Origin of the sequence: Sphingomonas kyeonggiensis, assembly GCF_014196745.1 — a bacterium.
Taxonomy (GTDB): Bacteria; Pseudomonadota; Alphaproteobacteria; order Sphingomonadales; family Sphingomonadaceae; genus Sphingomonas; species Sphingomonas kyeonggiensis.
Genome location: NZ_JACIEH010000003.1, coordinates 559062 through 614301, shown reverse-complemented (window position 1 = coordinate 614301; position 55240 = coordinate 559062). Strand labels below are relative to the sequence as shown.

General features: G+C 66.3%; 58 protein-coding genes and 1 other RNA gene (2 of these 59 only partly in view). 24 read left to right on the top strand and 35 right to left on the bottom strand.

The features are described from left to right. Together hrpB and GGR46_RS18110 are read left to right on the top strand one after the other, a co-directional pair. Nucleotides 1-1410, top strand: the 3' portion of a protein-coding gene (gene hrpB / locus GGR46_RS18115; protein WP_183999411.1) for an ATP-dependent helicase HrpB. Its footprint begins 1020 nt before the window's first position; only the last 1410 of its 2430 coding nucleotides appear in the window; the start codon falls outside the window, past its left edge; its stop codon occupies nucleotides 1408-1410. Nucleotides 1411-1421: 11 nt separating this feature from the next. Beyond that, a complete protein-coding gene (locus GGR46_RS18110; RefSeq protein WP_183999410.1) occupies nucleotides 1422-1706 on the top strand; it encodes an NADH dehydrogenase ubiquinone Fe-S protein 4 in 285 nt (94 codons plus the stop codon). A 36-nt stretch (nucleotides 1707-1742) separates the two neighbouring features. On the opposite strand, the gene GGR46_RS18105 is transcribed toward GGR46_RS18110, so the two are convergent. From GGR46_RS18105 to GGR46_RS18085, 5 genes are read right to left on the bottom strand one after another with little or no spacing between them, the layout of a single operon-like run. Continuing rightward, on the bottom strand, nucleotides 1743-2264 hold the full coding sequence (locus GGR46_RS18105; RefSeq protein WP_183999409.1) for an NUDIX hydrolase: 522 nt from the start codon (nucleotides 2262-2264) through the stop codon (nucleotides 1743-1745). Nucleotides 2265-2269: 5 nt separating this feature from the next. After that, on the bottom strand, nucleotides 2270-2941 hold the full coding sequence (locus GGR46_RS18100) for a TPM domain-containing protein (RefSeq protein ID WP_183999408.1): 672 nt from the start codon (nucleotides 2939-2941) through the stop codon (nucleotides 2270-2272). Between the two features lies 1 nt (nucleotide 2942). Then, on the bottom strand, nucleotides 2943-3812 hold the full coding sequence (locus tag GGR46_RS18095; RefSeq protein WP_183999407.1) for a TPM domain-containing protein: 870 nt from the start codon (nucleotides 3810-3812) through the stop codon (nucleotides 2943-2945). After that, nucleotides 3809-4360 (bottom strand): TPM domain-containing protein, encoded by a 552-nt coding sequence (locus GGR46_RS18090; protein ID WP_183999406.1) that lies wholly within the window; start codon nucleotides 4358-4360, stop codon nucleotides 3809-3811. The genes GGR46_RS18095 and GGR46_RS18090 overlap by 4 nt, the downstream gene beginning before the upstream one ends. Before the next feature lie 23 nt (nucleotides 4361-4383). Beyond that, nucleotides 4384-4968 (bottom strand): LemA family protein, encoded by a 585-nt coding sequence (locus tag GGR46_RS18085; protein WP_183999405.1) that lies wholly within the window; start codon nucleotides 4966-4968, stop codon nucleotides 4384-4386. A 158-nt stretch (nucleotides 4969-5126) separates the two neighbouring features. Between GGR46_RS18085 and mscL the strand changes: the two genes are divergently transcribed. Then, the gene (mscL, locus tag GGR46_RS18080; RefSeq protein WP_183999404.1) at nucleotides 5127-5558 is read left to right on the top strand and encodes a large conductance mechanosensitive channel protein MscL; all 432 of its coding nucleotides are present in this window, start codon (nucleotides 5127-5129) and stop codon (nucleotides 5556-5558) included. A gap of 141 nt (nucleotides 5559-5699) precedes the next feature. Here mscL and GGR46_RS18075 read toward each other — a convergent pair whose 3' ends face one another. Beyond that, nucleotides 5700-6131, bottom strand: a complete 432-nt coding sequence (locus tag GGR46_RS18075; protein WP_183999403.1) for an RrF2 family transcriptional regulator — start codon at nucleotides 6129-6131, stop codon at nucleotides 5700-5702. A gap of 61 nt (nucleotides 6132-6192) precedes the next feature. On the opposite strand from GGR46_RS18075, the gene ssrA reads away from it, so the two are divergent. Both ssrA and GGR46_RS18065 read left to right on the top strand, forming a co-directional pair. Continuing rightward, nucleotides 6193-6535: a transfer-messenger RNA gene (gene ssrA, locus GGR46_RS18070) on the top strand. A gap of 152 nt (nucleotides 6536-6687) precedes the next feature. Further along, complete coding sequence (locus tag GGR46_RS18065) at nucleotides 6688-6861, top strand: hypothetical protein (RefSeq protein WP_183999402.1); 174 nt, start codon at nucleotides 6688-6690, stop codon at nucleotides 6859-6861. On the opposite strand, the gene GGR46_RS18060 is transcribed toward GGR46_RS18065, so the two are convergent. Then, the gene (locus GGR46_RS18060) at nucleotides 6841-7908 is read right to left on the bottom strand and encodes an NAD(P)-dependent alcohol dehydrogenase (protein WP_183999401.1); all 1068 of its coding nucleotides are present in this window, start codon (nucleotides 7906-7908) and stop codon (nucleotides 6841-6843) included. The genes GGR46_RS18065 and GGR46_RS18060 overlap by 21 nt on opposite strands. 37 nt (nucleotides 7909-7945) lie before the next feature. Beyond that, nucleotides 7946-8935 (bottom strand): aldo/keto reductase, encoded by a 990-nt coding sequence (locus tag GGR46_RS18055; RefSeq protein ID WP_183999400.1) that lies wholly within the window; start codon nucleotides 8933-8935, stop codon nucleotides 7946-7948. A 108-nt stretch (nucleotides 8936-9043) separates the two neighbouring features. Between GGR46_RS18055 and GGR46_RS18050 the strand changes: the two genes are divergently transcribed. After that, on the top strand, nucleotides 9044-9937 hold the full coding sequence (locus tag GGR46_RS18050) for a LysR family transcriptional regulator (protein WP_183999399.1): 894 nt from the start codon (nucleotides 9044-9046) through the stop codon (nucleotides 9935-9937). On the opposite strand, the gene GGR46_RS18045 is transcribed toward GGR46_RS18050, so the two are convergent. Together GGR46_RS18045 and GGR46_RS18040 are read right to left on the bottom strand one after the other, a co-directional pair. Further along, nucleotides 9934-10944 carry a sensor histidine kinase gene (locus GGR46_RS18045; RefSeq protein WP_183999398.1) on the bottom strand — a complete coding sequence of 337 codons (1011 nt, stop codon included), beginning with the start codon at nucleotides 10942-10944 and terminating at the stop codon, nucleotides 9934-9936. The genes GGR46_RS18050 and GGR46_RS18045 overlap by 4 nt on opposite strands. Before the next feature lie 117 nt (nucleotides 10945-11061). After that, entirely contained in the window at nucleotides 11062-11655 is a 594-nt protein-coding gene (locus GGR46_RS18040; RefSeq protein ID WP_183999397.1) for a phage baseplate assembly protein V, read from the bottom strand. Nucleotides 11656-11762: 107 nt separating this feature from the next. On the opposite strand from GGR46_RS18040, the gene GGR46_RS18035 reads away from it, so the two are divergent. Then, entirely contained in the window at nucleotides 11763-12155 is a 393-nt protein-coding gene (locus GGR46_RS18035; RefSeq protein WP_183999396.1) for a DUF4280 domain-containing protein, read from the top strand. A gap of 69 nt (nucleotides 12156-12224) precedes the next feature. Here GGR46_RS18035 and pnp read toward each other — a convergent pair whose 3' ends face one another. From pnp to GGR46_RS18010, 5 genes are all read right to left on the bottom strand, one after another. Next, complete coding sequence (pnp, locus tag GGR46_RS18030) at nucleotides 12225-14600, bottom strand: polyribonucleotide nucleotidyltransferase (RefSeq protein WP_183999395.1); 2376 nt, start codon at nucleotides 14598-14600, stop codon at nucleotides 12225-12227. Between the two features lie 174 nt (nucleotides 14601-14774). Then, nucleotides 14775-15044: a 30S ribosomal protein S15 gene (gene rpsO / locus GGR46_RS18025; protein ID WP_183999394.1), complete on the bottom strand. Its 270-nt coding sequence runs from the start codon at nucleotides 15042-15044 to the stop codon at nucleotides 14775-14777. Nucleotides 15045-15064: 20 nt separating this feature from the next. Beyond that, on the bottom strand, nucleotides 15065-15946 hold the full coding sequence (gene truB / locus GGR46_RS18020) for a tRNA pseudouridine(55) synthase TruB (RefSeq protein WP_183999393.1): 882 nt from the start codon (nucleotides 15944-15946) through the stop codon (nucleotides 15065-15067). Nucleotides 15947-15985: 39 nt separating this feature from the next. Further along, nucleotides 15986-16393: a DUF6491 family protein gene (locus tag GGR46_RS18015; RefSeq protein WP_183999392.1), complete on the bottom strand. Its 408-nt coding sequence runs from the start codon at nucleotides 16391-16393 to the stop codon at nucleotides 15986-15988. Nucleotides 16394-16605: 212 nt separating this feature from the next. After that, complete coding sequence (locus GGR46_RS18010) at nucleotides 16606-17985, bottom strand: hypothetical protein (RefSeq protein ID WP_183999391.1); 1380 nt, start codon at nucleotides 17983-17985, stop codon at nucleotides 16606-16608. Between the two features lie 301 nt (nucleotides 17986-18286). Between GGR46_RS18010 and GGR46_RS18005 the strand changes: the two genes are divergently transcribed. After that, nucleotides 18287-18934 carry a Crp/Fnr family transcriptional regulator gene (locus GGR46_RS18005; protein ID WP_183999390.1) on the top strand — a complete coding sequence of 216 codons (648 nt, stop codon included), beginning with the start codon at nucleotides 18287-18289 and terminating at the stop codon, nucleotides 18932-18934. Here GGR46_RS18005 and GGR46_RS18000 read toward each other — a convergent pair. Beyond that, nucleotides 18931-19197: a hypothetical protein gene (locus GGR46_RS18000; RefSeq protein ID WP_183999389.1), complete on the bottom strand. Its 267-nt coding sequence runs from the start codon at nucleotides 19195-19197 to the stop codon at nucleotides 18931-18933. The genes GGR46_RS18005 and GGR46_RS18000 overlap by 4 nt on opposite strands. Before the next feature lie 65 nt (nucleotides 19198-19262). Here GGR46_RS18000 and GGR46_RS17995 point away from each other — a divergent pair, with 65 nt between their 5' ends. Further along, complete coding sequence (locus tag GGR46_RS17995) at nucleotides 19263-19697, top strand: hypothetical protein (RefSeq protein ID WP_183999388.1); 435 nt, start codon at nucleotides 19263-19265, stop codon at nucleotides 19695-19697. Here the strand turns inward: GGR46_RS17995 and GGR46_RS17990 are convergent. Together GGR46_RS17990 and GGR46_RS17985 are read right to left on the bottom strand one after the other, a co-directional pair. Continuing rightward, entirely contained in the window at nucleotides 19628-22519 is a 2892-nt protein-coding gene (locus GGR46_RS17990) for an AAA family ATPase (protein WP_183999387.1), read from the bottom strand. The genes GGR46_RS17995 and GGR46_RS17990 overlap by 70 nt on opposite strands. A gap of 228 nt (nucleotides 22520-22747) precedes the next feature. Beyond that, nucleotides 22748-23062: a hypothetical protein gene (locus tag GGR46_RS17985; RefSeq protein ID WP_183999386.1), complete on the bottom strand. Its 315-nt coding sequence runs from the start codon at nucleotides 23060-23062 to the stop codon at nucleotides 22748-22750. Nucleotides 23063-23518: 456 nt separating this feature from the next. On the opposite strand from GGR46_RS17985, the gene GGR46_RS17980 reads away from it, so the two are divergent. From GGR46_RS17980 to GGR46_RS17965, 4 genes are all read left to right on the top strand, one after another. Continuing rightward, nucleotides 23519-23755 carry a hypothetical protein gene (locus GGR46_RS17980; protein ID WP_184000139.1) on the top strand — a complete coding sequence of 79 codons (237 nt, stop codon included), beginning with the start codon at nucleotides 23519-23521 and terminating at the stop codon, nucleotides 23753-23755. 275 nt (nucleotides 23756-24030) lie between these two features. Next, the gene (locus GGR46_RS17975) at nucleotides 24031-25806 is read left to right on the top strand and encodes a hypothetical protein (protein WP_183999385.1); all 1776 of its coding nucleotides are present in this window, start codon (nucleotides 24031-24033) and stop codon (nucleotides 25804-25806) included. Between the two features lie 11 nt (nucleotides 25807-25817). After that, the gene (locus GGR46_RS17970) at nucleotides 25818-28499 is read left to right on the top strand and encodes an RHS repeat-associated core domain-containing protein (protein ID WP_183999384.1); all 2682 of its coding nucleotides are present in this window, start codon (nucleotides 25818-25820) and stop codon (nucleotides 28497-28499) included. A gap of 10 nt (nucleotides 28500-28509) precedes the next feature. Then, a complete protein-coding gene (locus GGR46_RS17965; RefSeq protein WP_183999383.1) occupies nucleotides 28510-28914 on the top strand; it encodes a hypothetical protein in 405 nt (134 codons plus the stop codon). 608 nt (nucleotides 28915-29522) lie between these two features. Here the strand turns inward: GGR46_RS17965 and GGR46_RS17960 are convergent. The 9 genes from GGR46_RS17960 to GGR46_RS17920 form a co-directional block, all read right to left on the bottom strand. After that, nucleotides 29523-30098, bottom strand: a complete 576-nt coding sequence (locus GGR46_RS17960; RefSeq protein WP_183999382.1) for a thymidine kinase — start codon at nucleotides 30096-30098, stop codon at nucleotides 29523-29525. 67 nt (nucleotides 30099-30165) lie between these two features. Further along, complete coding sequence (gene rbfA, locus GGR46_RS17955) at nucleotides 30166-30573, bottom strand: 30S ribosome-binding factor RbfA (protein ID WP_183999381.1); 408 nt, start codon at nucleotides 30571-30573, stop codon at nucleotides 30166-30168. 117 nt (nucleotides 30574-30690) lie between these two features. Then, nucleotides 30691-33441: a translation initiation factor IF-2 gene (infB, locus tag GGR46_RS17950; RefSeq protein ID WP_183999380.1), complete on the bottom strand. Its 2751-nt coding sequence runs from the start codon at nucleotides 33439-33441 to the stop codon at nucleotides 30691-30693. A gap of 7 nt (nucleotides 33442-33448) precedes the next feature. Then, nucleotides 33449-34132, bottom strand: a complete 684-nt coding sequence (locus GGR46_RS17945; protein ID WP_246426208.1) for a DUF448 domain-containing protein — start codon at nucleotides 34130-34132, stop codon at nucleotides 33449-33451. Between the two features lie 61 nt (nucleotides 34133-34193). Then, nucleotides 34194-34424, bottom strand: a complete 231-nt coding sequence (locus GGR46_RS17940; RefSeq protein ID WP_183999378.1) for a tautomerase family protein — start codon at nucleotides 34422-34424, stop codon at nucleotides 34194-34196. After that, the gene (gene nusA, locus GGR46_RS17935; protein ID WP_183999377.1) at nucleotides 34424-36046 is read right to left on the bottom strand and encodes a transcription termination factor NusA; all 1623 of its coding nucleotides are present in this window, start codon (nucleotides 36044-36046) and stop codon (nucleotides 34424-34426) included. The genes GGR46_RS17940 and nusA overlap by 1 nt, the downstream gene beginning before the upstream one ends. Further along, nucleotides 36046-36594, bottom strand: coding sequence for a ribosome maturation protein RimP (gene rimP, locus GGR46_RS17930; protein WP_183999376.1), 549 nt, complete (start codon nucleotides 36592-36594; stop codon nucleotides 36046-36048). Before rimP ends, nusA begins: the two co-directional genes overlap by 1 nt. A 293-nt stretch (nucleotides 36595-36887) precedes the next feature. After that, a complete protein-coding gene (locus tag GGR46_RS17925; protein WP_183999375.1) occupies nucleotides 36888-38768 on the bottom strand; it encodes an alpha/beta hydrolase family protein in 1881 nt (626 codons plus the stop codon). A 93-nt stretch (nucleotides 38769-38861) separates the two neighbouring features. Further along, nucleotides 38862-40793, bottom strand: a complete 1932-nt coding sequence (locus GGR46_RS17920) for an alpha/beta hydrolase family protein (protein ID WP_183999374.1) — start codon at nucleotides 40791-40793, stop codon at nucleotides 38862-38864. Between the two features lie 133 nt (nucleotides 40794-40926). Between GGR46_RS17920 and GGR46_RS17915 the strand changes: the two genes are divergently transcribed. Further along, entirely contained in the window at nucleotides 40927-42162 is a 1236-nt protein-coding gene (locus GGR46_RS17915; protein ID WP_183999373.1) for a PQQ-dependent sugar dehydrogenase, read from the top strand. A gap of 257 nt (nucleotides 42163-42419) precedes the next feature. Here GGR46_RS17915 and GGR46_RS17910 read toward each other — a convergent pair whose 3' ends face one another. Both GGR46_RS17910 and GGR46_RS17905 read right to left on the bottom strand, forming a co-directional pair. Beyond that, complete coding sequence (locus GGR46_RS17910; protein WP_184000089.1) at nucleotides 42420-42791, bottom strand: hotdog fold thioesterase; 372 nt, start codon at nucleotides 42789-42791, stop codon at nucleotides 42420-42422. Continuing rightward, nucleotides 42791-43231, bottom strand: a complete 441-nt coding sequence (locus tag GGR46_RS17905) for a PaaI family thioesterase (RefSeq protein ID WP_183999372.1) — start codon at nucleotides 43229-43231, stop codon at nucleotides 42791-42793. The genes GGR46_RS17910 and GGR46_RS17905 overlap by 1 nt, the downstream gene beginning before the upstream one ends. Nucleotides 43232-43351: 120 nt before the next feature. Between GGR46_RS17905 and GGR46_RS17900 the strand changes: the two genes are divergently transcribed. The 5 genes from GGR46_RS17900 to GGR46_RS17880 are packed head-to-tail and all read left to right on the top strand — an operon-like array spanning nucleotide 43352 to nucleotide 46795. Next, a complete protein-coding gene (locus GGR46_RS17900; RefSeq protein ID WP_183999371.1) occupies nucleotides 43352-43513 on the top strand; it encodes a hypothetical protein in 162 nt (53 codons plus the stop codon). Next, a complete protein-coding gene (locus GGR46_RS17895; RefSeq protein WP_183999370.1) occupies nucleotides 43510-44463 on the top strand; it encodes a hypothetical protein in 954 nt (317 codons plus the stop codon). Before GGR46_RS17900 ends, GGR46_RS17895 begins: the two co-directional genes overlap by 4 nt. Then, complete coding sequence (locus tag GGR46_RS17890) at nucleotides 44451-45329, top strand: transposase (RefSeq protein ID WP_183999369.1); 879 nt, start codon at nucleotides 44451-44453, stop codon at nucleotides 45327-45329. Before GGR46_RS17895 ends, GGR46_RS17890 begins: the two co-directional genes overlap by 13 nt. 49 nt (nucleotides 45330-45378) lie before the next feature. Then, a complete protein-coding gene (locus tag GGR46_RS17885; protein WP_183999368.1) occupies nucleotides 45379-45981 on the top strand; it encodes a winged helix-turn-helix domain-containing protein in 603 nt (200 codons plus the stop codon). 37 nt (nucleotides 45982-46018) lie between these two features. Next, a complete protein-coding gene (locus GGR46_RS17880; RefSeq protein WP_183999367.1) occupies nucleotides 46019-46795 on the top strand; it encodes a crotonase/enoyl-CoA hydratase family protein in 777 nt (258 codons plus the stop codon). Here the strand turns inward: GGR46_RS17880 and GGR46_RS17875 are convergent. Continuing rightward, on the bottom strand, nucleotides 46785-47150 hold the full coding sequence (locus GGR46_RS17875; protein ID WP_183999366.1) for a DUF427 domain-containing protein: 366 nt from the start codon (nucleotides 47148-47150) through the stop codon (nucleotides 46785-46787). The two genes, GGR46_RS17880 and GGR46_RS17875, sit on opposite strands and share 11 nt — an antisense overlap. Nucleotides 47151-47250: 100 nt before the next feature. Between GGR46_RS17875 and GGR46_RS17870 the strand changes: the two genes are divergently transcribed. Next, the gene (locus tag GGR46_RS17870) at nucleotides 47251-48444 is read left to right on the top strand and encodes an acetyl-CoA C-acyltransferase (protein WP_183999365.1); all 1194 of its coding nucleotides are present in this window, start codon (nucleotides 47251-47253) and stop codon (nucleotides 48442-48444) included. 316 nt (nucleotides 48445-48760) lie between these two features. On the opposite strand, the gene GGR46_RS17865 is transcribed toward GGR46_RS17870, so the two are convergent. The 5 genes from GGR46_RS17865 to rarD all read right to left on the bottom strand — a co-directional run bounded on the left by GGR46_RS17865 (nucleotide 48761) and on the right by rarD (nucleotide 51772). Then, complete coding sequence (locus tag GGR46_RS17865) at nucleotides 48761-49300, bottom strand: SRPBCC family protein (RefSeq protein WP_221262846.1); 540 nt, start codon at nucleotides 49298-49300, stop codon at nucleotides 48761-48763. Next, entirely contained in the window at nucleotides 49293-49739 is a 447-nt protein-coding gene (locus GGR46_RS17860; protein ID WP_183999364.1) for an SRPBCC family protein, read from the bottom strand. The genes GGR46_RS17865 and GGR46_RS17860 overlap by 8 nt, the downstream gene beginning before the upstream one ends. Continuing rightward, entirely contained in the window at nucleotides 49736-50131 is a 396-nt protein-coding gene (locus GGR46_RS17855; protein WP_183999363.1) for a VOC family protein, read from the bottom strand. Before GGR46_RS17855 ends, GGR46_RS17860 begins: the two co-directional genes overlap by 4 nt. Next, complete coding sequence (locus GGR46_RS25530; protein ID WP_246426207.1) at nucleotides 50128-50652, bottom strand: ArsR/SmtB family transcription factor; 525 nt, start codon at nucleotides 50650-50652, stop codon at nucleotides 50128-50130. The genes GGR46_RS17855 and GGR46_RS25530 overlap by 4 nt, the downstream gene beginning before the upstream one ends. A gap of 211 nt (nucleotides 50653-50863) precedes the next feature. After that, entirely contained in the window at nucleotides 50864-51772 is a 909-nt protein-coding gene (gene rarD / locus GGR46_RS17845) for an EamA family transporter RarD (protein ID WP_183999362.1), read from the bottom strand. Nucleotides 51773-51886: 114 nt separating this feature from the next. On the opposite strand from rarD, the gene GGR46_RS17840 reads away from it, so the two are divergent. The 4 genes from GGR46_RS17840 to GGR46_RS17825 form a co-directional block, all read left to right on the top strand. After that, the gene (locus GGR46_RS17840; RefSeq protein ID WP_183999361.1) at nucleotides 51887-52825 is read left to right on the top strand and encodes a hypothetical protein; all 939 of its coding nucleotides are present in this window, start codon (nucleotides 51887-51889) and stop codon (nucleotides 52823-52825) included. A gap of 216 nt (nucleotides 52826-53041) precedes the next feature. Then, nucleotides 53042-54310 (top strand): thiamine pyrophosphate-dependent enzyme, encoded by a 1269-nt coding sequence (locus GGR46_RS17835; RefSeq protein ID WP_183999360.1) that lies wholly within the window; start codon nucleotides 53042-53044, stop codon nucleotides 54308-54310. Then, a complete protein-coding gene (locus GGR46_RS17830; RefSeq protein ID WP_183999359.1) occupies nucleotides 54307-55176 on the top strand; it encodes an alpha/beta hydrolase in 870 nt (289 codons plus the stop codon). Before GGR46_RS17835 ends, GGR46_RS17830 begins: the two co-directional genes overlap by 4 nt. Before the next feature lie 35 nt (nucleotides 55177-55211). Next, nucleotides 55212-55240, top strand: partial view of an alpha-ketoacid dehydrogenase subunit beta gene (locus tag GGR46_RS17825; RefSeq protein WP_184000086.1) — the 5' end (the start) only. The gene runs 976 nt beyond the window's last position; the window shows 29 of its 1005 coding nt (coding positions 1-29); the start codon lies at nucleotides 55212-55214; its stop codon lies off the right edge, out of view.

Below are 55240 nucleotides of genomic sequence, written 5' to 3'. Positions count from 1 at the left end.
GCCGGCCTGCCGCGCTTCGACCCGCCCGAGATATTGGAGGCCGACCTCTCGGCGCTGGTGCTCGACTGTGCGCTGTGGGGCGTGAGCGATCCGCGCGATCTCAACTGGCTCGATCCGCCGCCCCAGGCTGCGGTGTCCGAGGCGCGCAAGCGGCTGGGGTCGCTGGAAGCGCTGGACGAGAGCGGCCGCCCGACCGCGCACGGCAAGGCGGTCGCCGGCCTGCCGCTGCCGCCCCGGCTCGGCCATATGCTGGTGCGCGCCGCCGAGCGCGGCATGGCGGGAACGGCAGCGCAGATCGCAGTGCTGCTCGGCGAGCGTGGGCTGGGCGGCAACGATCCCGACCTCGAGCTGCGCCTGCGCCGCTGGCGGAATGAGCGCGGTCCGCGAGCCGAGAATGCGCGGCGGCTGGCGCAGCGCTGGGCTAAGCTGGTCGGCGACGACGGCGCGGGCGACCCCGCCGCCTGCGTCGCCCTGGCCTTTCCCGACCGGATCGCCAAACGCCGCGACGCTTCGGGCGAGACCTGGGCATCGGCCGGCGGGCGCGGGTTCAAGCTCGATCCGACCTCCTCGCTTGCCCGCGCCGAATGGCTCGCGGTCGCCGAGACCCAGGGCATGGCCGCCGGCGCGCGCATCCTCTCGGCCGCGCCGATCGACCCGGCGGAAGTCGAGAGCCTGTTCGCCGACCGGATCGAGACGCGGCGCAGCGTCCGCTTCGATCCCACCACCGGGCGGATCGAGGCGCTGCGTGAGCGAAGGCTGGGTGCAATCCGGCTTTCGAGCGGGCCCGATTCGGCGGCCAACCCGGCCGAGATCGAGAAGGCGCTGCTGGAGGGAGTGCGCGAGCATGGCCTCACGCTGCTGCCCTGGTCCGACACCGCCCAGGCGCTACGCACCCGTGCCGCCTATACCGGCAATGATTCGCTCTCCGATGCACGGCTGCTCGCCGAGCTCGACGAATGGCTGCCCGGGCTGCTCGCCGGCAAGCGGCGACTGGATGCGGTCGAAGGGCTGACCAATGCTCTCAACAACCTGCTTGGCTGGGACGGGCAGAAGGCGCTCGACCGACTGGCGCCGGCGCGGTTCGAGACGCCCGAAGGATCGACCTATGCCATCGACTATGCGGCCGAAGGCGGGCCGACGGTCGAGGTGCGCGTCCAGGCACTATATGGGCTGGATACCCATCCGACACTCGGTGACGGCACCCCGCTGGTGCTCAGCCTCACCTCCCCCGCCGGCCGGCCGATCCAGACGACGCGGGACCTGCCCGGCTTCTGGAAGGGCAGCTGGGCCGCGGTCGCCAAGGAAATGCGCGGGCGCTATCCGCGCCATCCCTGGCCCGAGGATCCCGCCGCCGCATCGGCGACGCTCAGGACGAAAAAGGCAGATGCAAGGGGCGCCGGACCGCGTTAAAGCGACTCACCATGACCAAGACCGCTCGCATCTACCAGAAGCCCAAGAACGCCATGCAGTCGGGCCGCGCACGCACGACGAGCTGGATCCTCGAGTTCGAGCCGGCGCGCCAGCAACAGGCCGATCCGCTGACCGGCTGGGCCGGCGGCGACGCGACCGCCACGCAGCTGCGGATGAGCTTCCCGACGCTGGAAGCCGCCACCGGCTATGCCGAGCGCGAGGGCCTGGCCTTCCATGTGATCGCGGCCCCCGAGCGCAAGCTCAAGCTGCAGACCTATGCGGACAATTTCCGCTAAGCATTTCTGATCCCCCGTTCCCGGGGGACAAGTGACTCAATCCGCGAGCAGCGCGCCCGACAGGAGCAGCAGCAGCTTCACGTCGATCGCCAGCCCCTCGGCACGCTTTTCCGCGACGAAGGCGGGAAGGCCAGCCAGCGGCACGCGGTGGACGATGATGTCCTCGTCCTCCAGCCCGCCGCCTTCGCCGACCTTGGTCAGCCCGGTGGCGCGGACCAGCGTGAAGCTCTCCGAGACCAGGCCGGGCGAGGAATAATATTCGCCCAGGTCCTCGATCGCGGCACTGTCGTACCCGGTCTCCTCGATCAGTTCGCGGCGTGCAGCCTCGAACGGGCTGTCGCCTTCGTGGCCGGCCTCGTCGCCGATCAGCCCTGCCGGCAGTTCGAGGCAGCGCTTGCCGAGCGGCACGCGGTACTGGTCGACGAGCAGGACATGATCCTCGTCATCGATCGCGACGATCACCGCGGCGCGGATGCCGCGGGCGCGCGAGACATATTCCCACTTGCCGCGCCGCTTGGCGACGATCCACTTGCCGGCCCAGGCAATCTCTTCTTCCATGTCGCTCACAGCTCGATCACCCGGTCGGGAAGTTCGTTCACATCGTCCTCGCTGCGCGGGAAATGCTCGGCCAGGACGATGCCGATCTGACGCACTGCCTCGGCCATGCCCTCGCCCGCTTCGCCGCGCTTCACCCCACCGACCAGCGCCGCCATCGCGGCACCCCAGACATCGGCGGTCACCTTCGAATGGATCGCCGCATCGGCGATGATCTCGGCGCGGTGCTCGGCCAGGCTGAGATAGACTAGCACGCCGGTCGATTCGCGGGTGCGCTTCTCGGCTGCGGCGCGGAACAGCTCGAGCGCGCGGCGATGGACGCGCCGGGTCTTGGTCGCGCCCGGCGTGAGGAACAGCCGCAGCGCATCGAGCGCCAGCACCACCCGGGCAACCAGGAAGGTCGCCGCCATCAGCACCAGCGCGATGGTGAGATACCAGCGCGCCGGCACCACCTGGGCCCAGCTGTCGATGAAGCGCGAGTGGAGCCACTCGGCCGGCCAGGGCTGCCAGGCGAGCAAAGCGAGGACGAGCAACATCGCCAGCACCGCCCAGTGCAGCGCGACGTCGTGATAGGGATCCGAGCGCCCGGCGACGACGGTGACGATCTCGCCATTGGTGGTGAGCTCGGCTGCGGTGACCGCAGCCGTTACGGCCGCGCGGTCCTGGTCGGTCAATCGCATCTCACCAGCTCCCCGAGGCGCCACCGCCCCCGAACGATCCGCCACCGCCGGAGAAGCCACCGCCGCCTCCGCCACCGCCTCCCCAGTCGCTGCCGCCTCCGCCGCCCCAGCTGCTGCCGCCGCCACGGCTCGCCTCTCGGCCGATCTCGTTGGCGATCGACCAGAGGATGATCGGCAGGACGCCGCTATCGTCGCTGCGATAGCGCCGGTCCCAGGGACCGCGCCGCTTGCGCCGGCCGAACCCGGCACCGAGCATCGGCAGGATCACGAACAGGAAGATGACGCCCCAGAAGATCAGCCCGATCGGGAAACCGCCATGCCGCTGCTGGCGCTTCTGGGTCACCTGGGTCTGTTGCTGCTGAGCGCGCTGCTCAGCGGCTTCCAGTGGCAGCTTCATCTGCGTGGCGATCGCCTGCGCACCCGCGACGATGCCGCCGGGCATGTCGCCGGCCTTGAACTGGGGGATGATCGTCTCGTTGATGATCTGGCTGGAGAGCCCGTCGGTCATGATCGGCTCTAGGCCATAGCCGACTTCGATCCGCACCTTGCGCTCCTTGGGCGCGACCAGGAGGATGATGCCGTTATTGGCATCCTTCTGCCCGATCCCCCAGGCACGGCCGAGCTGATAACCGTAATCGGCAATGTCATAGCCCTGCAGGTCGGGAACGGTCGCCACGACCAGCTGGCGTGTCGAGGCCTTTTCGACATCGGCCGACAGCTGGGTGAGTTCGGCGACCTGCGCCGGCGATAGCAGGTGCGCGTCGTCGACCACCCGGCCGGTGAGCTTGGGGAAACTGGGCTGCGACTGCGCCTGGGCCGAGAGCGGCACCAGGATCAGCAGGAAGGCGAGCAGGCTACGCAACAGGGTCATGCATTGATCTCGCGAATGATGGCTTCGCTGCCGGCGAAGATGCCGCCGGGAAAGTCACCGGCCTTGAACCGGGGCAGGATATCCTTGTCGATGATCGCCTTTGCCTCGTCGTTGGTGAGCTGGGCCTCGAGGCCCTTGCCCACTTCGATCCGCACCTTCCGCTCGTTCGGCGCCACGATCAGCAGGATGCCGTCATCGTAACACTGGCGCCCGACGCCCCAGAAATTGCCGAGCTTGCGCCCATAGTCACCGATGTCATGCCCGCCCAGGCTGGTCACCGTGACCACGACGAACTGGTGCCTGGCCTGCTTCTCGGCATCGACCAGCCGGTCCGAGAGCCGGCGCCGCTCGCTGACCGAGAGCAGTTTCGCACCATCGACCACCCGGCCGGTAAGTGCTGGAAAGGCATAGCCGGTCGGGGCGGTGCGGGTCTTGGGCGCGCTCGGTTTGCAGGCGGGCTCCGCACTGGCCGTCGCCGCCGGACGAAGCTGCCCGGCGGCATTGGACTGCGGATCGAGCGCTACGGGCTTGCAGGCCGCCAGCGCCACGCAAAGGAGGAGCGCCCTCAGGATCAGTTGCTGTTCCCGCTGAAATCGACCTTCGGGGCATTCTCGGCGCCGGCCTTGGCCTGGAACGGCGTCATCGGCTTGGCGCCGTAGAAGATCTTGGCGCCGATCGCGTCCGGAAAGGTGCGGATGCGGGTGTTATAGGCCTGCACCGCGGCGTTATAGTCACGGATCGAGATCGCGATGCGGTTCTCGGTGCCCTCGAGCTGGTCCATCAGCGTCTTGAAATTGCCCTGGCTCTGCAGCTGCGGATAGGCTTCCTGCAGGCGCTGGAGCGAGAGCGTCACGCCATTCTGCGCCTGGGTATAGGCCGACATCTTCGCCGGATCGGTGAGATCGTCGCCGGTGACCTTGATCGTGTTGGCCTGCGCACGCGCATTGGTCACGTTGGTGAGGATCTGCGACTCCGAGTTTGCAGCGCCCTTCACCGTCGAGACGAGGTTCGGGATCAGATCGGCGCGGCGCTGATAGTTGGTCTGGACATCGGCCCAGCGCGCCTTCGCATTCTCTTCCGCAGTGGGCACGCTGTTGAGCCCGCAGCCGGCCAGCATGGCAGCGGCGGCAAAAGCGATAACGGCACGAAACTTCATCACGTCATGATCCTCCGGATCTGGTTCGAAGTGTCTTATACAGTCGCAACACCGCGCTCCGAAAGCGAAATCGGACAGTGCCGCTTTGCGCGGGCGCCGCATCGGTGCATCATGGCTGCGATGCCGCGCCCGGGCGGCAGCTGGTGGGAGACCCTGGGATGTTCAAGGAATTCAAGGCGTTCATTTCGCGCGGCAACGTGCTCGACCTGGCCGTGGCGGTGATCATCGGCGCGGCGTTCAGCAAGATCGTCAGCTCGCTGACCGACGATCTGCTGATGCCGCTGATCGGCAAGGTCTTCGGCGGGCTCGACTTTTCGAGCTACTTCATCGCGCTGGGGCCGATCCCCGCCAACCTGATCGGGTCGACCGACTATGCCGCGCTCAAGAAGGCCGGCGTGCCGTTGTTCGGCTATGGCGCCTTCATCACCGCGGCGGTGAACTTCGTGATCGTCGCCTTCATCATCTTCCTGCTGGTGCGCGCGGTGAACCGCATGCTCCCCAAGGCGGACGAAGCCGCACCGGCCGAGCCGGCCGACGTGACGCTGCTGCGCGAGATCCGCGACGAGCTGAAGAAGAAGGGCAACGCCTGAGCCCAAAGTGAAGGGAGTCGCGGCAAATCGTTTCACTTTGCCCGCGCCTCCCTTTGCCGGCTGAAAACGCGGCGAAGGGCTGGCGGACGTCATGCGACGACCACGCCAGACAAAATCCTACATTGCAAGCAGGCGCGGCGATCAGGCCGCGGCGAGATCCTCGGCCGTGGCATCGGCCAGGCTGGTGCCGTCGAGGATGCGCGCCGTCTCGTCGCGCACGCGCGCCATCGCATGGCGGATGGCGCAGCTCGCCTCGTCCTTGCAGTCGTTGCACGGGCGGTAAGCGGTGCGGCTGACACAGGGGACCAGCGCCAGCGGCCCCTCGATCACCCGGATGATCTCGCCGAGCGAGATGAGGTGCTTGGGCCGCGCCAGGCGGTAGCCGCCGGCCTTGCCGCGGGTCGAGCTGAGGAAGCCGGCTTCGCGCAGGTCGGCGAGGATCAGCTCGAGGAACTTGCGGGGCACGTTCGCCTCGGCCGCGATGCGGTTCATCGGCGTGGGCGCGCCTGCCGCTGGCTGTCCGGCCAGAAAGAGCATCGCGCGAAGGGCGTAGCGGGAACGCTGAGTCAACATCGGTTACAAACGTCCATGCCAAGTGTTTGCGGCACTGTGAAGGCCTTAGGTAATTCCACCTGACCTTTTCATTAATCGATTCCGCCCCTATATGGGGTTCGCTGGCTTCGGTCAGCTATGGGGATAAACGAAGGCGTGCAATAGGCGCAGCGGACCCGGGGGCGGTACCCGGCGGCTCCACCACCAGCTACCTGCTTAAGGCAGTTGCTGACGGGGCCGAACTAGGATCGACGTGTGTTGAAAAGCGCTATCTATCTCTCAGCTTGGGCCACTGTGACGGTCTGAAACACAAGTGCCAACGATAACGAAGCACTCGCTATTGCGGCGTAACCCCACGGCCTAACGGCTTAAGGTTATTCTAAAATGCGCGGTTGGACCCCACCGGGCAACAGAAGGGGAATCCAGCGGTACGGGGAGCACCGGGCAACAGAAGCTCCCCACTTCCCCTTCTACTTAAGCGGAACCCCGCAAGGGCGATCCCGGAGCGGCGATCTCCCGAATGTCGCGCGCGCCCGCGATGCGCTTTTCTGCTGCCATGGACCGGCAAGCTCACAGAATGACCGCGCTGATCGCGTTCGGTGTGATCGCCTCGACGATGGTCGCCGAAGGCGCGCGGCCGCCGCGGCTCCCCCGCAGGGAAGCCACGGCGCCGGTGGCCGGCAGCCGGCGGCGACGCGCCGGCCCCGGTGGAGGACGCCGGCTGGCGCCCTCAGCCTTCCTGCTTCAGTGACGCCATGTCGATGACGAAGCGGTACTTCACGTCGCTCTTCACCATCCGGTCGTAAGCCGTCTCGATCTCGTCCATGCGGATCGTCTCGATGTCCGCGGTCAGCCCATGCTGGTGGCAGAAATCGAGCATCTCCTGCGTCTCGGCGATGCCGCCGATCAGCGAGCCGGCGATCGAGCGGCGCTTGAACACGAGGTTCATCACCGACGGGCTCGGATGTTCGTGCTCGGGAACGCCGACCAGGGTGAGCGTGCCGTCGCGCTTCAGCAGTGCCGTGAAGTCATCGAGATTGTGGCTCGCGGCAACCGTGTTGAGGATGAAGTCGAAGCTGTTCGCATGCGCCGCCATCTCCTCGGCATTGCGCGAGACGACCACTTCATGCGCGCCGAGCTTCCTGGCATCCTCGATCTTGGACGCCGAAGTGGTGAAGGCGACGACATGCGCGCCCATCGCCGCGGCGATCTTGATGCCCATGTGGCCGAGGCCACCGATGCCGACCACGCCGACCTTCTTGCCCGGGCCGGCATTCCAGTGGCGGAGCGGCGAATAGGTGGTGATGCCGGCGCAGAGCAAAGGCGCGACCGCGGCCAGGTCCTTCTCGTCATGGCTGACCTTGAGGACGAAGCCCTCCTTCACGACGATGTGATCGGAATAGCCGCCAAAGGTGTGGCCGCCGAGATGCGCGTCCGGGCCGTTATAGGTGCCGACGAAGCCGGTGGTCTCGCAATATTGCTCCTCGCCGGCATCGCAGGACGGGCAATGGCCGCAGCTGTCGACCATGCAGCCGACACCGACCAGGTCGCCCACCGCGAACTTGGTGACGTCGCCGCCCACCGCGGAAACGCGGCCGACGATCTCGTGGCCGGGGACGCTGGGAAACAGCGTGCCGTCCCATTCGCTGCGCACGGTGTGCAGGTCCGAATGGCAGACGCCGCAGAACAGGATGTCGATCGAGACGTCGTCGGGCAGCAGGTCGCGGCGCTCGAATGTGAAGGGAGCGAGCGGCGTGGTGGCCGACTGGGCGGCATAGGCCTTGGCTTGGGTGGTCATGTTGGTCCCTGTTTGCTTGGAATATTGGGAAGGGGGATCAGCGGCCGACGGTGGACATCAGCTGCTCGGGATAGCGTTCGCCCTCGACATCGATTTCGGCGAGCGCAGCGGCGATGCCGGCAAGGTCCCCGGGGGTGAGCGTCAGCTCGGCGGCACCGAGATTCTCCTCGAGCCGGTGGAGCTTGGTGGTGCCGGGGATCGGCACGATCCAGGGCTTCTGGGCGAGGATCCAGGCAAGCGCGACCTGGGCGGGGGTGCCCTGCTTTTCCGCGGCGATCCGCTTGAGCAGATCGACCAGCGCCTGGTTCTTCGCCAGCGCCTCGGGCGTGAAGCGGGGGAGCTTGGCGCGGAAATCGCCTTCGCCGAACGCAGTGTCCTGGCTCATCGCACCCGTGAGGAAGCCGCGGCCGAGCGGGCTGTACGGCACCAGGCCGATACCCAGCTCCTCGCAGACCTCGAAGATGCCGTTGGTCTCGACGCCACGCGTCCACAGCGAATATTCGTTCTGGATCGCGGTGACCGGCTGGACGGCGTGGGCGCGGCGCGCGGTCTCGGCGCTCGGCTCGGACAGGCCGAAATGCTTGACCTTGCCTTCGGCGATCAGCGCGCCGACCGCACCGGCGACCTCCTCGATCGGCACCGCGGGATCGACCCGGTGCTGGTAGAACAGGTCGATCTGCTCGATGCCGAGCCGCTGGAGCGAGGCATCGGCGACCGCGCGGATATGCTCGGGCCGGCTGTTCAGCCCCGGCTGCTGCACGCCGCCCTCGATGTTGAAGCCGAACTTGGTGGCGATCACCACCTGGTCGCGCACCGGGCGCAGCGCCTCGCCGACCAGCGTCTCGTTCGAGAAGGGGCCATAGACTTCGGCGGTATCGAAGAAGGTCACTCCGCGCTCGACCGCGGCACGCAGCAGCGCACTGCTCTCCGCGCTGCCGAGCTTGCTGCCATAGGCGAAATCGAGGCCCATGCAGCCATAGCCAATGGCCGAGACCTCCAGGCCGCTGCCGAGAATGCGCTTCTGCATCTGATGTCTTCCTGAGATTGGGGATGCCCCGTGCGCAGGAGAGATAAGCCGGATCCGCCGCGCGATTAGTGGCTGTAATCTGAACGGGTTTGTGAGTAATATTCAGCAATGAACCGGCAGGACCTGGCGGATCTCTCCGCCTTTGTCGCGGTGGCGCGCGAGAAGAGCTTCACCCGCGCCGCGGCGCAGCTTGGCGTCACCCCCTCGGCGCTCAGCCATTGCATGCGCGCGCTGGAGGAGCGGCTGGGCGTCCGCCTGCTCAACCGCACCACGCGCAGCGTCACCCCCACCGAGGCAGGCGAGCGGATGCTGCGCTCGGTGGCCTTCCATCTCGACGAGATCGAGACGCATGTCGCCGCGCTCAACGACCTGCGCGAGCGCCCCGCCGGCAATATCCGCATCACCGCCGACGAATTCTCGCTCCAGACGGTGCTGTGGCCCCGGCTGCGCGGCGTGCTGGCCGAGCATCCCGACATCAAGGTGGAGATCGAGGCCGATTACCGGCTGACCGATATCGTCGCCGAGAAGTTCGACGCGGGCGTGCGGCTGGGCGAGAGCATCGACAAGGACATGATCGCCGTGCCGATCGGCCCGCCGGTACGGATGCTGGCGGTGGCGACGCCCGATTATTTCGCCCGGCGCGGGCGCCCACGCGTACCGCACGACCTGGCCGAGCATTGCTGCATCAACCTGCGCCTGCCCACCTATGGCGGGCTCTATGCCTGGGAATTCGAGCGGGCCGGCCGGGCGCAGCGGGTGCGGGTGGAGGGGCAGCTGACCTTCAACACCATCTACCAGTGCCGCGACGCCGCGCTGGACGACTTCGGCATCGCCTATCTGATGGTCGACCTGGTCCGCGAGCATCTGGAGAGCGGCAAGCTCGAGGCGGTGCTCGAGGAATGGTCGCCGCCCTTCGAGGGCTATCACCTCTTCTATCCGAGCCGCCGCCAGCCGACCCCGGCCTTTGCGGCGATCGTCGAGGCGCTGCGCTACCGGGCCTAGCCGCCGGGCACAGTCAGCCGGGCGAGCGCGCCGCCGGGCAGCGCCTCCATCTCGAAGCGGCCGCCGAGCTGGCTCGCCAGGGTGCCGGCGATGTGCAGTCCCAGGCTGGCATGGCGAGTGATGTCGAACGCCTCGCGCAGCCCCTGCCCGTCATCCTCGATCTCGATGGCGAAGCCCGATTCCAGCGCGAGACAGCGGATCGTGACCTGGCCCTCGTCCCGCGCGGCAAAGCCATGCTCGATCGCGTTGGCGACCGCCTCGGCGACGATCAGCGCGACCGGCACCGCCGCGTCGGGCGCGAGCTGGAGCGCGTCCGGGTCCTCGATCGTCACCTCGACCCATTTGCCATTGGCTTCGATCACATTCTCGACCAGCGGGCCGAGCAGCGCCCGCATGTCCTGCGCCCGGCCATCGGAACGATAGAGCTGGCGGCTGATCCGCCCGATCGTCCCGATCCGCCGCACCGCCTCGTCGAGCGCCGCCTGGGCCTCGGGATCCTCGACATGGCGCTTCTGCAGCGCGAGCAGCCCGGCGGCGACCTGGAGATTGTTCGACACGCGGTGCTGCAGCTCGTGGAACAGCAGGGTGCGCGTCTCGGCCAGGCGGTGGTTGCGCTCGCGCTGTTCGACCAGGCTCGCGGTCGCCGCCTGCATCCAGTGGAACAGCAGGAGAATCAGTATGTCGGCGGTGAGGTAGAGCAGCAGCGACGGCGCCATGCCGGGCAGCGGCGCCTCGAACGGATCGCGGATGAACAGCAGCCAGCCGAGTATCCCGCCCAGCACCGCCGAGAGCAGCCCGGCGCGCGCGCCGAACAGGAAGGCGATGACGATCACCGCCGGGAAGAAGGTCGCATAGGGCAGGCCGGGCGGCAGGAAGCGCCCGATCGCGAGCCGGAGCAGCAGCGCAATGCCGGTGATCGCCAGAGTCAGGCCGAGCTGCAGCCATGGCCGCTCCCGGAGGACCGGCAAGCCTTCCAGCCACCGCACATCGCCATGGGCCCGTGTCATCGCCCCAACCCTTGCCTGCCGCCGAGAATAGCGCACCGCGGCCCCTGATGCGCTGATCCAGAACAAGACGGCCAGCCCCTTGTCGCCGACAAGCGGCCCCCGACGCAACGGGAAAGCTCAGAGCAAGGTTAACGTGCCCTCGTTGATCGTCACCTCGGGCTCGACACCGTTCACCATCGCCGAGCCATGCGCGAGCGTGAAGCCCTCCATCGTCACGGCAAGCGTGCCCGGCTCGGCGAGGATGTTGACGCCGGATTCGTTCATCGTGATCCGGATCTCGGCCAGGCTGATCGTCACCCCGCTGCTCGATCCGCTGACCACCACGGGCACCGCCACGGCGGGATCGGTGACGGTCAGGGTGAAGCCGCCTTCGCCCGGCAGGTCGTTGAACAGCAGCTTGCCCGAGCTGGTCTGGATCATCCGCATCGTCGGCAATTCGGCCTCGGCGGGGCGCTCGCCCTCGCGCCAATAGCAGCCGGCCCAGATCGGATAGTCGGGATCGCCGCCCTCGAACTCCACCCACACCGCGGCGCCGACCGGCGGCATCATGTAGAAGCCGACCTGCGACCCGGCATAGGGGACGCAGGGCATCGCCCAGGCACTCGCCACCTCGCCGAGCACCATCGGCACCATCACCTGGAGCCGGCCGAGCATCAGCGGATCCGCATTGTCGACGACGACCCCGCGATATTTTCCCCAGAACTGCTTCATCCCCGCCTCTCCCGCGATACCGGGACAGGATCAGGGGATTCCGCCCGCGGGGCAAGCCATGCGGTTTTGCTCGACAGAAGCGCCCCGCTGCCGATAGCCAAGGCAGCATGCCCCAGCTGGTCAGCCTCGGCTCGGTCCTTTCGTGCAGCTTCGGCACCGTGCCGATGCCGATGATCGTGCCGCCCGAAGTCCCGGTGCTGGCAGACGGGCTGCCGGCCGCGACGATCCGGGATTTCGTGCCGTTCGAGAACATCCCCGCGTTCGGGCTCTGCAGGAGCCTCGCCAATCCCGAGGTCGCAGCGGCGACTGCCGCGGCGCAGGGGGTACTGACCCCGATGCCGTGCGTTCCGGTGACGACTTCGCCCTGGTTCCCGGGCGCCCCCGAAGTGCTGCTCGACGGCGTACCGGCGCTGTGCATGGGCTCGATGTGCCTGTGCGCCTGGCTGGGCGAGATCCGGATCGACGAGCCCGGGCAGGAAAGCGTGATCGCCCGGGGCTAGGCCGTCCGCCACGAAAAAGGGGCCCGGTTTCCCGGACCCCTCTTCATTTCGTCGGTTCTACCGAAGCGATCAGTCGTCGCTGCCGGTGAGGAACGCCGGCAGGCCGATATTCTCGCCGCCCTCGTCCTTCGACTCCGAACGCTCGCGACGCGGGCCACGATCACCGCGGTCGCCACCGCCGCTGCGCGGGCCGCGATCGCCACGGTCACCACCCTCGCGGCGCGGACCACGGTCACGATCGCCACCGCGGCCGCCGCCACCGTCGCGACGACGGTCGCCACGATCACCGCGCGGACCGCGATCGCCACCCTCGCGCGGCTCACGCGCCGGGCGGGTATCTTCCAGCTCTTCGCCGGTCTCCTGATCGACGACGCGCATCGACAGGCGAACCTTGCCGCGCGGATCGATCTCGAGGACCTTGACCTTGACTTCCTGGCCTTCGCTCAGGACGTCCGAGACCTTCTCGACGCGCTCGTTCTTGATCTCCGAGACGTGGACGAGACCGTCCTTGCCGCCCATGAAGTTCACGAAGGCGCCGAAATCGACGAGGTTCACGACCTTGCCGTTGTAGATCTTGCCGACCTCTGCCTCTTCGACGATGCCCTTGATCCAGTTGATCGCGGCTTCGATCTGCGAGACGTCCGACGACGAAACCTTGATCACGCCCTCGTCGTCGATGTCGACCTTGGCGCCGGTGGTGGCGACGATCTCGCGGATCACCTTGCCGCCGGTACCGATCACGTCACGGATCTTGGTCTTGTCGATCGTGAAGGTCTCGATGCGCGGTGCGTGCGCCGACAGCTCCGAGCGGGTCGCCGACAGGGCCTTGTTCATCTCGCCCAGGATGTGGGCGCGACCGTCCTTGGCCTGGTTCAGCGCGGCTTCGAAGATCTCCTTGGTGATGCCGGCGATCTTGATGTCCATCTGCATCGTGGTGATGCCTTCGGACGTGCCCGCCACCTTGAAGTCCATGTCGCCGAGGTGATCTTCGTCACCCAGGATGTCCGACAGGATCGCGAAGTCCTTGCCCTCGAGGATGAGGCCCATGGCGATGCCCGAGACCGGGCGCTTGATCGGCACGCCGGCGTCCATCATCGCGAGCGAACCGCCGCAGACCGACGCCATCGACGACGAGCCGTTCGACTCGGTGATGTCGCTGGTCAGGCGGATCGTGTAGGGGAAGTCTTCCTTCGACGGCAGCACCGGGTGCAGCGCGCGCCAGGCGAGCTTGCCGTGACCGACTTCGCGGCGGCCCGGCGCACCGAAGCGGCCGACTTCGCCGACCGAATAGGGCGGGAAGTTATAGTGCAGCATGAAGTTCTGGTACGACAGGCCACCCAGACCGTCGATCATCTGCTCGGCGTCCTTGGTGCCCAGCGTCGCGGTCGCAATCGTCTGGGTCTCGCCGCGGGTGAACAGGGCCGAGCCGTGCGCACGCGGGAGGAAGTGCGTCTCCGCCTCGATCGGGCGGATCTGCGTGGTGGTGCGGCCGTCGATGCGCTTGCCGTCCTTGAGGATGGCGGTGCGGACGATCTCTGCTTCCAGCTTCTTGGTCAGCTTGATGCCGGCCATGACTTCCTGGGGCGAGAGGCCGTCGGCGGCGAACTGCGCCTTCGCCTTCGCACGCGCTTCGTTGAGCGCGTTCGAGCGGGCCGACTTGTCGGTCAGCTTGTAGGCGGCGGTGATGTCCTTGCCGATCAGCTTCTTGATCGAGGCCTTGAGCTTGGCGTTGTCGTTCGACGACGCGACTTCCCACGGCTCCTTGGCAGCCTGCTCGGCGAGCTTGACGATCGCCTTGACGATCTCGCGGCACGCGTCGTGCGCGAACAGCACGGCGCCGAGCATGATCTCTTCCGAAAGCTCCTTGGCTTCCGATTCGACCATCATCACGGCGTCATAGGTAGCGGCGACGACGAGATCGAGCTCGCCTTCGGCAACCTGGGCGTCGGTCGGGTTCAGGACGTACTCGCCATTGACGTAGCCGACGCGCGCGGCGCCGATCGGGCCCATGAAGGGCACGCCCGAGATGGTGAGCGCTGCCGAAGCGGCGACCATCGCGAGGATGTCCGGCTCGTTCTCGCCGTCATAGCTCAGCACCTGAGCGATGGCGTTGATCTCGTTGTAGAAGCCTTCCGGGAACAGCGGGCGGATCGGGCGGTCGATGAGACGCGAGACCAGGGTCTCCTTCTCGGTGGCGCCGCGCTCACGCTTGAAGAAGCCGCCGGGGATGCGGCCGGCAGCGCTGAACTTTTCCTGATAGTGCACGGTGAGCGGGAAGAAGTCCTGGCCTTCCTTCACGCTCTTCGCGGCCGTCACGGCGCAGAGCACCACGGTCTCGCCGAGGGTCGCGATCACCGCGCCGTCGGCCTGGCGGGCAACCTTGCCCGTTTCGAGAGTCAGCGTCTTGCCGCCCCACTCGATCGATACAGTCTTCTTGTCGAACATTGTTTTTCCTTCACACCCGCTGCCCGATGCAGCGGGGGCCTATGGAGAGAGCCGTACGTGGCTCGTGGGACTGGCCGAATTGCCGATCCCCCGTCTGCTCCGCTGCGTGGGAGCCTGACGCCGGCGTTAGCGTGCCGGGATGACAAAAAGGCGACCCGAAGGCCGCCTTTCCGGTTACTTGCGAAGACCGAGCTTCGCGATCAGGTCGGTGTAGCGACCCTCGTCCTTCTTCTTCAGATAGTCGAGGAGGCTACGACGCTTGTTGACCAGCATGAGCAGGCCGCGGCGCGAATGGTTGTCCTTCGCGTGCGTCTTGAAGTGCTCGGTGAGGTTCGAGATGCGCTCCGAGAGGATCGCGATCTGCACTTCGGGGCTGCCGGTGTCGGTGCCGCCGCGAGCATGTTCCTTGATCAGCGCTTCCTTGCGCTCTGCAGAAATCGACATAGTCTTTCCTTCGACATCGCTTAGATATTGAAGCCGCGGACGACCCGGATTTCACCGGATAGAGCCTCCACCAGCGCGATCGGAATATCCTCCAGGCACGCGAAATATTGGCCGTCTTCCTTGGCGATCCCGGCCAGAACCCGCCCCTGTCGGAGCAGCTCTGCCTGGTCGGGGGTGAGGGATAGAGCCGGGATGTCGTCCAGCCCCGCCCTCAATGGCAGGAGGATTTGTTCAAGGGTGCGGCCCTTAGCGGCTTCGTCCAGTTTGTCCAGCGAAATCGCGGAATCCAGGGTGAAGGGGCCCGCCTTCACCCGGCGCAGCATGGTGACATGGCCGACGGTGCCGAGCGCCTGCGCAATGTCGCGCGCGAGGCTGCGGATGTAGGTGCCCTTGGAGACATGGGCGCGCAGGGTGACCGAGTCCGCATCACTGCCCTCGATCGTCAGCGCGTGGATCGTGACCGATCGGCTGGCCAGCTTCACCTCTTCCCCGGCTCGCGCCAGGTCGTACGCGCGCTCGCCATCGACCTTCAGCGCCGAATAGGCGGGCGGCACCTGCTCGATCGGACCGGTGAAGCGCGGCAGCACCGCCTCGATCTGCGCGAGCGTGGGGCGCACGTCCGACGCGGCGATCTCCTTGCCCTCCAGATCGAGCGTGTCGGTCTCCACGCCGAAGCCGATCGTGAAGTCGTACACCTTGTCGCTGTCGAGCATCCGCCCGGCCAGCTTGGTCGCTTCGCCCAGCGCGATCGGCAGCACGCCGGTCGCCAGCGGATCGAGCGTGCCGCCATGGCCGACCTTGAACTTGCCGTACTTGCCGTCGCGCAGCGCGCGCTTGACCGCGCTCACGCCTTGCGTCGAGCCCAGGCCCAGGGGTTTGTCGAGGATGATCCAGCCGTGCATCCGGCGGCCCCTAGCCGAGGCCGGCCGCCGGAGCCAGCATCAGGCGCCCGACTTGGCCTTCTTCGCCTTTTTGGGCTTCACCGGCGGCGGGCCGCTATGGACGATGCTGGATATCTGGCAGCGCTCGCGCCCGGCGAAGATCGTGTCGCCGCGATCGATCTGCGAGGCGCCCGGAAACGTCTTGAAGCCGACGCCGATCGACCAGGGCAGGTTGTTGCAGCGCGTGAAGAAGGACGCATAGTACCAGTTGCGCCGCGCATCCTGGATATAGACGCCATCACCGCTGTCGGTCGGGGTGAAGGTGCGGATGTCGCTGCGGGTGAAGAACGGGATCGTCGCCTGTTCGCCCGACTTCGGGCCGGGCGTCGGGCCCGATTGCTGGGCCGAGGCAGCATTGGCGAGGAACAGCGCGGGCATTGCGCAGGCGAGAATGGTCTTGCGTAACATGGGTCATCTCCTTCCGGAGAGCGATGTGGGGCACTCCCTTGCCGGCTTGTATAATACTTGGGGCTGTGTCCCGTGAAAATTGAAAATGAAGTCGGCAAACCGGATCACCATTCCGCGTGCCGCCGCATCAACGGACATCCTACGGAGCGATCCACTCGAAGCGAACCCGCCCACTCGGCGCCGGGTACTCCGGCGCCGAGTGGGTGCACCCCTTAGTCCGCCATAGCCTCGTCGAGCGTGCGGGGACTGACGAGGACGAACCGGTTCACGGGATCGGACTGCACCGCATACCAGCGCTGGGTCGCGTCGTCCCCCGTCACGATGGTCCGCTTGCCGTCGAGCTGGTTGACGGTGAGGCTGATCCGCTGGACGCCATCCGGAAGCGGCAATTGCACGGCCTTCGCCCATTCAAGGCCGCCATGACCGACCGGTTCCGTCACGATCCTTTCGACCTGACGCACTTCAGTCCAGGTAATGCGCCCACGCACATTTCCCCTCGCATCGACATAAGCACGGTGCCCAAAGATCTTCGGAGCGCAGTCACCGCTATTCCGAACCACTCCAAAGTACCCGAAGCTAGTGGCCGTCACATTGCGCAGACCTGAGCAACTCGATCGACTGGACTTGTCACAATCGGCACGGATCGACGCCGGATCAATCGACCAGCCAGGCGTCGTATTGAACGGAAAGAGTATCTCACGGTCATCATCGCAATGGCCATTCTCCGCGCGGAAATCCTGGCTGCGGGAGTTCTGCTCCTGGCCAAGCACCTTGCGGATCACCGACAGGTCGTACTTGCCCAGTTCCGGCGGCACGACGAATACGGAGAGCTTATAGGCGCGCGGCTTGGCCTTCGCGCCGAACAGACCCCGCCAGAAACCAGGCTTCTGATAGACCTGCAGCTCTCCGCTCGCGGCCTTCACTTCCGCATCGGCGGACCAGGCACCAGGGCACGAGAATTTGAGCGAGATCTCGGTCTTGGCGAGCGGCTGGCATTGCACGCCCTGCATCTTCAACTGAGGCACCCCCTCCCCAAGCGCGATGCCCGACACCGAGACGACCTGTCGTGCCGCAGGGCCACCTGCCGGCTTCCCCAGGACATAGGTCGGGCCATATTCGATCACGCGCGGCGTCGATTTGCCGAACGGAAGATTGGCCATGGCCGTTCCGACGGTGTTCGTGGTCCGCTGGATGTCCCTCGCGGTCACGCGCTCGAGCTGGCTGAGCTGCGCGATACTGTTGCGGATTCCGAGAAAGGCCTGCTTCTGGCTCTCATTCAGCTGCGCGAAGGTCTTGTCGCGCTGGTCGGCGACCATCGCATTCAGCTGCCCGAGCAGCACCTCGCCCTGCTGCCGGATGCGGAAGCTGTTGTTGCTGACGGCATCATCGGCGTGGTTGATGATATTCTTCACCGACCCTTCGAGCTGGTCGATGATCGAGCCCATCGTGGCTCCGGCTGCGATCTCTGCGAGCTGGGCATGAGCTGTGCCGGGGACCGCCGCAAGGGCGAGTACCGGCGCGACAATAAGGCAACGCATATCGGTCTCCTTCTGGCTGACTGCCGGCTTGCGGCGTCGCGTTTCGTCATCCATCGGAGAGATGCATCGCGTCGGCACGGGCTCCCTACGCAGCCTGATCCGACGGAGTCCCCCTTCCGGGCAAACCGACGGGCGTCGGCCTTGCAGGAGGATCTGTGCGTCGTAACCAAAATGGTTTCGGTGCTGGCTTGCACGCGACGAAGGTGATTTTTATCACCTGGAGAGGGGAAGCCGCCGCGTCACGACGCGAACCGTGGGGGGCCAAGGCTCGGCAATGGCAAGTGATGGCCCACCAGGCGCTGACGATGGACCTCCGGCAGCCCTGCTCGACAGGGTTCTCTCGAGAGCCAGGACGATGCGCGTCAAAGCGGGCCAGATCGTCGTCGGCCACAGCAGTTTGGCAAACGATGTCTATTTCATCCTGAGCGGCGGCTTCGAAGTCTCCATCACGGCGCGAGACGGTGCGGATGTGGTCGTTCGCGACCTGGGGCCCGGTGCCATTTTCGGGGACCTCTCGGCGCTCGACCGGCAACCTCGATCGGCCAATGTCATTGCGACCTCGGATAGCAAGCTCGCAAGCATACCGGCCGAAATCTTCCTCGCGGCCGTCTCCGAGATTCCCGAGGCAAGCAGCTGGTTCATGAACCGTCTAGGCAGAGAGGTGCGGCGCCTGACCGACAAGATCTTCGAGCTGAGCGCGCTCGCCGCGCGTGGTCGCCTCCACTGCGAATTGCTGCGCCTGGCAGGCACGGCTCCGCGCACAGGAGATCGCGTTCAACTCGAGCCCGCGCCCACGCACGAAGCGCTTGCGCAGCGCATAGGAAGTCAGCGCGAGGCGGTCTCACGTGAACTTGCGCAACTGAGCGACGCAGGCGTGCTACGGCGCGGCCGCAAGTGGATCGAACTCGATATCGCCCGGCTCACGAAGCTGGTCGAGGTCGAGCTGGGCTATCCCTTGTCTCTGGCGACGCGACTGGACACGCCTGCGCAGCCCCCCGTTTAGGGCGTCTCATCATCTTCCACGGGAACCTGATCGTCCCGGAGCACGGCCCGCAAATTCTTGAGAAATTTATCCAGCAGCGGGTCAGCGAACTTGGCCGGCACTTCGGTGTAGACGCGGTGAAACGCCGTGAGCACCTCGTGCTTGAAGACGTGCATCGTTGCCACTTGCCTAGGCGTCATCTGTTTTATGACGGGGCTGGCGCAAAGCATCCTCGACACTTGATCCGAGATGCGCGCACGAAAGAGGTATTCGCGTTTATCCATGGATTCCCCCATTGCTCTCAAAGCTCGCCGATAATAACATGGTTAATACGGCGGGAGCGAATGCGATGAGCACGGTTTCGGATGGAATCTATACTTACAAGTTCAGCGGATTCTCCCAGGACGCTGCTTTGCTCGGGAATTTCCTCGTGGGACTGGGGTGGCTCGAAGTCACGAAGGGGCAAGTAAACGGCCATCATCATTCGACCCATGTGCGGATGAGCGGCGGTGCAGAGCCCCCCAAGCACTGGCAGTTCGCAGTGACCGGCAGCTTCAGCCCCGGCACCACCGGCCAGATTGGATCCGCCAGTCTGAAATTCGTTCAGGAGGGCGTCGCGGCCGACGACGCCCAGATACTGCGAAGCGACTTCGCGTTCGTCAGGGCGGCCGCACTGGATCGCTACTGGCTGATATCAAAGGCTGACGCCGAGGTTCAAACCGGAGGGTCGACGAGAGAGACCGCCATGGAAGTGGTCGAAGGAGAGCTTGTCCGCATTTCCTGATCACTCAAACCCAGGCGCCCGACGAGCGGCCGCATCCGATTGAGGAACCAGGGCGCATGCATCGCGCGAGCCAGCGCCAGCCCCTCCCCCAATGCGTTCCGCGCCTCCTCCTCCAGACCCTGCCCGAGCAGGGCGAGCGCACGAACACGCAGCGCTTCCGGGCGGTAGAACAGCTCGTCCGGATTGATCCCGAGCGCCGAGCGAGTGGCCTCGATCGCGGCATCGAGATCTCCGCCCAACAATGCCGCCTCGCCAAACCAGGTGAGATAGAGCGTCTGGGCATTTCGTGCATGCGCTTCCGCCATGCCCTGCAGGCCCTGGCGCAGCAAGACCATGCCGGATGCCACATCGCCATAGCCTGCGCGGGCCCGGCCAAGCACGATGCTGGCGGTCGCCGCAAACTGAGGAAAGCCGAGCGTGCCGGCCAGGCGCAACGCTGTTTCGCCAAGCCCCGCCGCTCGCCTGTCGGCGCCGAGCAGGATTTCCACCATCGCCACCATATACGCAGCGAAGCATCGATCGTACGGGCTTGGCTGACGTCGAGATGCCCGTAGCGCATGGGCACAGCGCCGCCGCGCCGCGACGCTGTCGCCGAGGAGCACCGCGACCAGGGCTGCGTTTCCGAAGGTCTGCGGGATCGCGCCGGCGCGCGCCAAAAAGGGCTCGGCGTCGAAGAAGCCTTGCCCCGAGACAAAGCTCGCCTCGGCGCCGATCAGATCGCCAACGCGATAGCGCGTGGTCATTTCGACCATATGCCCGGCAGCAAGCGCATCAGCGCCACCGTGAAGACGGGCAAGGGACATGCATTCGGCCGCGATGGTCTGGGCCTTTCGATAGTCTCCCGCGCTCGAGGCAGCCATCCACTGCCCCGCCACGCCCAACATCGACTGATAGATTTCACCAACTCGCCTGGCAGTCCGTTGTGCCTCGGCAGCAGCGGCACGCGTCGCGGGGGAAGAATAACCGGTAGTGATCTGGAGCGCCTCGGCGTGAAGGTTCCGCGTTTTCAGTTCGAGTTGAATATCCTGACGTTCCAGTGGAACCTGACGCAGGAGCGCGAGGCACCATTCCGTCAGATGGCGCACCTCGGGCCACGCGCGTCGCTCCCGCGCGGCAGCGACGGCGCGATCCAGGGCCCGAAGCGCCCTATCCCCTTCTCCCGCCCTTTCCCAGAATTCCGCCAGCACGGCATCCGGAACACCCTCCGGATCATCCTCAAGGATATCGGCGGCGTCACGGTGAAGCGCCCGACTGTCGTCGGCCAATAGGGTCTCCAGCGCGGCTTCACGAAACAGCGCATGGGTGAAACGCAGTGTAGGCGGCGATCCGGAGATGGTCGCCACCCGTTCGCGCTCGAGCGCCGTCAGGCCGGCGGCCAAATCCACGCCCCTGCGTCCCGCCAGCGCGGAGATGGTGGAAACAGGCGCTTCCACACCCAGGACGGCGGCGCATTGGGCCAGCGCCATCGAGGGGCCCAGGGCAGTCAGGCGGGCGAGCAATAGTCCAGCCAGGGTCTCGGGAACCGAGCGAACATCCGGCCGCCGGCCCGCATCAGACAGAAGCCGCACCAACTCTCGCGCAAAAAGCGGAACGCCTCCGGACCGAAGGATGACATGTTGCACATCGTTCGCGGACAGCCCCCCACGCGCCAGCCCGCCGACGAGCTCGGCCGTCTGGTCTGGACCGAGTGGCTCCAGCGGAATTCGCTGCCAGCCCGCCCCTGGCGCCCCTCCCGTTTCCAGGCGAGACGTTGCGACAATCAGGACAGGTCGCTCGACAACTTCGAGGACCATCGCGTCGAGCACCTCGCGCGACGAGGGGTCAGCCCAGTGCAAGTCCTCCAGAATGAGGATCGCAGGCCCGCCAATCGAATCGACTATGGTCCGCGCGATCACATTGTCCCGCGCGGCCTCTTCGCCCTCCGCGTTCCAATGCGGTGGGAGCAAGTCGCCGGAATGATCCCGGGAGAGCTGTTCGAGGAGACGCGAGATCAGACCGAGCGGCGCCTGCGTCCGCAACGAGTCTGCCGCGACCACATGGGCATGGACCTCGGGAAGAAGGTGGCTTGCAAGCTCTGCCACCAGCCGTGTCTTGCCGACCCCGGCCTGTCCTTCGATCAGGCACGCCCCGCCATGGCCTTCACGGGCCGCTTGCCAGGCGGCAACGAGCCGGGCCTGCTCGTCTTCCCGCCCGATGATCGGCCCCTCCGGCGCGCCACCGCCATCTGTGACGCGACCGGAACGCTTCCGGCCCAACACCTCCCAGCCATGGCTGAGCTCGGGAAAGCCCTTCAGCACAAGAGGTGGCGATCGCTTGAACGAAAAGCATGCACCTGTCCGCTCGGCCACGCCCTGCGCCACAAGGATATGGCCTGGCTGCGCAGCCGCCTGAAGGCGCGCCGCCAGGTTGGCGGCATCGCCGAACACCGGCACCTCGCGAGCCTCCGCGGAGCCAATCGCCGCCCCCAGTATCACGCTTCCACTTGCGATCCCGGAGCGTGCACTTACCAAGTCGCCGAGTCTCGGGCAGCCATCCCGTATTGCCAGCGCCGCCGAGACGGCACGTTGCGCATCGTCTTCGCGGACCTGCGGAAAGCCGAAATAGGCAAGCACGCCATCGCCCATGAAGCGGGCGACATGCCCCCCGGCGTTGGAAATGCTCACCGCACAATGTTCGAGGAACGCGCTCAGCAACCGATGACAAGCTTCCGGATCCATGGACCGAGCCAGTTCGGTGGAGCCTGCAAGGTCCACGAATAATACCGTGATGTCGCGGCGTTGCGCACCATCAGCCGATACTTGTCGCAGCGACTCGTTTTGCATCTGAACCCCCGACCCGTTATTGACCTACGGATCTGGGTTCGCGTCAAGGACTAGGCGAGGAAAGACAAGCCTTCTCGCCCGGGACAAGCTACCAACGCGGGACGTGCAACTCGCAACAGACATCCAGGCTCACGTCAGAAAACCAGGGCGGCGTGACGTCGATCGCGATTGTCCAGGCACCAACAGGGATCTGGCACGCAAGGGAATCGATGCCACGCCGTCAGGCTTTTACTGCGGTGTGGCCTTGCCCGGCTTGGACGAGCCGAACGGAATGACAATTCCGGCATGTGGAACCGTCGTGCCGGGGGTCTTGTTAGGGTAGAGATCGGTCGTGGTTGTTCCGACATAGGGCCCAACCGAATTGCCGTTGCCGGGTGTGACGGTGGTGGTCGAGACGGTACCGTTACCGATTGGCGACACCGTCTCGCTCTTCGTAACCGGCCCGACCGGCGTGTTGATTACGGTCTGGGTCGAGCTCGATTGGGCAAAAGCGGGGGCGGCGGCCAGCGAGACCAGCATCCCGGAAAGGACTAGACGCATCATGTTGCTAACTCCCGATTGAAGACTAGCCGCTCAGGGCGGCGAGACTCTCTCGTCGTTCGGGCAAGAATCCTCTGTGCACGGGGTCACGCCGCTGGAGTGATTTTTCGCACAGACTCCCATTCTGCATCGTCAGACCGACCTGGGCTCGGCCCGGTGCCGCAGTCAGGACGCGTTGCCACGGCACCGTTTTCTGGACCGTTGACTGATCGTCCACCTTCAAACCCGTGACGGCCAAAGCGAGCGGGCCAACCCCGCCGATCCGCCTTGCGAACGTGCTGGCGTCGCCGGGACATTGCCTGGCCTGAAAAGCAGAACCACCCGAAATAGATCAATCCGTTGTGGCACATTCCTCATTTGGCGCACGCCGCATGCTCGGCGATATTCGAATGGCGCCCACGAATATCCATTGTAGAGTGTGCTTCGTGGGCCCGAGTGGCATGGCAGAGGGGGATGAGCGTGCGTTACCTGAAGCAGTTGGCCCTGCCGGTTTCCTTCATCGCGCTTGGCATCGCGACCTTGTCGGCCACGGCTTCCTCGTCGCCGATGAACGAGACCGTCAACTACACCTATGACGAGCTCGGCAGGCTGGTGAAGGTCGAGAACAGCGGCAGCGTGAACAACAACGTCGTCTCGAACTACGCCTATGACAAGGCCGGCAATCGCACCAATGTGAAGGTCACCGGCGCGCCCTGACAGGCGTTACCGCTTTTCCGTCCGGGGCCGCATCTGCTGGCTGGATGTGGCCTGGGCATTTCCCAAAAATCGAACTGCGCATTGCTCCGCTCGATCGGGGCTCTCGCAATGCACTTTTCAAGATGAATTCAGGGGGCGAAGTGTTGAACCTTTTTGCTCGGCGCCGAGTGCTGCAAACGACTGTTGCCGCGACGGCATTGCTCTGTTCCTTCCCTGCCCTCGCGCAGCAATCCACCTTGTCGCCGCCGCGCCAGGACACGACCAGTTCCACCGGTGTGAGCTACCGCAGTGGAGCACTTTCCCTGAGCGAGGAGGACCTGTCGATTGGCGGCGGTGCGCCGACCGGCCTCTCGCTGCACCGCAATTACAACAGCGGCGTCACCGGGATCGGGCCTGGCGCGAACTGGACGTTCAACGCCGATGGCTATGTGAGCATCGAAGCACTTCCGCTCTATCCCGGAGATGTGCCGGTCACCGGCAACGAGCCCTATGTCTACAATGTCGTGATCGGCGGCAAGACGATCGGTTTTCTCGGGGGCAGTGTCTATGGCGGGCCAAACGGCCCCTTTGCCGGCGGCCCGGTGGGAACCTACCAGCCTGCACTGCCGAGCGGTGCCCAGCTCGTCTTCAATGGCTCGAACCCATTCACCGGGAACTACACGTTCACCGATTCCGATGGATCGGTGGCGAACTTTTCACCTGGACCAAGCGGGCGGATCACCAACCTGACGATGCCAGACGGCACCCGGCTGGAATACACCTATATCTCTGGGCAGACCGTCAAGTTCATCTCAAGCAATCGGGGCTGGGCACTGCTGTTCGAAAGCGCAACCAAGGTTTGCGCGGTCAACCTGGCGCAGTCCTATGTCACGGCGGGGTCGACATGCCCGGCTGATGCCCAGTCCGTGACCTATGGCACTGTTAGCAGCACGTACACATCCGGTGCGGGGATGCCACTTCTCACCTCCGCAACGCGCGGAAACCAGACCACGACCTATACCTACAACGCCAAGGATCACCTGAACTGCGTAAGGGATCCTGGCCAGGCGGTCTGCAAGATACAGACGACCTATACCGAGTGCCCGAACGACCCCAATGGCCTGGGCATCCAGTACCAGCTCCACCTGCGGGATTATGTCAGCAGCCAGCAGGACGCGACAGGCAAGGCCTACGCATTCTCGTACGCCAATGGCAGCGCTTTCCCGGCAGGATGCCCGAAGGGGCAGCAGGACCCCAACGAGGATTTTCGCGCGTTCACGGCCAGCACCGCGACGATGACCGAGAATGGTTCGGCATCCACCGTCGTGACGCTGGACCCGAGCGGGATGCCCAGCGAGATAGCCGACCCCCTCGGACGAAAGAGCAGTTTCGGCCTGGAGGCGGTTTCAGGTCCTTGGGGTTCGTACATCCTGGACACGACGATCAAGAGTGTCGCGCGCCCGGAAGGCAATTACGAAACCTACGCCTTCGATGCCCGCGGCAACATCACCGGCAAGACGGTGAAGGCGAAGCCGGGCTCCGGGCTTGCGGATCTGGTGACCGGCGCGGTCTATCCGGCCAGCTGTGGCAACACCAAGACCTGCAACAAGCCGACGAGCGTGACCGACCCGCGGTCGAACGCGACCAGCTATACCTATGACGCGACGCATGGCGGGGTGTTGACCGAGACGGCGCCGGCGGATGCGAACGGGATCCAGGCGGTCAAGCGCTACGCCTATGCGCAGCGTTATGCCTGGATCAAGAATGCGAGCGGCGGCTTCTCCCAGGCGGCGAGCCCGGTGTGGCTGCTGAGCGAGGAGCGCAGCTGCCGGGCGACGGCGACGGTGGGCAATGCGTGTGCCGGCGGCGCGGCGGACGAAGTGATCGTCGCCTACGATTATGGCCCCAGCACCGGCTCGGTCGGCAACAACCTCCTGCTCCGCGGGAAGACCGTCACCGCACAGGATTCCGACGGCGCCATCCGCAGCCTGCGTACCTGCTACGGCTATGACCGGGACGGCAACAAGATCTGGGAAACGAGCCCGCGCGCCGGGCTGGCAGCCTGCTACTGAAGGGGGATGGCATGAACCGCATTTTGCTGGGGCTGCTGGCCTCCTCGACTCTGGTGCCGGCCGCGGCCTTCGCCCAGGCTTCACCGTCCGATTTCACCAGCGCGACGCGCTATGACACCGAGCGCCGGGTGACCGGCACGATCGCGCCGGACCCGGACGGCTCAGGGTCGCTGCATCATCCAGCGGTACGCAACAGCTACGATGCTGCTGGGCGGCTGGTGAAAGTCGAGAAGGGTGAGCTTTCCGGCTGGCAATCCGAAGCCATCGCCCCATCCGCCTGGTCGGGCTTCACGGTCCAGCAAACGGCAGAGACGACCTATGACGCAATGGACCGCAAGCTGGTCGAACAGGTTCGCGAAGGCGCGGCGGGGGCGATCTATCAGCTGACCCAGTACAGCTACGACGCATTCGGGAGGCTGGAATGCACGGCGGTGCGGATGAACCCGGCAGCATTCGGCTCGCTGCCCGCAAGCGCCTGCACGTTGGGGACACAGGGCAGCCAGGGTGCGGACCGGATCACGCGCAACATCTACGATGCCGCCGGCCAGCTGCTGCAGGTGCGCAAGGCAGTGGGTACGGGCCGGGAGCAGGCCTATGTCACCTACAGCTATACGACGAACGGCAAGCAGGAATATGTCGTCGATGCCAATGGCAACAAGGCGCGGCTGACCTATGACGGCCATGATCGCCAGGTGCAGTGGCAATTCCCCTCGACCAGCACGCCCGGCAGCTATGACGGCTCGACCCCGGCCAATGCGCTGGCGACTTCGGGCGCGGTCAATACCAACGACTATGAAGCCTATGGCTATGACGCCAATGGCAACCGGACGAGCTTCCGCAAGCGCGACGCGCGCAGCTTCGCCTTCGCTTTCGATGCGCTCAACCGGATGACATCGAAGATCGTGCCGGACGCTTGCGTTGCCGGCTATGCCTGCACCAGCGTGAGCGCCAGTTCGGTGCGCGATGTCTATTACAGCTACGATCTGCGAGGGCTGCAGACCGCCGCGCGCTTCGACAGCGCGAGCGGCGGCGATGCGGTGCTGAGCGGCTGGGACGGGTTCGGGCGGCAGGCCTCGAGCACCACCAGCATGGGCGGGGTGAGCCGCAGCCTGGGCTATCAATATGATGCCAATGGCAACCGCGTTCGGGTGACGCATCCCGACGGCCATTCCGCCAACTATTACCGGGATGGCCTAGACCGACTCTATTATGCCGATCTTGATGGAACAGTCCGGCTTTTTTATCCGCCCTATGATTCTGCCGGCCGAGTATCGTCACTCTATCGCTGGAACAACTATATATGGGACTGGGCGGTAGGGACGAACTACGGTTACGACGGCATTTCGCGTTTGACGAGCTATGGGCAGAGCTACTTGAGCGGTGGCAATGTCACGACGACATTGGCCTATAATCCGGCGAACCAGATCGTCAGCCGCGCGCGGGACAATGACGATTATCGCTTCACCGGCCACGTCAATGTCGATCGCAACTATGCGGCCAACGGGCTCAATCAATATACGGGCGCGGGTGGCGCCGCATTCGCCTATGATGCGAACGGCAATCTGATCTCCGATGGCAGCACCAACTACGCCTATGACGCCGAGAACCGGCTGGTAGCGAGTTCGGCGGGCGTTGCCCTCGTCTACGATCCGCTTGGGCGCCTGTACCAGGTCTACCGCGGTGGCGTCAGCGATACCCGCTTCCTCTATGACGGCGATGCGCTCACAGCTGAATATGATGGATCGGGTAATCTGCTGAAGCGCTATGTCCATGGCGCTGCGGACGGCGAGGATGATCCACTGGTCGAATTCGACGGCACCAGCCTATATCCAGGCTACTTGCTCGCGGATCATCAGGGCTCGATCGTCGCGCTGGCCGACGGGAGCGGCAACCGCGTCGCGGTGAACAGCTATGACGAATATGGCATCCCCGCCAGCGGCAATAGCGGGCGCTTCCAGTACACCGGCCAGGCCTGGATCCCCGAGCTGGGCATGTACTACTACAAGGCCCGCATCTACTCGCCGACGCTCGGACGTTTCCTGCAGACCGACCCGATCGGATATGAGGATCAGGTCAATCTGTACGCATATGTCGGGAATGATCCAATCAATGGGCGAGACCCGACTGGAACAGAATGTGATAATTCCAGTAACGGTAGTACCCATTGCGTCTCTACTGGAAAATATGACGTGACATTCAAGACTCCATCAGGCTTCCAAAATACCGACCCGAAGGCCAGAGATTACCACACCTATGAGAAACCCAATGCCTCACCTCTTAATGCGGCACAAACTCGAGAATGGGTGAAGAATAATCCTACGCCCGGAACGCCATCTCCGGCCACTCCTCAGGGTACACCGAACGATGCATCTCCTACAGGCACGTCTTGGATAAAATCGAGCCCAGTGACGTCATTCTCGGTAGAAAATAAGACCACCGGCAATATGGTAGTGGTCAATGTGACCATGCCGGGACATCCACTTGGCAACGGGATCGTCGTGCGAGATGTAACCGCGAATACCAATGGCACCTCGACAATAAGAAATTACGGCGAGGGTAATGGATTTTTGCAATCCAAGGATTCATGGGTCTCAGGATTGATTAATGACGTATGGACCTCACCGAGCATGAGACCCCCGCCCGTTCCTGCGCCAAAATGGGATCGTTGTGTATCACACCCGGGAGCTTGCTAGGAGGGCCATCATGAATTCTATGCTCAGGGGATTTTTGATTGCTCCAGCCATCCCTGGATTGATCGTGTTTTTTATTGCTATTTCTCAGGGAGGATTCTGGGAGGGCGTGTGGGCCGCGCAAGGCATATCGATTGTATCGTATATTGCTGCCATCTTTGTTGGCGTTCCACTTCACCTGTTTCTAATTCGATGCAAGAAACGAAGCCTTCTTATTTACACGATTTCTGGCATTATGTCGGCCATTATTCCAATTTTACTTGTGATTATAGTTCCATTTCATAATAGTAAGACATCGCAACCCCTCTCCTCTCTGTATCCGCTCATTGGGGTGATGGTTCTGGCAGGAGGAGCAGTTGCTGCCGTATTTTGGCTGATTGCGCGCCCAGATCTTGGGCAGGAAGGAACCGCGAGGTGACGGCGGCCTGCTACCAAATGGGGCGATAGCATGAACCGCTTTCTGCGGTTTGGCCAACACCTCAGTTCGCGCTTGGCACTGAACAAGTAGGAAATCGCGACTCACATCATGATCAAACCGGGCCGCCATCCGGATCTCGTCCGCCTGATCGAGCCCGATCGGACGGTACCTGCGATTAGCCGGCGGATAAGGCCTTCAACAGCGCCATGAGCTGATCGTTGCTGAATGCTAACAATGGGCGCCAACCTCGTCGTTCATCTGCGCAAACCGACGCTGCAGGGCCATGATTTCCAGCGCGAGGAACATCATACTGATTGTAGCGGGTTGCCCGCCGTCGTGCCCTGTACCGGCACGATGCCGATAGGCGAGGGCGGACCGCACCAGAGCTGATAGCCGGGCCTGCCCGGGCTTTCCGCTGCAATACGCGGGCACATTGGGACTGGCCCGAGAAGATCCGGAAAACAAGGCCGGGAATCCAGACTCGGATGAGACTTGATTGCTGATGAGCACCTGTCGCAGTCATCAATCAGGTTTCCACCAGGCCCTCGCCTGCAACCCGGACGAGAGTTGCGGCCTTTCAGTTCAACTGCGGGGATCGTGTTGAAGCATCAGGCCGTGCGCTGCATGAAATGCCGGCGGCACAGGGCCACATAGCGCTCGTTCCCGCCCACTTCGCGCTGCTCGCCCTGGCGCACGGCATTGCCCTCGGCATCGACGCGCAGGTTCATCGTCGCCTTGCGCCCGCATTCGCAGACCGACTTGATCTCGACCAGCGAGTCGGCGAGCGCGAGCAGCTCGGCCGAGCCGGGGAACAAGGCCCCCTGGAAATCGGTGCGCAGGCCGTAGCAGAGCACCGGGATGCCCACTTCGTCGGCGAGATGGGCGAGCTGGCGGACCTGGACGGGGGAGAGGAACTGCGCCTCGTCGACCAGGATGCAGGCGAGCGGCGACTTGTAATGCTCGTCCTCGGCGACGCGGCGCAGGTCGGTCACCTCCTCGAAGGGGACGGCGGTGGCGCTGATGCCCAGCCGCGAATCGATCACGCCCTTGCCGCCCCGGTCATGGATGCCCGCGGTGAACAGTAGCGTGCGCATGCCGCGTTCGCGATAGTTGAAATCGGCCTGCAGCAGCGTGGTCGATTTCCCCGCGTTCATCGAGGCATAGTAGAAATAGAGCTTGGCCATGCGCGATCTGCGCCCGGCGGCGGCACGCGGTCAATCACCGCGCCCGCTTAATCCTGTGGACGCGGGCTCACTCCCCGGCGCCATCCTCGTCGCCCAGATCCTGGGCCACCTTGGGATCGCGGAGCAGCTTGTCGATATGGCTGCCCTCGTCGAAGCTCTCGTCCGCCAGGAACTTGAGCTTGGCCGCGTATTTCATCTTCACCCGATTGGCGACTTCGCGCTGGAGATAGGCGGTGTTGGTGCGCAGCGCCTTGATCACCACTTCCTCGTCCTTGCCGAGCAGCGGCTTCACGAACACCGTCGCGTGACGCAGGTCGGGCGACATGCGCACTTCGGTGATCGAGACCATGTGCTTGGCGAGCACCTCGTCATGCACGTCGCCGCGCTGGAGGATCTCGCTCAGCACGTGGCGCACCTGCTCGCCGACGCGCAGCAGGCGGACGGAGCGTTCTTCGGTGGTGGTCGTGGTCTTCATATCTCTTCTCCCTCTCCCCTCCAGGGGAGAGGGCCGGGGAGAGGGGCAAGTGCAATGCGCCCTCGACTGCCCCCTCTCCCCAGCCCTCTCCCCGCAAGCGGAGAGAGGGAGAGGTAATTACAGCGTGCGCTCGCGCATCTCGACTTCGAAGGTCTCGAGATAGTCGCCCGCCTTGATGTCCACGAAGTTCTGGCTGAACGTGACACCGCATTCCAGGCCGGCACGCACTTCGGGGACGTCGTCCTTGAAGCGGCGCAGCGAGGCGATCTCGCCCTGGTAGATGATGACGTCGTTGCGCGTGATGCGCGCCTTGAGCGCCTTGCGGATCGCACCCTCGGTGACCAGCAGGCCGGCTGCCTTGCCGTGCTTGCCCGCCGAGAAGACTTCCTTGATCTCGGCGCGGCCGACGACGGTTTCGAACGCTTCCGGACCAAGCTGGCCGGCCATGCCGGCGCGGATCTCGTCGGTCAGGTCGTAGATCACGTCATAATATTTGAACGCGACCTTGTTGCGCTCGGCGATCTCGCGCGCCTTGGCGTTCGGACGGACGTTGAAGCCGATGATCGGGGCACCCGCGGCACCGGCGAGCGACACGTCGCTCTCGGTGATGCCGCCGACGCCGGCGTGCAGCACGCGCGCCTTGATGTCGTCGGTGCTGATCTTGTTGATCGCCGCGACGATCGCCTCGACCGTGCCCTGGGTATCCGCCTTGACGACCAGCGGATATTCCATCGCCTGCTTTTCCTTGAGCGCCGAGAACATGCTCTCGAGGCTGGCCGGCGCGTTGGTCGTGCGCTTCTGGAGCGCAACGCCCGAGCGGTACTCGGCGACTTCGCGGGCACGCGCCTCGTTCTCGACGACCTGGAGCGGGTCACCCGCCATCGGCACGCCGGAGAGACCGAGGATCTCGACCGGAACCGAAGGACCGGCTTCCTTGACCTGCTGGCCCTTGTCGTTGACCAGCGCGCGGACCTTGCCGCTCTCGGCGCCGACGACGAACACGTCGCCGACCTTCAGCGTACCGCGGTTGACCAGGACGGTGGCGACCGGGCCGCGGCCCTTGTCGAGCTTCGCCTCGATCACCGTGCCTTCGGCCTCGCGGTCCGGATTGGCCTTGAGGTCGAGCAGTTCGGCCTGGATCTGGATCTTCTCGATCAGGGCGTCGAGGCCGATCTTCTTGAGCGCCGAGACTTCGACGTCCTGCGTCTCGCCGCCCATCTCTTCGACGATCACCTCGTGCTCGAGCAGACGCTCGCGCACGCGCTGCGGGTTGGCGCTGTCGAGGTCGACCTTGTTGATCGCCACGATCATCGGCACGCCGGCCGCCTTGGTGTGATTGATCGCCTCGATCGTCTGCGGCATCAGGCCGTCATTCGCGGCGACCACCAGCACGACGATGTCGGTGATGTCGGCACCGCGGGCGCGCATCTGGGTGAACGCCTCGTGGCCCGGCGTGTCGAGGAAGGTGATCTTCGACTTGTCCTTCAGCGTGACCTGATAGGCGCCGATGTGCTGGGTGATGCCGCCGGCTTCGCCCTTCACCACATCGGTGCCGCGCAGGGCATCGAGCAGCGAGGTCTTGCCGTGGTCGACGTGACCCATGATCGTCACGACCGGCGCGCGCGGCTGCAGCGTGTCCTCGGCATCGGCCTCGGCCACGTCCAGATCGACGTCGCTCTCACTGACGCGCTGCAGGTTGTGGCCGAATTCGGTCACGAGCAGCTCGGCGGTGTCCTGGTCGATCGTCTGGTTGACGGTGACCGGCATGCCCATCTTGAACAGCGCCTTCACCAGGTCGGCGCCCTTCTCGGCCATACGGTTGGCGAGTTCCTGCACGGTGATCGCCTCGGGGACGACCACGTCGCGGACCTGCTTCTCGCGCGGCGCCGACGAACCACCGTACGAACGACGATGCTCCTTCTCGCGGGCACGCTTCAGCGCGGCCAGCGAACGGGCGCGGGCACCATCCTCGCCGCCCAGGGCGCGATTGACGGTGAGCTTGCCCGACTGGCGGCGATCGTCGCCCTTGCGGTCACGCTGCTGCGGACGCGCAGGCTCGGGGCCACGGCGCACCGGCGCACCGCCCGCCGGGGCGGGACGCGATGCGGGCGCACCGGCACCGGCGGGACGTGCAGCCTGGGTCGGAGCCGGAGCCGAAGCCGGGGCAGCTGCCTCCGGCTTGGGCTCGGGCTTGGGCTGCGGCTTGGGAATCTCGGGACGCTGCACCGGCGTGAACAGGCGCGGCGCGGGGCGGCTCGGATCGAGCTGCAGCGCGACCGGGGCCGGCGGCGGAGCCGGAGTGGGCGCGGGGGCCGGAGCCGGTACAGGCTTGGGCGCAGGCGCAGGAGCGGCGGCCTCCACCTTGGGCGCTTCCGGAACCGGTGCGGGCACGGGGGCCGGAGCAGGCGTCGGCTCGGGCGCCGGCGGCGCCTTGGCGGCTTCCGCCTCGGCGCGTGCCTTCTCCTCGACGCGACGCGCTTCGGCCTCTGCTGCGTCGGCACGCTCGCGCTCCTCACGACGGCGCGCTTCCTCAAGCGCGTTCATGCGCTGCTCGTCGGCTTCGCGCAGCAGACGCGTCTGGCGCTCCTGCGCCGACTCGTTCGAGACGGGCGGGCGCGGGGCGGGCGGCGGAGGCGGCGGGGCCGGCTGCGCGGGGGCAGCGACCTGCGGCTCGGGCGCAGAGATCGGGCCTTCCGCCGGACCTTCGCCCGGCTTGCGGAACACGCGTGCCTTCTTGGTCTCGACGATGACCGTGTTCGAACGGCCATGGCTGAAGCTCTGCTTCACTTTGCCCGTCTCGACCGTGCGCTTGATCCCCAGCGGCGCGCGCATGCCCAGTTTCGGCTTTTCGTTGTCGGTGTCGCTCATGCGCTGCCTAAAGTCCTTCAGTCTGTCGTTCGTCGTCAGACGCTTCCGACGGAAGCGCCGATGCGCCTTGCGAAGCGGTTTCGCAAGGGCGGGAGGTGGAATCGGGTCCGATAAAGTGCAGCCACCGATCGAGCGCTTCGCGCGTTCGGGCGGCTGCTTTGGCGTCGGTCAGGCCGGCATGTACCACATTTTCGCGGCCTAGCGCCAAGGACAATATGGTGCGCGGGATCGGCAATGTTAAGCCCTTGCGCCCGCTTCCTTCTTCATCGAGGCCGACGCGCCAGGCCTGGGCGAGCTTGCGCGCCCCGTCCTCGCTCGCGTCGCTCGCGTGGAGCAGCAGGTGGAGTCGGCCGCTGCGCCCGGCTTCCTGGATGCGGTCGCCGCCGATCGCGATGTTGCCGGCCTTGAACTCGAGGCCCAGCCGGTCGAGCGCGTTGCGCTGCAACTGCTCCTCGATCCGCGCGCCGAGATCCTCGGGGATGCGCAGCTCGGCGCCCTTGAAGGCGCGGGCGAGCACGCCCTTGAGCTTCTTGCCCGAAGCTTCGAGCTCCGCCCGCGTCACGCCGATCCAGGCCCCGCGGCCCGGCGCCTTGGCACGGACATCGGGCAGCACTTCGCCGTCCGGCGAGAGCGCGAGACGAATCAGCCCGTCGCGCGGAGCTTCCTCACGCGACAGCACGCAGGTGCGCATGGGATCCTTCTCCTCCCGCGTCGCGGAAGGAGTGGTCCCTTTGGCCTTTACCGAAGCGGTATCATTGCGAGGGTTCCGCATGCGCGTCTCCCTGCACCGGTGCGGCATTGCGGTCAGCGATCAGCTGTCCGCCCGCACCGTAATTCTCGAGCGAAAGCTCGGTGATGTTGACCTGAACCGCAGCCGCCGGCTTGCCCAGGCGCGCGACCATCGAGGCCGTGACATCGGCGACGATGCCAGCCTTCTGCTCGCGGGAGGCCGGGCCAGCCAGGCGGATGTCGATGAATGGCATCAGGCTTCGTCCTCCGCCGGCGCAACCGCCGCCGCTTCACCGGCCGCATCCTCGTCCGCGAACCAGTGCGCGCGGGCGGCCATGATGATCTCGTTGCCCTGCTCGTCGCTCAGGCCGTACTCGGCGAGGATCCCGCCCTTGTCCTGCTCGCGCTTCGGGGCGTCCTCGTTGCGGCGGCGCGGCTCGGCGCGCTTCTTCTGCACCAGCTCGTCGGTGGCGAGGTCCGCCAGGTCGTCGAGCGTGCGGATGCCCGCCTTGCCGAGCGTGACCAGCATCGCTTCGGTCAGATACGGCATGGTGGCGAGGTCGTCCTCGACGCCCAGGTCGCGGCGCTGCTGGCGATTGGCTTCCTCGCGGCGCTCGAGCGCTTCCTGCGCACGGCTCTGCAGCTCCTGGCCGAGCTCCTCGTCAAAGCCTTCGATCGAAGCGATCTCGTCGAGCTCGACATAGGCGACTTCCTCGAGGCTCGAAAAGCCTTCGGCGACCAGCAGCTGGGCCAGCGTCTCGTCGACGTCGAGCTCGTTCTGGAAGGTCTCGGAGTTCTGGACGAACTCCTGCTGGCGCTTCTCGCTGGCGTCGGTCTCGGTGAGGATGTCGATCGCCTTGGCGGTCAGCTGCGAGGCCAGGCGCACATTCTGGCCGCGGCGACCGATGGCGAGGCTGAGCTGATCGTCGGGAACGACGACTTCGATACGGTCCTCTTCCTCGTCGATCACGACGCGGCTGACGTTCGCCGGCTGCAGCGCGTTGACGACGAAGGTCGCGGTGTCGGGCGACCAGGGGATGATGTCGATCTTCTCGCCCTGCATCTCCTGCACGACGGCCTGGACGCGCGAGCCCTTCATGCCGACGCAGGCGCCGACCGGATCGATCGAGCTGTCATGGCTGATGACGCCGATCTTGGCGCGCGAACCCGGATCGCGGGCGGCGGCCTTGATCTCGATGATGCCGTCGTAGATCTCGGGCACTTCCTGCGCGAACAGCTTCTTCATGAACTCGGGGTGCGCCCGGCTCAGGAAGATCTGCGGCCCGCGGTTCTCGCGGCGGACATTGAGGATGATCGAGCGGACGCGATCGCCGACGCGAACCACTTCGCGCGGGATCTGCTGGTCGCGACGGATCACGCCTTCGGCGCGGCCCAGGTCGACCACGACGTGACCGAACTCGACGCGCTTCACCACGCCGGTGATGATCTCGTTGACGCGGTCCTTGAACTCTTCGTGCTGGCGCTCGCGCTCGGCGTCGCGGACCTTCTGGAAGATGATCTGCTTCGAGGCCTGGGCCTGGATGCGGCCGAACTCGATCGGAGGCAGCGGATCGACGATATAGTCGCCGACGGCCGCGCCCTTCTGGAGCTTCTGCGCCTGGGCGACGTCGACCTGCTTGAAATAATCGTCGACCGCCTCGACCACTTCGACGACGCGCCACAGGCGCAGGTCACCGGTGTTCGGATCGAGCTTGGCGCGGATGTCGTTCTCGACGCCATAACGGTTCTTCGCGGCGCGCTGGATCGCGTCTTCCATCGCCTCGATGACGATGGCCTTGTCGATCAGCTTCTCCTTCGCGACCGAATCGGCGATGGCGAGCAGCTCGGCCTTGTTGGCGGAAATGGCAGTGGCCATCAGTCGTTTTCCTCTGCTTCGTATTCTTCGGCGCCCTCTGCGGAGAGCGGCACGGTTGCGGCAATGAGCTTGTCGGTCATCAGCAGCTTGGCGTCGGCGATGGCGCCGAACGGAACGCTGACCACCTTGTACTTGCGGACGTCGATCGAGATCAGGTCGCCCTCGGCGCCGATCAGGTCGCCGGTGAGCTGCTTGCGCCCGTCCTCGAGCGGTTCGACCAGGTTGAGGCGCGCCTCATGGCCCTTCCAGTCCTCGAAATCCTGCGCGCGGGTCAGCGGGCGGTCGATACCGGGCGAGCTGACTTCCAGGCGATAAGCGTGGTCGAACGGGTCCTTGCCCGCCTCTTCCAGCGCGTCGAACACATCGGAGATGCGGCGCGACAGGTCGGCGCAATCGTCGATGGTGAGCTGCCGCGTGTCCGGGCGCTCGGCCATCACCTGCAGCGTCGGATCGCTGGTGCCGCCGAACATCTTCACGCGCACCAGCACGAGCCCGAGCGCCTGGGCTTCGGGTTCGATCAGCTTGGTGAGGTCGGCAATATTCGCCACGCGGGACTCCGGATATGGTCAAGCAGCTTCGGCGCCGGAGCCCTGCGGGCCCCGACCTCGGCATGTTTGACGATGTCGAGAAAGCACGTGCGATATACGCACTTGCCGGGGTGTGGGCAAGGGGGTTGGACTCCAACAAAATCCTCCCCGAGCTTGCCTCGGGGAGGGGGACCATTCGCGCAGCGAATGGTGGAGGGGCCGGCGCAACGCGCCGGTGCCCGGCGCGCCCCTCCACCACCGGCTTCGCCGGCGGTCCCCCTCCCCCAGCAAGCTCTGGGAGGATTTAAGTCACGTCAGCCCGGATTGTGCGCGTCGAGGAACGCCCCCACCCGGCCCAGGAAGTCCGCCTCGTTCGCCGGATCGTGCATCGTGTGATCCTCGCCCGGATAGACGACGAAATCATGCGGCTTGCCGAGCCGGGTCAGCGCATCGTGCATCCGCTCGGACTGGTCGACCGGCACGGTCTGGTCGGCGCTGCCATGGGCGATCAGGATCGGCATGGTCAGCCCGGCGGCAAAGGTCACCGGCGAAAGCGATTCGAGCGAGGGCGCGCGGCCCTGGATACGGTTCCGCCACGCGCGGAAGCCTCGTTCGTCGAAGGTCCTGTGGTCATAGTCGAGCTGCGCGCGCACGTCGGAAATGCCGGCATAGCTGATCGCGCAGCGATAGAGGTGCTTGTCGCGCGCCGCCGCCCACATCGCCGCATAGCCGCCATAGGAGGCGCCCATGATGCACACCCGCTTCGCATCGATCGTGCCGCGCTTCGCCAGCCAGGCGACCCCGTCGTCGACGTCATCCTGCATGCCACGACCCCATTCGCCATCGCCGCGCGCGGTCATCGCCCGGCCGAATCCGGTCGAGCCGCGATAATTGGGCTGGAGCACCGCATAGCCCTTGCCGGCAAGATACTGGACCCAGGGATCATAGTCCCAGCCGTCGCGGGCGAAGGGACCGCCATGCGGCATCACGATCAGCGGCAGGTCGCGAGCATCGCGTCCGGCGGGCAAGGTCAGATAGCCCTGGATCATCAGCCCGTCGCGCGCCGCATAGGCGATGCTCGTCACCGCCGCGAGTCTCCTGCCCTCCAGCGCCGGGTTGATCGCCGCGATCCGCCGGGCCTGGCCGCCCTCGAAAAGATAATAGGTGCCGGGATCGCTCGCCGTGGCGCTGTAGACGAGCAGCCGGGCCCGGTCGTCGCTCGCCGATACGATGCGGTTGGTGCGCCCCGGCAGCACCGTATCGATCGCCGCCTGGCGGCCGCGCGCGGTACCGTCGAACCACAGCATCCGGTCGCGATCGTCGGTATAGGCGACACCGGCGGGCCTGCCGTCCGGGTCCAGCTCGAACCCGTCGAGATCGGCCCTACCATTCTCATAGACCAGCGCGCCGAGCCGGCCGCGCCGGAAGTCATAGCCGTAGAGCGCGATGCGGCCCGAGGGCGCTTCGGCCAGCGCATAGCCCTGGTCGCTGCCCTGCACCGGCGCGAACTGGGCGATGTCGGGATCGGCGGCACCCTCACCCCGGCTGAACCGGTCGCCCTCGCCGCGGCGATAGACCAGGAAGGACTTGTCGCCCTTCTCTCCCATGCCGGCGCGGACCACCCCGGCACCGTCGACCACCCAGTCGCGGACATGCGCCTGCGCGGCGACCTCGAGCGTCCGGATGCCGGTGGCGAGATCGACGCGCCAAACGGCGGGCGTGTCGTGGCGGCGGTCCTGCCCCTTGAGCAGCAGGAAGCCGGCCTTGCGATCGATATGGAGCAGTTCCTCGCCGGCGCCCGCGGGACGGACCTGGCCGAGTTGCGCGACCTGGCCGTTGCCGGTGGCGATCTCGACCAGCCGGGTCATCGGCACGGCACCGTCACGATAGAGGCTGGCGAGCAGCCGGCCGGGCGCCAGCCAGACATACCATGCGAGCCGCTCGCCCCGCGGCAGCGCGATCGGGTGCGGGGCAAGATCGGGCCGGGCGGGATCGAACAGCGCGAGCCGGCCCCGCGGTGCGATCCGCGCGGCGATGCTGGCGCCGTCGGGCGAAAGCTGGGGCTCCTCGATCGCCGGCGGCGCGAGCAGCTCGGCGGCAGTCGGTACGTTCGGCTCGGGATCGGCCCGAACCGGTGTCGAAAATGCGAGGATGCCCGCCAGTGCGGCGGCACGTGCCCAGGGAAGATAAGCCAACAGAAAACCCCACCCGATTCCGTGGGCAAGGATGGGGAAAGAACGAAAATTGCGCAATACCGTAGATTTGCGCAACTTATTGAAACGCCAGCGTTATGACCCCGCGGGGTTGTGCGCGTCGAGGAACTTGCCGACCCGGTTCAGGAAGTCGGTGGCGTTGGCGGGATCGCCGAAGCCATGCCCCTCGTCCTTGTAGAGGACGAACTCGTGCGGCCGCTTCAGCTTGAGCAGCGCATCGTGCATTTTTTGCGACTGGGCGACGGGCACGGTGCTGTCCTTGGTGCCGTGCGCGATCAGGATCGGCACGGTCATCTTCTCGGCCATCCGCAGCGGCGAGATCGAATCGAGCTCGAAATCCTTGTCACCGCGCACCCTGTCGCGCCAGTTGCGGAAATAGCGGCTCGCGGTGAACGACTTGCGGTCGTAGCGCAGCTGCGCCGGGACGTCGGACAGGCCGGCGAAGCTGATCGCGCAGCGATAGAGTTCCGGGTTGCGCGCCGCCGCCAGCATCGCGGCATAGCCGCCATAGGAAGCGCCCATGATGCAGACCCGCTTCGCATCCACGGTACCCTTGCCCGCCAGCCACTTCACCCCGTCGTCGACATCGTCCTGCATGCCGCGCCCGAACTGGCCGCTGCCCTTCTCGACGAAGCTCCTGCCAAAGCCCGTCGAGCCGCGATAATTGGGCTGGAGTACCGCATAGCCCTTGCTCGCCAGATACTGGACCTGGGGATCATAGCCCCAGCTGTCGCGCACGAACGGGCCGCCATGCGGCATCACCACCAGCGGCAGATTCCTGTCGCCCCGGCCCGGCGGCAAGGTGAGGTAGCCGCGGATCTCGAGCCCGTCGCGCGCCTGGTACCGGATCGGCTCCATCGGCGCGAGGCGCTTGCCGATCAGCGGCTGGTAGAGCCCGGCAAAGGGCGACAGTTCGTTGGTCCTGCGATCATAGAGATAGATGGTGCCCGGATCGTCGGCCGAAGCGCTGAGGATCAGCAGCCGCATATTGTCGGCGCTGCGCGAGATCACCCGGTTGGCATGGCCGGGCAAGGCGCGATCGAGGCGGGCCTGGAGCTTCTTCAGCTCGGGATCGAACCATTCGACCTGGGGGCGGTCGTTGGTGAAATAGACGGCGGTGAGCTTGCCGTCCTTCAGATCGAAATCGTCGATATCGACCTCGGGATTCTCATAGACCTGCTCGCCGATCACATCGTTGCGGAAGTCGTATTTGTAGAGGCCGAAACGCCCGCTCTTGCCTGCCGCCATCGCATAGCCGGTGTCGCTGCCACCCAGCGGCAGGAACTTGTCGACGCCGATATCGTCCTCGTCATATTCGCGCCGCCTGGTACGTTCGAATTCCTGGTCGGCCCGATCGCGGTAGAGCACCCACCATTTCTTGCCTTCCCCGCCCACGCCGGTGCGAACCACGCCCTTGTCGTCGGCATACCAGTTCCACACGCCGCCCTGCGCCTTGACGATCCGCTCCGGCTGGAAGCTGGCCAGGTCGATCCGGTAGACTGCCGGCGGATCGAAGATGCTGGATTGGGTGCTGAGCAGCAGATAGGCGCCGGCCGGATCGACATAGAGCACGTCGTCGCCGAATATCCCCTGCTCCTTGAGGCCGACATAATGCGTCGCGCTGGAATGGGCGTCGATCAGCATCAGCCGCGTGATCGGCAGGTCGACACCATAGAATTTGGTGGTGCCGAGCACGCTCACCAGGATCTTGTCGTTCCCTGCCCAGCGTACCCAGCGTATGTCGAAATTCTCGGGGAGCGCAACGATATGGGTGCCGTCCGGCTTGGTGGGGTCGAGGTCGGCCAGCATGATCACCTGCTTGTCCAATCGCCGCGCCTCCGAGGCGACGATCGCGCCATTGGGCGAGAGTACCGGATTGATCAGGATCGGCCGCGCCCCGAAATCGGCGGCACTCGGCACCGGGCGCTCGGGATCTGTCGCCGAAGCCGCGCCGGCCAGCGCCATTGCCCAGGCGACCCCCATCGCCCACAAAGCCTTCCGCCCCATGATCCTGCCCCCTTTCCCGTCAGCATCCCTTGGCAGGAGCCTCGGTTGCAAGCAGAATTGCCACCAACATCATGACGCGGAGCCGGCGCATATCCGATGCGTTGGCACCGCGAGAATTGAGAAGGGTCATCGCATGCAATCGCATATCCGCCTGGCGCTGCCCGCGCTCGCACTGCTCGCCGCCTGCAATACCGGCTCCGGCGCCTCGGCCCAGCAACAGCCGACCGCGCCCGCCGACGGCACGCCGCCCTTCACCCTCACCCAGGTCGCCGATTTCGACACGCCCTGGGCGATGGCCTTCCTGCCCGATGGCCGCATGCTGGTGACCGAGAAGGCGGGCAAGATCCTGCTCGTCTCGGCGGACGGCAAGCAATCGCAGACCATCGCCAATGTCGATGTCGTCTTCCAGGGCCAGGGCGGTCTGCTCGACGTGATCCCCGCGCCCGATTTCGCGAAGAGCAAGCTGGTCTACTACACCTATGCCGAGCCGCGCCCCAACGGCTCGAGCCTGGCGATGGCACGCGCCACCTTCGTCGATGGCGCGACGCCGGCGCTCACCAACCCGCAGGTGCTGTGGCGGGCCGGATCGGACGGCAAGGGCGGCCAGTTCGGCGCGATCATCGCCTTCGCGCCCGACGGCAAGTCGCTGTACCTCACCTCGGGCGAGCGCCAGCGCTTCACCCCGGCGCAGGACCCCAACCAGGCGCTCGGCAAGATTCTCCACCTGACGCTCGACGGCAAGCCCGCGCCGGGCAATCCCTGGGCCGGCAAGACCGGCACCCCGACCGTTACCGTCACCGATCCGCCCCGGAATACCGAGATCGCGAAGACCGCGCCGAGCCGCACCGAGACGGTTCAGGGCGCCAACCTCGTGCCGTCCGAGACCTGGAGTCTCGGCCATCGCAATCCCTATGGCCTGGTGTTCGACGCTACCGGCCGGCTCTGGGAGAATGAGATGGGGCCCAAGGGCGGCGACGAGGTCAACCTGATCGTCAAGGGCAGGAACTATGGCTGGCCCAACGTCTCCAACGGCGACAATTACGACGGCACGCCGATCCCCGATCATGCGGCGGGCGATGGCTATGAGGCGCCCAAGGTCTTCTGGAACCCGTCGATCTCGCCGGGCGGCATGGCCTATTATTCGGGCAGCCTGTTCCCGAAATGGAAGGGCTCGCTGCTGATCGGCGCACTTTCCGGCGAGGGGCTGATCCGCGTCGCGCTGAACGGCGACAAGGCGAGCAAGGCCGAGCAATGGAATCTCGGCATGCGCATCCGCGACGTGGTCCAGGGGCCGGACGGCGCGGTGTGGCTGCTCGAGGATGCCGGCGCCAGCAATGGGCGGCTGTTCAAGCTCACCCCGAAGCAGTGAGTTCTACTGTTCCCCGGCGAAAGCCGGGGAACGATGCGCCCAGGTAAGCAGCCCCGCGCTTGCAATGTAGGATTTCGCCTGCTCCATGCTGGTGGATGCAAGCCTGCTTCCCTTTCCCTGCCGCACACCTTTGCCGCGCTATCGCGCGCGGGAAGGGAAAACAGGGGCCGCGTAGCATAAACTTCGTAAACTTCCGCGGCCCGCGCCGGCCCCGAATCGGCCCCGTCGGCAACCGGGTTTCCGAATGCCGGCCGGCCCTAGCGCAGGATCAGGTAATTCATCCGCGCCGCGGCGATCGGCTTGTCGGGCTCGTCCTGCCAGGCCATCGCCTCGACATTGGCGACGCGGGTGCCGAGCCGGGTGACGATGCCCCGCGCGCGCGTCGGCTTGTCGCGGCCGCCGCGCATATAGTCGACGGTCAGGTTGATCGGCTTGACCTGGGTCTCGTCGGTACCGAGCGCCTGCCACAGCGCGCCGACCGCGGCCATCTCGAGCAGGCCGCCGATCGCGCCGCCGTGCAGGAAACCGGGCCGGCCGAGCACGTCGGGGCCGAAGGGCATCACCAGCACCGGCGCATCCTCGCCCGGCTCGACGGTGAGGCCCAGGAGCTCCGCATAGGGGGGCAGGATCACCGATATCCCTCCGTCGCCATGAAGGTGCCGGCGACATGGGCGATCGGATCCTCGGGATTGCCATCATGCGCCTGGCCGCGGACGAAGGCGATCGATCGCGTGAGGCGGTAGCACTCGCCCCGGCCGATCACCGTGCGGCCCGGGGTGGCGGGGCGGAGATAGTCGATGCGCAGGTCGAGCGTCGCCTGGGGCACGAAGGCGCCGGCGCGCAGCCAGACCGAGACGGCGGTGGCCATGTCCATCAGCGCCAGGATCGGCCCGGAGGCGAGCACGCCCGAGGCAGGGTCGCCGATCAGGTCCTCGCGATAGGGCAGCTCGAGCTCGGCCCAGTCCGGGCCATGGGTGCGATAGCCGACGCCGAGCCGCGTGCCGTGGCTGGCATAGCGCAGGCCGAAGAAGAGTTGCGGATCGAAGCCGGAAGGGGCCGCTTGGCTCATGGACCCGGCCCTAGCCTGCCTGTGGAAAGCACGCAAATGGTGGCAATTACATCCTTGTAAGATGCACCACTTCGTCCGCCCGCCCAGGTTTCCCTCGATTTCAACGAAAAGGGGGACGCAATGGCATTGATAGCGATCGATCCGGGCGAGATCGCCGATCTCGGCACCAATGTGGCGATGCATGGCACGCTGGGCGCGAGCATCGCCGATATCGACGACATGTTCGAGCTGATCGTCGGCATCGCCATCCTGATCTACGAGATCGCGCCCGGCTTCGCATGAACGGGATAGACGCGGAGACTCGCGCCGCGATCCTCACCGCACGCGCCGCGGCGGGCGACACGATCCGGGGGTGGCGGAGTGGAGAGGCCTATCGCGGGCTGGCCGCCCGTTTCGCCGATTGTCCGGCGGACGATGCGGCCGAGGCCCTGGCACGTGCGACGCAGTTGCTCGAAAAGGCAGACTGGGCCGCGGCACTGCTCCAGCCGCTGGTCGAAGCGCTCGCCGGGGATCCGCTGTTCGAGCCTCCTTTCCGGGCAAGCCGGGACGGCCTGAGGATCGGCGCGGTGCTGTTCGAATGCCCGGCAATGGCGCTCTCCGCCTGCGTGACCAGCGCGGTGGCGATGCGGCGGCTGCCAGCGCCCCGCGCGCTGACCTTCTCGGGCCGGATGGTGGTGACCCGCTATGCGCGCGCCGGCGGCGCCCGCTTGCGGCGCTGGCGGACAGAGCCGGCGGGCCCCGATTTCAGCGCGGCGACCGCACCGCCCTGCTGCGAGATCGAGGCGCTCCTGCTCGCCGATGGCGATGTCATCGCGACCGACGGAGGGCATGAGGCGCAGCTGCTCTCCGAAGCGCGGAGCGACATCGTCACCCTGGTCGCGACGATTCCCGCCGGTACCGCGCCGCTGATGCGCGAACATGCCGTCGCCGATGGCCGGCTGCTCCGGATCGCGAGCGGCGACGACCGGGCCTCGCGCACCGAGATGCTGCTCGCCTTTCTCCGCCTGGCCGGGCGCGCAGATGCCGGGCCGCGCTTCGCGGAAGCGACGGGCGACCCGGCCTTCCATCTGCGCTGGGCGGCGATGCGCGAATGGCTGGGGCTCGATGCCCGCGCCGCCCTTCCCCGACTGGAGGCGATGGCTGCGAGCGATCCGCATCGGGATATCCGCGAGGCCGCGGCGCGGACGCTGGCGGTGGTTCGCCCCCGACTGGAGACGCCATGCCCCGCCTGATCGATCCAGGCGCCGGTGGCGCGATCGGGCTCGACGAGCTGGTCGAGACGCTCGATGCCTATCCCGTCGATGCCCGGGACGAGGACGCCTTCGCCAGCTGGGGGCCGTTGCTTGCCCGACTGGGGCGCAACCCGGATTTCCTCGCCGAGCTGGCGATCGAGGAGCTCAAGACGCGCTGCGCCGCGCAGCATGTCGGCAACGGCTATGGCGCCCAGGTCTTCCTGCTCCGCCCGCCCAACGGCCGCTATGTGCTGCGCGCCAATTTCTGGCCGGCACGCGAGGACCCGATCACTCGTGCCAGCGGACCTGCGGCGTTCTTCTACGACCTGCCGCACGATCACAACTTCCCTTTTATTACTTATGGTTACCTCGGACCAGGCTATTGGAGCGACTATTACGAATATGAAGCGACCTCGCTGACGGGACTGCCCGGCGAGGATGCCGGGCTTCGCTTCGTCGAGCGCGCCCGGCTCGATCCGGGCAAGCTGATGCTCTACCGGATGCGGCGCGACATCCATGTCCAGCTGCCGCCCGACAGCATGTCGGTGTCGCTCAACCTCCTCGGCGCCGATCCCGCCCAACCCTGGCTCGACCAGTATCGCTTCGACATCAGCCGCGGCACGATCGCTGCGGGACTGACGGTGACCGCGGCGGAGGCCCTCGTCGCGATCGCGGTCCATGTCGGCAACGGGCTCGACCTGGCCGAACACTTCGCCCGCCATCATCCCTGCCCCCGGATGCGGGTGACTGCGCTCGACGCGCTCGCCTCGGCACTGCCCGACCAGGCGCCAGCACTGCTCGCCCGGGCAGTCGATGATCCCGACCGCTTCGTTTCAGGCCATGCCCGGGCCCGACTGACTCCATAACGGACATGGTTGCCACCGATACGGAGAGATCACCGCTAGCCTCGGGGCCGTGACCGTTCCCGTCGCCTGTGCCGTTGACCTGCCGGACCTAGCCCGTGCCGCCGCAGCGCGCGGGCTGGGCCTCGTACCCTTCGCTCCTGGCGTAGAGGCAAAGGTGGCACTGTTCACGGGCCGTGCCGAGCAGGTCGCGACCATCCGCGCACAGGGTTGGCACGGTCCGCTATTGCTCATCCTCGCCGATATGGACGGCAGCATTGCCCAGGCACTCGATGCCGGCGCCGACGATGTGGTCCTTCCCGCCGCCGGCCCGGAGGAGATCGCCGCCCGCCTCGCGGCACGCGTCCGCCCTCGACCCGAGATCGTGCTTGGCGAGCTGCGCATCGATCCGGTCGAGCGACGGGTGACCCGCGCCGGCCGCATCCTGCCACTGCTGCCCCGCGAATATGCCCTGCTGCTCCATCTGATCCGCCAGGGCGAGCGGCCGGCGGGGCGCTTGGAGCTGCTCGCCGCCGTGTGGGGGCTCGGCTTCGATCCGGGCACCAACGTCGTCGAGGTGCATGTCTCCCGACTGCGCGCCAAGCTCGACCGGGGTTTCGCGGCGCCGATGCTGCGCACCGACAAGGGTCGCGGCTACCGGCTTTGCGTGGCGTGATTGCGCGTTATTCTGTGCGCAAATTGGGAGAGCAGGCATGGAAGAGCGCGTCACGATCCAGATCAGCGAAGGCGTCGCCGATGTGCGGCTGGCACGGCCGGACAAGCTGAACGCGCTCGACCCGGCGATGTTCGCCGGGATCATCGCCGCCATCAGCCGGCTGGAGCAGGAGGCGGGGCTGCGCGCCGTGGTGCTCTCCGGCGAGGGGCGAGGCTTCTGCGCCGGGCTCGACATGGCGAGCATGGCCTCGGCCGGCTCGGGCACCGACCTGATGGCGCGAACCCAGGGGTTGGCGAATGACTTCCAGGCGGTCGCCTGGGGCTGGCGGACGCTGCCGGTGCCGGTGATCGCCGCGGTGCACGGCGTGGCGTTCGGCGGCGGGCTGCAGATCGCCAGCGGCGCCGACATCCGGATCGCCGCACCCGGAACGCGGTTGTCGGTGATGGAGATGAAATGGGGCATCGTGCCCGACATGGCCGGCTATGCGCTGTGGCGCAGCAATGTCCGCGACGATGCGCTGCGCGAGCTGGCCTATACCGCCCGGGAATTCGATGCCGAGGAAGGGCAGCGACTGGGATTCGTGACGAACATCGCGCACGATCCGCATGCCGAAGCGATGGCGCTGGCCCGGGCAATCGCCGGCCGGAACCCCCATGCGATCCGCGCCGCCAAGCGGCTCGCCAATCTCGAGGCCGACGCCGGCGAGACTCTGCTCGCCGAGAGCCGCGAACAGGCCGCTCTTCTCCGCACGACCAACCAGATCGAGGCCGTGATGGCGAACATGCAGAAGCGCCCGCCGACCTTCAGCGACTGACCTCGATCTCCACCCGGTCGGGATAGAAGGCGAGGTGGTCGCGGATCGCCGCGACCGCCTCGTACGGCGCCTCATAGCTCCACACCGCGTTCGCTGCGCCATCGGCGACCGAAAAATAGGATGCCTCGCCCTTGTACGGGCAATAGCTGGCATGGTCGGTCCGCTCGAGCAGCGCCATCTCGGCATCCTCGCGCGGGATGTAGAAGACCGGCGGATAGCTGGCCTCGCGCAGCTCCAGCGCACGCTTCGTATCGGCGATCACCCTGCCGCCCGCGCGCACCACGACATGCGCCGTCGAGGGCGTGACCGTGATCGGATGATCGGGCCCCGGAACCAGTATCTGCCTGCTTGCCATGCGCTACCTCCGTCCGGGGATATGGGGCGGCGCGGGGCCATTGCAATCACGCCGATCGACCGCCATACCGCATCCTCTAAAAACCGAGAGGGACGCCGAAATGCGCGAAGCCGTGATCGTATCGACTGCACGTACCGGTATCGGCAAGGCGGGCCGCGGCTATTTCAACGACACCGAGGCGCCGGTGCTCGCCGCGCATGTGATGAACGCAGCGGTGGAACGCGCCGGCATCGATCCGGCGCGGATCGACGACGTGTTCTACGGCATGGGCAACCAATGGGGCACGCAGGGCGGCAACATGGCGCGGATGGCGCTGTTCGCCGCCGGCCTTCCCCATAGCGTTCCCGCCTTCAGCCTCGACCGGAAATGCGGATCGGGCCTCACCGCGATCGCCCTCGCCGCCCGATCGATCATGACCGACGAGATCGATGTCGCACTGGCCGGCGGCATGGAATCGATCAGCCTGACGATGAAGAATGCCCCACGCTACGTGAACCAGTCGGTGACCGAGAAGGTACCGGCCGCGTACATCCCGATGATCGAGACCGCCGAGATCGTCGCCGAGCGCTATGGCATCAGCCGCGAGGCCCAGGACGCCTTCGCCGCTGCGAGCCAGCAGCGCGCCGCCGCCGGCCTGGCGAACGGCGCCTTCGCCGAGGAGATCGCGCCGATCACCGTGACCAAGGCGCTGTTCGACAAGGAAGGCAACCGCACCGGCAGCGAGACGGTGACCGTCGCCCAGGACGAAGGCATCCGCGCCGGCACCACCGCCGAGGTGCTCGCCGGGCTGAAGCCGGTGTGGAAGGACGGCCAGTTCGTCCAGCAAGGCCATCACGTCACCGCCGGCAATGCCAGCCAGCTCTCCGACGGCGCCGCCGCGCAGATCCTGATGGACCGCGCCGCCGCCGAGGCCGAGGGCAAGGACATCCTCGGCATCTATCGCGGCTTCCAGGTCGCGGGCTGCGAGCCCGAGGAGATGGGGATCGGCCCGGTCTTCGCAGTGCCCAAGCTGCTCAGGCGCGCCGGCCTGACGGTGGCGGACATCGGCCTGTGGGAGATCAACGAGGCCTTCGCCAGCCAGTGCCTCTATTGCCGCGACACGCTGGGCATCGATCCCGACCGGTTCAACGTCAATGGCGGCGCCATCGCGATCGGCCACCCCTTCGGGATGAGCGGATCGCGGCTGGTGGGCCACGCGCTGATCGAGGGGCGCAAGCGCGGGGTGCGCTATGTCGTCGTATCGATGTGCACCGCCGGCGGCATGGGCGCGGCGGGGCTGTTCGAGATTCCCTGATTTCCTACGCCGCGCGCGGCACCGACTCGCCAAAGTTCCCCAAGTTCACGCCAGGAGCGGGTTTTCGCAGCGCCTAAGTTGACACTTTTCGGGCAAACGCACCGCATCTCGCAACTTGCTTGCGTGCAACTGATCCTATTGTTCCTACAGGGCAAAGAGCGGCCGGACTTTAAGCCCGGCCAGGTAGCCAAGCAGGCGAAATCCTACATTGCAACCGTCATCCCGGCAGAAGCCGGGGCGCGGGGAAGGAGTCGCCTGAGATCCCGGCTTTCGCCGGGATGACGGGTATGAGGTGAGACGGTTTGGGTACGGAAGCTTAGAGCCCGACTGCGTCGATCGCGCGCTTCTCGGCCTCGGCATGCAGGTCCCAGAAATTCTCCACGCGCTCGCCGGCGAGGCGCTTCTGCAGCACTTCGAGATGCGCGCCCCAGCCGCCGCCGAAACTGCGGGCGTCCGCCGCGCCGCGCAGACGGCTATGCGTAAGGACGAGGCGGGTGCGGTCCGGTGCGAAGGCGAAGAGCTCGATCTTCACTTCGCCGGCCTCGCCATTGTCCCAGGTGAAGGCGAGCAGGTGCGGCGGCTCGATCTGGAGGATGTCCTCGGACCAGCTCTTGCCCTGGTTCTTCGCATAGCGCTCCGGATTGGGCACATCGCCGTCGGACAGGTTCTGATGGGCGAAGGTCATGCCCAGCTTGCCGCCGACGCACGGATCGGTCGGGCCGCCCATGAACCAGCGAGCGCGCAGTTCGGGATCGACCAGATATTGCCACACCGTCTCGATCGGCGCGGCGAGGTCGCGCTCGAAGCGGAGCATCTGCGGGGTGATCGTATCGGCAACCAGCGTATCTTCAGCCATCTTGCTTCTCCGTGATGCGGCCCAGGCTTTCGAGGATCATCGTCCAGCCCTTGCGGGTCTGGTCCTCATAGCTTGCCCAGGCGGGGTCCATTTCATGGGTGAGGGTGAGCGTGCAGCCCCTATGCGTGGGGACGATGTCGATCGCGACACGGGTCCATTCCCCGTCCTCCGCCGGATCGGCCGAGAAGCGGAAGACGAGTCGGCGGGGACGCTCGATCGCCTCGAACGCGATGCGGTGATGGGCATCGCCCGAGGCGCGCCGTTCGACGATCCGCCCATGCCCGCCGACCCGGGGGTCGATCTCGCAGGCCAGCATCTCGCCGTCCGGCGTGGCGAAGAGGAAACGGGCAGCGTCCTTCGGATCGAGCCAGGCGTCGAACACGCGCTCCGGGCTCGCCGCGAATTCGCGGGTGACGGTGAGGATCACCGGCGCGCTCATGCCAGATTGACCTGCCAGGAGACGCCGAACCTGTCGCTCGCCCAGCCGAAGCGCGTGCTCCAGCCATAATTGTCCGGCGGCATCAGCACGCCGCCATCCTCGGACAGCGCATCGAACAGCCGGTCGAATTCCGCCCGGTCCGCAACATCGAGGAAGAAGGACCAGGACGGCGTGAAGTCGAAGCCATGGGTGAGGAAGCTGTCATGCACCATCACCTTCTGGCCGGCGATCACCGCATGGGCGCGGATGATCGTTCCCTCGGGCCCCGGGCCATCGGGGCCGAAGCGCTCGACCGACTCGATGCGGCTGCCGGGCACGGTCTCGATCCAGAAATCGAGCGCGGCCTGGCCCTTGCCGCCCTGGAACATCAGGAAGGGCGTGGCCTGGGTCATGAACGGGTCTCCTTCTGGTCCGCGGCGATGAGCGCTTCGAGCGCGTCGAGGCGGACGGTCCAGAACTTCTCCCACTGCTTCAGCCACCGTTCGGCCTCGGCGAGCGGAGCGGGCTTCAAGGCGCACATATAGCTGCGTCCCACCTTGCGACGGGCGACGAGGCCCGCACCCTCGAGCACCTTCACATGCTTGGCGGCCCCGGCAAAGGTCATCGCGAAGGGCTCGGCCAGCTCGCCGATGGACTTCTCCCCCAGCGAGAGATGCGCAAGCATTCCGCGCCGGGTCGGGTCGGAAAGGGCGTGGAAGGTGGCGTCGAGGCGATATTCAACCATGTGGTTTAATATCGGGCGAGCCGGCGGAATAGTCAACCGATCGGTTGAATAATTTTCGGGAGATTTGCGTGGGTCTGGCGAAGAAAGCTTGAATCCGTTGACTCGCTCACGCGCGAAATAGGCATCGCGGGCAGCTTCCGCCGTGGCGCGGGATTCGGGCGTGACGCGGGATCTGGTGGAGTCGGCCATACGGGCACCCCATCAGACAAATGGTACATTTGAAGCATGTTCCGGACGGAGCGGCACCTTCCCTCGTCATTCCCGCAAAGGCGTGGCTCCGGAGCCACGGGCAAGGCGCACGGGGTTGGCCGCAGTTTCTCCGATGGGCGTGCGTTCAACTGCGCCGCTTCCCCGAACCACCCTGGATCCCCGCCTTCGCGGGGATGACGGGACAGGGGATCTACGCCTCCGCCGGCACCGGTGCGCGGGCAGCGCGGATGCTGTCCCAGGCATAGAGCGCGCAGCCGACCCAGATCAGCGGGAAGGCGATCATATGGATCGGCCGCAGCGGCTCGCCGAGCATCAGCGCAACCAGGAACTGGATCGTCGGCGCGATGTACTGGAGCAGCCCCATCATCGACAGCGGCAGCAGCCGAGCGGCCGCGGCGAACATCAGCAGCGGCGTGGCGGTGATCACCCCGGCGGCGAGGAGCAGCGCGTTCTGCCCCGCCGAGACGCCGAAGCCGCTGGTCCCCTGCCCCGTGGTGTAGAACAGCCACACGGCGGCAAGCGGCACGAGCAGCAGCGTCTCGACGGTCAGCCCACCCAGCGAATCGATCGCCACCACCTTGCGGACCAGCCCGTAGAACCCGAAGCTGAAGGCGAGCGAGAGCGAGATCAGGATGGCGCCGCCGCCGCTCACCGCCATCGCCAGCACGCCGGCGCCCGCCACGGCGATCGCGACGCCCTGCCAGCGCCGCAGCCGCTCGCCGAGCACGAGCATGCCGAGCGCGACATTGACCAGCGGATTGATGAAATAGCCGAGGCTGGCTTCCAGCACATGGCCGGTCTCGACCGACCAGATATAGACGAACCAGTTGATCGCGATCAGCGCGGCGCTGGCGCAGAGCAACAGGAGCGTGCGGCCCCGCGCCGCGCGCCAGATGTCGCCAGCCCGGCCCAGTGCGAAGACCAGCACGCCGAGGAACAGCACCGACCAGACGACGCGGTGCGCGAGGATCTGCAGCGCCGGCACATGCGCCAGAACATGGAAATAGAGCGGCAGCACGCCCCAGATGCCATAGGCGCCGATGGCGAGCACGAGACCCCGATTGCCGGGGGCGCGCGCAGTTGCGGTAGGGCTGGTCATGCCGCCTCCCATGCGCGGCCCGGTCCGCGCGCGCAAGCAAGCGCCGCTTTGGACCAGCAAAGCGATTGCACCGGCACGCTTCCCCGCTAGGCTGTTCGCGACAAAGGGGGAATCATGTCGGATCATTGGGAAGAGGAGGGCCCGCACGGCCATCCGCTGATCGCAACGCTGGCCGGGGCGGCCGTGCTGGTGCTCGCCGCGCTGCTGGGGCCGCGCTTCGCCACGCCCCTGCCCTTTCCCGCCCTGCTGATCGGCGGCGCGGCGACGGCACTGGTGCTGTGGCTGATCGGCTTCGTGATCACCACGCGGCGCGCGAGCCTGGGCTGGAAGCTCGGCTCGCTGGTGCTGCTGGTCGGCGCCGGTGCCGGGGCCGCGGCGATCGCGCATGGCCAGTTCCAGACCGCGTCGCGCGCCGATGCGAGCAGCTTCGCCGAGATCGAACTGGCGCCCGACGGCGCGGTGATCCTGCCCGCCGGGGTGCGGGCGCGCGGGCCGGTCTCGCAGCTCTATGCCGATGCGGTGCAGGCCGATGCGGCCGCGGTGCGCGCCATGACCGCGGCCCAGGCGAAGTTCGGGATGGCGGCGCTCAACAGCCCCTATCTGCTCCAGCAGAACCCTCATGCGATCGGCAATTGCGGCGAGATCGAGCAGATCCGCGCGCTCGCCACCGAACAGAGCCTGGCGCGCATTGGCCGCAGCAAGGCGCTGGCCGAGGCGATCGGCAGCGCGAGCCTGCCCAGGACGGCGAAGCTGGGCATCGCCCGGATCGTCGGCGACACCAGGGACGATCCGACGCTCGCCAACCAGCAGGCGATGATCGATGCCACCGCCGAGCTCTGCACCCTGCTCGCGCGCAAGGGCTGGACCAACGACAATGGCTATTTCGGCTTCCGCAGCGGCGCCGATGCCGCGGCGTTCAAGGCGAACAAGGCGAAGCGCCAGACGCTGGCCGAGCAGGCCGGGGCGATCGATTCGGCCAATCGCGCGCGAATCCTGGCCGGACGCGAACAGGTGCGCGCTGCACTGAGCCGCTCGATCTACGCGAAGGACTAGTTCTCGGATCCCGCCACGAGAGGCGGCGCACGAAGCGCGACGGAGGGGAAAGCCGGCAGGGGGCAGCGCCGCCCGCCTCGAATTCCCATCCGTTCGCCGGGCATTTCAGGTCAGCACCCCTGACCTACTTGCGCGGACCTTTGAAATTTTATAACAACGGCGCGAAACGTGATTCCCGAGCGTTTGGCAACGGGAACCTATGTCCGGAGAGCCCATGTGAGCGAGCGCGATCGCGCCAACCTGCCCCCGCTTGCGCTGCACGTGCCCGAGCCGCGATTCCGCCCGGGTGACGAGGCGGACTTCAGCGACATCGCGGTGCCGCCCGCCGGCGCCACCCGCCGCCCCGACACTGCCGACCGTGCCGACAGCTTCCATGAGCTGGCGTATGGCCTGGTCCGCGTCCTCGACGAGGACGGCAATGCCGTCGGCCCCTGGGATCCCCGGCTCGACGCAGACGCCAAGCGCCGCATGCTCCGCTCGATGGCGCTCACCCGCGCGTTCGACGAGCGCATGTTCCGTGCCCAGCGCCAGGGCAAGACCAGCTTCTACATGAAGTCGACCGGCGAGGAGGCCGTCTCGATCGGCGCCGCGATGGCGCTGGCCGGCGACGACATGTGCTTCCCCTCCTATCGCCAGCAGGGGATCCTCATCACGCGCGGCTATCCGATCGTGACGATGATGAACCAGATCTACTCGAACAAGGCCGATCCGCTCGAAGGTCGCCAGCTGCCGATCATGTACTCCTCCAAGGAGTATGGCTTCTTCTCGATCTCGGGCAACCTCGCCACCCAGTATCCGCAGGCGGTGGGCTGGGCGATGGCGAGCGCGGCCAAGGGCGACACGCGCATCTCCGCCACCTGGTGCGGCGAAGGCTCGACGGCGGAGGGCGACTTCCACTCGGCGCTGACCTTCGCGACCGTCTACAAGGCGCCGGTCATCTTCAACGTCGTCAACAACCAGTGGGCGATCTCGAGCTTCTCGGGCTTTGCCGGGGCGGAGGCGACCACCTTCGCGGCGCGCGCGATCGGCTATGGCATCGCCGGCCTGCGCGTCGACGGCAATGACGCGCTGGCGGTGTACGCCGCCACCGAATGGGCCGCCGAGCGCGCCCGGACCAACCAGGGTCCGACGCTGATCGAGCATTTCACCTATCGCGCCGAGGGCCACTCCACGTCGGACGATCCGACGGCGTACCGCTCGGCCGGCGAGCCCAATGCCTGGCCGCTCGGCGATCCGATCCGCCGCCTCAAGGAGCATCTGATCAAGCTCGGCGAATGGGACGAGGAACGCCACGCCGCGCAGGACCTCGAGCTCGCCGAACTGGTCAAGGCCGCGCAGAAGGACGCCGAGAAGAACGGCATCCTCGGCCACGGCATGCACCAGCCCTTCGAATCGATGTTCGAGGGCGTGTTCGAGACGATCCCCTGGCACCTCAAGGAACAGCAGCAGCAGATGCTGGACGAGCAGAAGGCGGCCGGCCTGTGAGCCTGATCCTCAACCGCCGCGCGCTGGTGAAGGGGGCGGGTGCCCTCGGCGCCCTCGCGGTGCTGCCGCCCGGGCTGCTCCATGCCGCCCCGATCGGCGACCCCGAGACGATCGACCTCGCCGTCTCGCCGACGCGCTCGACCAAGCTGCTGGTCTGGAAGCCCGCCAGCCCCAAGGGCGTGGTGCTGTTCTCGACCGGACATGGCTCCTGGCCCGAGCGCTATGATCGGCTGATCTCGGTGCTGCTCGGCCAGGGCTTTGCCGTGCTCGCGCCGGTGCATGTCGATTCGATGCACTATCCGGAGCGCGACAAGTTCACCTTCCTCTCGGGCCTGCCCGAGCGGTTCGTCGACATGCGCGCGACGGGCGCGTACGCGGCGAAAACATTTCCCGGGCTGCCGGTGATCGCTGCCGGGCACAGCTTCGGCACGCTCGTTTCGCTCGCTCTCGGCGGCGGGCTCCCGCACTTCAAGGCGTATGATCCCGCGGTGAAGGCGGTGCTCGGCTTCTCGTCGCCCGGCAAGGCGCCCGGCCTCGTGCCCGCGAACGCCTATACCAGCGTCAAAGTGCCCGTGATAATCGTCACCGGCACCGAGGATACGGTGCCGCCGGTCATGGGCCACGCCACGGCGGCGGAGGAGCATCTATTCCCGGCCGAGACCGCGCCGGCCGGCACCTATGCGCTGGTCGTCGAGGGCGGCACGCACCAGCTGGTCGACGACGCCGTCCGCTTCCCGCGCACCGAGGCGCCGGCGAAGCTGTTCGTCGATGCTTATGGGCTGGGCGACGCCAGGGCGCGCCGCAAGCTCGATACATGGAAACCTTCGGTGGGCGACCGCTGGACTATTCGCAAGGCACAGGCATGACCGAGATGGTCACCGAAGCGGGTGCAACCACCCAGATGAACATGATCCAGGCGATCAACTCCGC

Coding starts and splice junctions, on each gene's coding strand:
- GGR46_RS18110 (WP_183999410.1), top strand. CDS start 1,422: ATGACCAAGACCGCTCGCATCTACCAGAAGCCCAAGAACGCCATGCAG.
- GGR46_RS18105 (WP_183999409.1), bottom strand. CDS start 2,264: ATGGAAGAAGAGATTGCCTGGGCCGGCAAGTGGATCGTCGCCAAGCGG.
- GGR46_RS18100 (WP_183999408.1), bottom strand. CDS start 2,941: ATGCGATTGACCGACCAGGACCGCGCGGCCGTAACGGCTGCGGTCACC.
- GGR46_RS18095 (WP_183999407.1), bottom strand. CDS start 3,812: ATGACCCTGTTGCGTAGCCTGCTCGCCTTCCTGCTGATCCTGGTGCCG.
- GGR46_RS18085 (WP_183999405.1), bottom strand. CDS start 4,968: ATGAAGTTTCGTGCCGTTATCGCTTTTGCCGCCGCTGCCATGCTGGCC.
- mscL (WP_183999404.1), top strand. CDS start 5,127: ATGTTCAAGGAATTCAAGGCGTTCATTTCGCGCGGCAACGTGCTCGAC.
- GGR46_RS18075 (WP_183999403.1), bottom strand. CDS start 6,131: ATGTTGACTCAGCGTTCCCGCTACGCCCTTCGCGCGATGCTCTTTCTG.
- GGR46_RS18065 (WP_183999402.1), top strand. CDS start 6,688: ATGACCGCGCTGATCGCGTTCGGTGTGATCGCCTCGACGATGGTCGCC.
- GGR46_RS18060 (WP_183999401.1), bottom strand. CDS start 7,908: ATGACCACCCAAGCCAAGGCCTATGCCGCCCAGTCGGCCACCACGCCG.
- GGR46_RS18055 (WP_183999400.1), bottom strand. CDS start 8,935: ATGCAGAAGCGCATTCTCGGCAGCGGCCTGGAGGTCTCGGCCATTGGC.
- GGR46_RS18050 (WP_183999399.1), top strand. CDS start 9,044: ATGAACCGGCAGGACCTGGCGGATCTCTCCGCCTTTGTCGCGGTGGCG.
- GGR46_RS18045 (WP_183999398.1), bottom strand. CDS start 10,944: ATGACACGGGCCCATGGCGATGTGCGGTGGCTGGAAGGCTTGCCGGTC.
- GGR46_RS18040 (WP_183999397.1), bottom strand. CDS start 11,655: ATGAAGCAGTTCTGGGGAAAATATCGCGGGGTCGTCGTCGACAATGCG.
- GGR46_RS18035 (WP_183999396.1), top strand. CDS start 11,763: ATGCCCCAGCTGGTCAGCCTCGGCTCGGTCCTTTCGTGCAGCTTCGGC.
- pnp (WP_183999395.1), bottom strand. CDS start 14,600: ATGTTCGACAAGAAGACTGTATCGATCGAGTGGGGCGGCAAGACGCTG.
- rpsO (WP_183999394.1), bottom strand. CDS start 15,044: ATGTCGATTTCTGCAGAGCGCAAGGAAGCGCTGATCAAGGAACATGCT.
- truB (WP_183999393.1), bottom strand. CDS start 15,946: ATGCACGGCTGGATCATCCTCGACAAACCCCTGGGCCTGGGCTCGACG.
- GGR46_RS18015 (WP_183999392.1), bottom strand. CDS start 16,393: ATGTTACGCAAGACCATTCTCGCCTGCGCAATGCCCGCGCTGTTCCTC.
- GGR46_RS18010 (WP_183999391.1), bottom strand. CDS start 17,985: ATGGATGACGAAACGCGACGCCGCAAGCCGGCAGTCAGCCAGAAGGAG.
- GGR46_RS18005 (WP_183999390.1), top strand. CDS start 18,287: ATGCGCGTCAAAGCGGGCCAGATCGTCGTCGGCCACAGCAGTTTGGCA.
- GGR46_RS18000 (WP_183999389.1), bottom strand. CDS start 19,197: ATGGATAAACGCGAATACCTCTTTCGTGCGCGCATCTCGGATCAAGTG.
- GGR46_RS17995 (WP_183999388.1), top strand. CDS start 19,263: ATGAGCACGGTTTCGGATGGAATCTATACTTACAAGTTCAGCGGATTC.
- GGR46_RS17990 (WP_183999387.1), bottom strand. CDS start 22,519: ATGCAAAACGAGTCGCTGCGACAAGTATCGGCTGATGGTGCGCAACGC.
- GGR46_RS17985 (WP_183999386.1), bottom strand. CDS start 23,062: ATGATGCGTCTAGTCCTTTCCGGGATGCTGGTCTCGCTGGCCGCCGCC.
- GGR46_RS17970 (WP_183999384.1), top strand. CDS start 25,818: ATGAACCGCATTTTGCTGGGGCTGCTGGCCTCCTCGACTCTGGTGCCG.
- GGR46_RS17965 (WP_183999383.1), top strand. CDS start 28,510: ATGAATTCTATGCTCAGGGGATTTTTGATTGCTCCAGCCATCCCTGGA.
- GGR46_RS17960 (WP_183999382.1), bottom strand. CDS start 30,098: ATGGCCAAGCTCTATTTCTACTATGCCTCGATGAACGCGGGGAAATCG.
- rbfA (WP_183999381.1), bottom strand. CDS start 30,573: ATGAAGACCACGACCACCACCGAAGAACGCTCCGTCCGCCTGCTGCGC.
- infB (WP_183999380.1), bottom strand. CDS start 33,441: ATGAGCGACACCGACAACGAAAAGCCGAAACTGGGCATGCGCGCGCCG.
- GGR46_RS17945 (WP_246426208.1), bottom strand. CDS start 34,132: ATGCGCACCTGCGTGCTGTCGCGTGAGGAAGCTCCGCGCGACGGGCTG.
- GGR46_RS17940 (WP_183999378.1), bottom strand. CDS start 34,424: ATGCCATTCATCGACATCCGCCTGGCTGGCCCGGCCTCCCGCGAGCAG.
- nusA (WP_183999377.1), bottom strand. CDS start 36,046: ATGGCCACTGCCATTTCCGCCAACAAGGCCGAGCTGCTCGCCATCGCC.
- GGR46_RS17920 (WP_183999374.1), bottom strand. CDS start 40,793: ATGGGGCGGAAGGCTTTGTGGGCGATGGGGGTCGCCTGGGCAATGGCG.
- GGR46_RS17915 (WP_183999373.1), top strand. CDS start 40,927: ATGCAATCGCATATCCGCCTGGCGCTGCCCGCGCTCGCACTGCTCGCC.
- GGR46_RS17905 (WP_183999372.1), bottom strand. CDS start 43,231: ATGAGCCAAGCGGCCCCTTCCGGCTTCGATCCGCAACTCTTCTTCGGC.
- GGR46_RS17900 (WP_183999371.1), top strand. CDS start 43,352: ATGGCATTGATAGCGATCGATCCGGGCGAGATCGCCGATCTCGGCACC.
- GGR46_RS17895 (WP_183999370.1), top strand. CDS start 43,510: ATGAACGGGATAGACGCGGAGACTCGCGCCGCGATCCTCACCGCACGC.
- GGR46_RS17890 (WP_183999369.1), top strand. CDS start 44,451: ATGCCCCGCCTGATCGATCCAGGCGCCGGTGGCGCGATCGGGCTCGAC.
- GGR46_RS17880 (WP_183999367.1), top strand. CDS start 46,019: ATGGAAGAGCGCGTCACGATCCAGATCAGCGAAGGCGTCGCCGATGTG.
- GGR46_RS17875 (WP_183999366.1), bottom strand. CDS start 47,150: ATGGCAAGCAGGCAGATACTGGTTCCGGGGCCCGATCATCCGATCACG.
- GGR46_RS17870 (WP_183999365.1), top strand. CDS start 47,251: ATGCGCGAAGCCGTGATCGTATCGACTGCACGTACCGGTATCGGCAAG.
- GGR46_RS17865 (WP_221262846.1), bottom strand. CDS start 49,300: ATGGCTGAAGATACGCTGGTTGCCGATACGATCACCCCGCAGATGCTC.
- GGR46_RS17860 (WP_183999364.1), bottom strand. CDS start 49,739: ATGAGCGCGCCGGTGATCCTCACCGTCACCCGCGAATTCGCGGCGAGC.
- GGR46_RS17855 (WP_183999363.1), bottom strand. CDS start 50,131: ATGACCCAGGCCACGCCCTTCCTGATGTTCCAGGGCGGCAAGGGCCAG.
- GGR46_RS25530 (WP_246426207.1), bottom strand. CDS start 50,652: ATGGCCGACTCCACCAGATCCCGCGTCACGCCCGAATCCCGCGCCACG.
- rarD (WP_183999362.1), bottom strand. CDS start 51,772: ATGACCAGCCCTACCGCAACTGCGCGCGCCCCCGGCAATCGGGGTCTC.
- GGR46_RS17840 (WP_183999361.1), top strand. CDS start 51,887: ATGTCGGATCATTGGGAAGAGGAGGGCCCGCACGGCCATCCGCTGATC.